Origin of the sequence: Burkholderia sp. BCC1977 (assembly GCF_905339595.1) — a bacterium.
In the GTDB taxonomy this organism is placed as follows: domain Bacteria; phylum Pseudomonadota; class Gammaproteobacteria; order Burkholderiales; family Burkholderiaceae; genus Burkholderia.
In genome coordinates this window covers 1-57,671 of record NZ_CAJPGQ010000041.1, presented here as the reverse complement: position 1 = coordinate 57,671, position 57,671 = coordinate 1, and the positions used below count along the sequence as shown (strand labels likewise).

Sequence of the window (57,671 nt, the reverse complement as noted above, 5' to 3'; positions counted from 1 at the left end):
TGCCGATCGACACACCGCCCCGTCCTGCATCCGCGCTGACCGACCGGGCGGATGCCGATCGCGCGCGGTCACGACAGGCCACCCCTTCAAACGCCAATCGCCACGCGTGCGTTGCGTCCTTCACGACACCGCACGCACAAGCAACGCCGTCATACGTTCGGATAACGAAATCATCGGACGCAGCCGCAACACATGCAGACTGTCGCCGGTCGCCACGCGACCGCACGACATCCTCCGTTCAACGCCCGCTGCTCTCCAGCTCGCGCGCGCGGCGACGTGCGGCGCAAATCGCACGATGATGTTCGTCGGCCGAGCGGATCATTGCGTGCATCGGCGTCAGGAACGAACGCCCGAGGTCCGTCAGCGCATATTCGACGCGTGGCGGCACTTCGGCATACAGCGTGCGGCTGACGAAGCCGTCCTGCTCGAGCCGCTTGAGCGTGCGTGACAGCATCTGCTTCGACACGTCGCCGATCGCACGGGCAAGTTCGTTGAAGCGCATCGTGCCGCCGGACAGCGCCTCGAGCACGAGCAGGCTCCATTGGTCGCCGATGCGGTCGAGCACATCGCGGATCGGGCACGGTTGATCGAGTTCGACGGATGCGTCGGCAGACGGAAACGGCATGACGGGTTTCTCTTTCACGGGCAATGCACGGTCACCGCGGTGTGACCTGTTCGCACCGCGGTGACTTCTTGTGACGGGTTCGTGGCAACTGTACCATTCGATCGACCCGACGGCCGCGCGGATTTCCCAGTTCTACGAAGCATGCGGACACGCTCCGCCGGCACCCCGTTGCACGCCGATGATGACGATCGGCGCCATCCGCGGTCGCGCACCGTGCGCCCGCCCAAGCATCTCCAGACAAGGAACCTGCCACATGTCACCGCTCCGCTCCCCCGTCCGCATCGTTGCCGCGTTCGTCCTGCTTGCCGCATCGACGGCCGCGTCCGCCGCCGGCCCGGCCACGCGCGACCTGGCCGCCGAGGAAGCCAACCGCCAGCTCGTGCTGACGTTCTACGACCGCTTCTTCAACCAACACGAAGCAGTCGAGGCTGCGGCCGTCGTCGCCGACGACTACAAGCAGCACAACCCGCACGTGCCCGACGGCAAGAAGCCGTTCGTGTCGTACTTCGTCGGCGCGTTCCAGAAGAACCCGCAGTCGCGCGCGCAGATCGTCCGCAGCGCGACCGACGGCGACCTCGTCTATCTGCACGTGCATGCGACCGAGCGGCCGGGCGATCGCGGCGAAGCGGTGGTCGACATCTTCCGCGTGAAGGACGGCAAGATCGTCGAGCACTGGGACGTGATCCAGCCGGTGCCCGAAAAAGCCGCGAACGCGAACACGATGTTCTGATCGGGCGGGCGGCGCGGCGCCGCACGACAGCAGCCCGCAGGACAACGTCCGACAGGATCGGGCCAACCTGCGCGCAACCGTCTACGACAGTGCCGCCGCGCGCGCCCCGGCCTGCTTGCGCCCGTAAAGCACCATCATCACGAAGCCGAGCAGGAAACCCGCACCGCCGATCAGCAGCAGCCCGATCTCGCCGAATACCGGCAGCAGGTTCGTCAGCGCGCCCGTCACGACCCATGCGACGGCCATCACCGAGCCCGCGACGCCGAGCGCCCAGCCCTGCCGGTCCTCGCTGACGGCGTCGGAGAACGCCGTGTACATGGTCGTGTAGGCAACCATGTCGAAACAGCCGACCACCGTCGCGAGCGCCCACAGCACCGGCTCGTGCGGGAACAGCGCCGACAGGACCTGGCCGAGGCCCGCGACGAGCAGGCCCGTCTTCGCGATGTCGACCACGCTCCAGACGCGCAGCATCAGCCGCACGACGAACAGCAGACCGAACACGAAGCAGATGCCGATCACGCCGCTGAACAGCCCGAGCCGCGCGCTCGTATAGCCGAACTGCGCCTGCAGCAGCAGCATGATGGTCTGCAGGTAGAGCCCATAGCCGACCTGCATCAGGAAGAACACCACCGACAGGAACGCGACGTTGCGCTGGCGCGCGGCGTCCCGGATGATCCGCAGCGGCAGCAGCGGATCGATGCGCGTGTCGCCGCGCGGCGCGGCCGTATCGCGATACGACGCCCAGGTCCAGAACGCACACGCGAGCGACAGCACGGCGACGAGCACGAACGGCGTGCCGTAGTCGAACAGCGGCGAAATCGTCCGGTCGGACGTGACGCCGCCGAGCACGGGGCCGACGATCACGCCGGCGCTGAACGCGAGCGACATGATGCTCATGTTGTACGCCTTGTTCTCGGGCGTGCTCAGGTCGGTGATGGCCGCCTGCGCGATGCCCTGGCAGCCGGCCATCAGGCCGGTGAGCCCACGGCCGGCCAGCAGCAGCGCGACGCTCGCGTGCCACGCGCCGGCGGCCATCAGCGCGTAGCCGGCCGCGAGGCCGGGCACGCACAGCAGCAGGATCCGGCGGCGGCCGTAACGGTCCGACAGCTCGCCCATCAGCGACGAGCCGAAGAACATGCCGAGCGGATAGATCCCGTAGCCGAGACCGAGGTAGAAATTGCGCGCGTGCTCGCCGGCGTCGGCCGGCAAGATGCCCGCGTGCGGATCGCTGAAGATCGCGGACATCATCGGGTAGACGAGCCCGAACCCCATCGCGTCGATCGCGATGGCGAGCAGGCAGGGGCCGAGCAGCTTATAGTCGAGCCGGGACATGGCGACCTTCCGGACGGAGTGGATGATCGCGCAAGCGTAACGAGCGGGCGGCGGCCCCGGTAGGCCGCCGCCCGCGATGCTGACCATCGGCATCGCCGATACCCCGCATGCCGCCCGGGCCGATGACTGACCGCCCCGAACGGCGAACGGCTATTTGGCGCTCAGCGGCTCGCCTCGAAACTCCCGGCGTGCGAGCACGCACGGCGCGCCGTCGTGCATGAAGACGCTCGCGGCCAACCCGAACGACGCGGCGAACAGCACGTACCACGCGGGCGCGACCGGCGATCCGCTCGCGCGCGTCAGCCACGTGACGATGAACGGCGCGAAGCCGCCGAACACCATCACCGCGACGTTGTACGCGAGCGCGACGCCGGTCGAACGCGAACGCGTCGCGAACTGCTCGGCGAGCGTGGTCGGCGCGGGGCCGTAGCAGATGCCGATGATCGTGCAGATCACGAGCTGCATCACGAGCAGGCGCCCGACGCCCGGTGCGGCGGCCAGCCACGAGAACAACGGATACGTGACCATCAGCAGCGACAGCGTGCCGGCGATCAGCACGGGCCGCCGGCCGATGCGGTCGGACACGATCGCCGCGACCGGAATCGTGACCGTCAGCAGCGCGACCGCCGCCATCTGCACCTTGAATACCTGGTCCAGCGGCAGCCCGAAGGTCTTGTGCACGAACGTCGGCATGTTGACGAGCATCACGTAGAACACCGCCGTGCCGGTGATCGTCTGCCCCATCGACACCAGCACGCCGCGCAGGTTGTCGCGCAGCACGCGCGACACGCTCGCCGGCGGTTCGACCGTCGACTTGCTCGCGGCGAGGAACGCCTCGGTCTCGTCCATGTGACGGCGGATCCACAGACCGACCGGGCCGATCAGGAGCCCGAGCGCGAACGGCACGCGCCACCCCCAGCTGTGCAGCGCCGCATCCGACAGCGACTGCGTGGCCCACGCCCCCATCGCCGCACCCGAGAACACGGCGAGGCACTGGCCGATCAGTTGCCACGACCCATACAGGCCGCGCCGGTTCGCAGGCGCGCTTTCGACCAGGAACGCGGTGGCGCTCGCGTATTCGCCGCCGGTCGCGAAGCCCTGCAGCAGCCGCGCGACGACGATCAGGATCGGCGCCTCCGGGCCGATCGTCGCGTACGACGGCGCGAACGTGATCAGCGCGATCGACAGCGTCATCAGGAAGATGATCAGCTGCATCGCGGCCTTGCGGCCCTTGCGGTCCGCATAGAGCCCGAGCATGATGCCGCCCACCGGACGCATGAAGAAGCCGACGCCGAACGTCGCGAGCGACATCAGCAGCGACGCGTACTGGCTTTCGGCGGGAAAGAACAGCCGCGCGATGATGCCGGAAAAAAAACCGTAGACGATGAAGTCGTACCACTCGAGGGTATTGCCGACGACGGCGGCAATCACTTGCCGATGCCGCGTGTTCCGACGTAAGTCGCGCATGCTTGTCTCCTGCAGTCTCGTGGGGCCGTGCCGGCCGTCGACCGTGACGGACGATCGCGAACCGCTACGCGCGGCGGACGGGAAATCGCGTCGCGCCCGCGCACAACCGGCACGAACCGATGATAGGGATGCCGAAATCCCGCATCAATTAACGGGAGCGGTGAATACTTAGCCGCAGATTAAACGTCTCCCCTGCACGTCTCGCCGCGCGGAAATTCCGGACATTCGCGCATTGTTGCCGGCGGGGTTCTCCGGCAGAATCGTCGATCGTCCTTCCCGCCGCCCGACCATGCGCAATCGCATCAACGAAGAGATCACTTTCCGCAAGCTCGAGGTGCTGCTCGCCTTCATCGAGGCCGGCAGCCTCGCAAAGGCCGCCGAGGCGCTCAACGTCAGCACCGTCAGCGTGCATCGCGCGCTGCATACGCTGGAAGAAGGGATGCACTGCGCGCTGTTCCGTCACGAAGGACGGAACCTGATTCCGACCGACGCCGCGCAGGTGCTCGCCGAGGTCGCGGGCGAGGTGCTCAAGACGATGACCGACGGGATCCGCTCGACGCGCGAGGCGGCCGGCTACGGCGCCGGGCAGTTGAAGATCGGCTCGCTCTATTCGTTGACGATCCGTTCGGTTCCCGAGGTCGTGATCGCGCTGAAGGAGCGTCGCCCCGATCTGCAGGCCGAACTCGTGCTCGGCTCGAACGCGGATCTGCTCGACAAGCTCCGCCACGGTGCGATCGACGCGACGCTGATGGCGCTGCCCGAGCCGGACGCCGAAATAGAATCGATCGCGCTGTTCGAGGACGAAATGTTCTTCGCCGCACCGATCGATTCGCCGTACGCGCGGCGCGACGCGATCGATCTCGCCGCGTGCCGTGACGAGCCGTTCGTGTCGCTCGGCGAAGGCTTTGCAACGCACCACGGCTTCACCGAGGCATTCCGGGCCGCGGGCATCACGCCGAACGTCGTGATGCGCGTGGGCGACATCTTCTCGCTGATCAATCTCGTGTCCGGCGGCGTCGGTCATGCGCTGCTGCCGGGCCGCGTGCGCGATCTCTTCTCGCACAAGATCGCGCTCGTGCCGCTCGCGGGGCCGACGATCCGACAGACGATCGGCCTCAGCTTCCTGCACCGGCGCGAACGCGACCCGAACCTGCTCGCGCTTGCGACCGTGTGCCGGCTGACGGTCAAGGGGCCAAACGTGCAGTAACGCGCGGCTCGGTCATGCACGGCGGCGCGCGGCGCGCCATCCGTCGAACGACCAGGCGCCGGCCCCCGTCACGGCGAGCAGCAGCAGCCCACCGACGATGCTCACGTTGTTTCGAAGTGGAACGCGTGCGCCGTCTGCGCACCGCCCGTCATCGTCCAGTAGCGATGGCCGGCCAGCGCGGTCGCGAGCGTGTACAGCGCAGCAGCACCGCCAGCCGCCGTGTGCGGCAGCCGAGCATCAGCAGCAGGCCAAGCCCGATCTCGACACCGATCGCGACGACGGCCACCAGCGCCTGAAACGGCAACCCGTAGCCGGCGATCAGGTCGACCGTATGCGACACGGCTATCAGCTAGCCCCAGCCGAACCGCACCATCAGCCATATCATCGCGACGCGCGCTACCAGAATCGTAGCCATCGCAGTGGCGTTCGAACCCTGCTTCGAACATCGTGATTGTCTCCATTGGAATTGCATATCAACAACGCGCGGCGGTGCGTGCCGCCGCGCGATGCATCAGAACTTGACGAGCAGGCCGAGCCTCACCAGCAACTGGTTCGCAGTCGAGGAAGGCGTCGTCTGGTTGATCTGCGCGACGGCCTGCCGGCCGTACGAGTCGAGGCCGGATGCGTGCTGGTAGATGCCAATCATATAGAGCGTCGTGCGCTTCGACAGGAAATACTGCGCGCCGATGTTGATCTGCTGGTACTTCGCGTCGGGCGCCGCCGTGTACGTGTACGCCGCGCCGAGCGACACGGCCGGCGTAACCTGGTACGTGACGTTTGCCTCGTAGTTGTCGAACGATGCCTTGCCGCGGTATGGCGTGTTCCGCGTCGGCACAATGTTCTGGAAGCGCGTGTTGGTGTACACGAAGCGCAACGTCGTGTTGCCGAGCGCATAGCTGCCGCCCGCGCCGTAGGTCTGCAGCTTCGACGCCGACTGGTAGCCACCCCAGATCGGCGTGGGCAGCGCGGTCGAGAACGCCGTGCCGGGTGCCGGGGACGCGCTCGCACCCCACAGCGTCACGGCCGGGTTGTTGACCGTCTCGTACGCGGCGTCGAGCGTCAGCGGCCCGCGCTCGTAGCGCGCACCGACGCTGATCACACGGTTCGCGGAGAAGCTGCCCGGCACGCCGCCGAAGCCGTACAGCGCGGCCATCGAGAAGCCGTGCAAGTCGGGCGTCTTGTACTTGATCGCGTTGTTGATACGAGCTGTGTTGTTCAAGTTGTCGACGTCGGCCGCGTGTGCGCCAAGGTAGCCGGCGAAATTGTCGCCGGCTGCGAGCAGCCCGAGATACTCGCCGCTGAGCTCGTCATACTGGCGGCCGAGCGTGACGGTACCGAACGGTCCGGTCAGGCCTACAAACGCCTGCCGGCCGAACATCAGGCCGCCCTGCCCGAGCCGCCCCGTGTTCGCGTCGTAGCCGTTCTCCAGCGTGAAGATCGCCCGCATTCCACCGCCGAGTTCCTCGCTGCCCCTGAAGCCGATTCGGTTGCCGTACAGCGTGCCCGAGACGGTCTGGAAGGCCTTGCCGCCGCCCATGTTGCTGACATAGTTCACGCCGTTGTCGATGGTTCCATACAGCGCGACCGAATTCTGCGCGTGCGCCGTGACGGCAAACGAAGCCGCCGTGCTTGCCGCAATTATTCCGATTAATTTCATAAGATTTCCTGATTACTTATTTTATGTTTTTGGTAAAACCGGGTTGATTGATACTGGCGATCGCTTCCGCTCCCATCGAGCGATCTCATCGGCTAACTCGCTCTGCATAACTTATCAATATGCAGGAATCCTCATTCCGCTTGTACTGCTACTCTTACGCTTCGGACAGCCCCATCAGCGCCTGCAACAGCGCCGTGCGGGCCTGCCCCCAGATCGCGCCCTTCCACGCGTCGTCGTCGCAGTAGAACGCGTCGCGAATCCGCTGCAGAATGTCGCGCCGCAGTTCGGCCGACGCATCCGGATGCCGGATCAGCCAGTGCGACGCCCGCAGCCGATCGATCACTTCGTCGAACGGCTGCGTACCGAATTCGAGCGCCATCAGGCCGACGTTCGGGCGCGGACACTCGTCGTGTACGATCGACGCGACCGGCCCGGACACGCCCGGCGATTCGGATTCGCCGTCGAACGGCGCGACGACGTCCGCGCCCCACCACGCACGTGCGAGCGCGAATTCGGCCGCGACGTTGCGTCCCGCGTAGATCTTCTCGCCATGGCCGCGCGGCCCGAGGCCCGTATGCACATCGATCCATGCGATCGTCTTCACGTGCGCGGCGCGCTCGCGCAGTATCGTACGCATCGTGCGGTTGTTCCACGTCGGCTCGCGACCACCGAAGAACATCCCGTCCGGCATCGTGTACTGGCCGCTGCTCAGCGCGCGGTGATACGCGAGCATCCCGCTGCGCGCGATGTAGTCGGCGAGCGCCTGCTCGTCTGCCGGCGACGGCGGCCAGGTTTTCGTCAGCACGAGGCGGTCGATGTCCGGATATGCGTCATTGGCCGGCAGCGCTGCGCTGAAATCGACGTGGTTGCGGTTCAGGTCGACGTTGTCCTGGTTGGTGCGCTGCAAGTACGAGAAACCGTACGGATTGATCGCATGAATCAGCAGCAGCCCGACGCCTTTGCGCGCGAGCCGGGCAGTCAGGTCGTCGTCGAACAGCGCGGCGACCTGGCAGCCCGAGCCGCAGAAGCCTTCCGGCCCGTGCGTGCCCGAACTGAGGATCAGCAGCCGCTCGGCGTCGGCGACGCCGACTTCGGCCACGTCGATCGCCAGCGTTTCGCCGAGCGCGCCGCGCCGGCCGGGCAGCACGAACGACTCCAGCGTCGCGTGCCGGTGCACGGCGGCATCGAGAAACTTCTGGCGGGCTTCGGCATAGGAGCCGGAGAAATGGCGGGTGACGGGGGTAGGTTCCATGGTGCGGGTCAGACCTTCGAGTAGGAGGAAACGCCGGATACGGTGGGTGCGTCGATCGTTTCGCCGGTGCGGTCGCGCAGGTACGGCAGGCCGGCCATCGACACGAACGCGACGACGATCAGGTACCAGGCCGGCGCAACCTTGTCGCCGCTCGCCTGCACGAGCCACGTGCTGATGAATGGCGCGAAGCCGCCGAAGATCGCGACGCCGACGCTGTACACGAGCGACATGCCCGTTGCACGCACCGATTCGGGAAACATCTCCGGCAGGATCGTGATGCTCGGCACGGCCTGGATCGCAAGCACGGCGGTCAGCAGCCCGACCACCGTGAACAGCACGGCCGGCGTCGGCGACGCGTTCAGCCACGCGAACGCCGGGTAGATCAGCAGCATGAGCGCAATCCGGCCCGCGACGATCAACGGCCTGCGGCCAACGCGGTCCGACCAGCGCCCGACGAACGGTGCGCAGGCCAGTATCACCGCGCCCGTCAGCGCCGCGGCCGACAATGCGACAGCCGGGCTCATCCCGAGTTCGCGGATCGCATAGGTTGGCATGTAGAAGCTGACGACATACGACGCGCCGGTTCCGCCCATCGTGATCACGATCGCGACGACGACCGCACGCCCGTGCTCGCGGCACAGCGTCGCGACGCGACCGCTGCGGCGCGCGCCGACCGCCACGTGCCGCGCAGGCTCGCCGCCGTGGGTTTCCTCGAGCCGGCGGCGGATGTATGCGCCGACCGGCGCGATCAACATCCCGAGAGCGAACGGCACACGCCAGCCCCAACGCTCGAGCGCATCCGGCGTCAGCGCGAACGACAAGACCGCGACCGTCAGTGCGGCCATCAGCACGCCCAGCCCCTGGCTTGCGAACTGCCAGCTCGCCATGTAGCCGCGCATGCGCGGCCGCGCATGCTCGACCAGCAGCGTCGTCGATGCACCGAATTCGCCGCCAGCCGAAAAGCCCTGGATCGACCGCGCGACGACGATCAGGATCGGCGCGCCCACGCCGATCGCCGCATAGGTCGGCGACACGGCGATCAGCCCGCAGCCGAGCGCCATCAGGAAGATCGTCAGCACCATCGCCGGCTTGCGTCCCGCGCGATCCGCATACGCGCCGATCACGACGCCGCCGAGCGGCCGCATCACGAATCCGGCCCCGAATGTGCCAACCGCCAGCAGCAACTGACCGGACGGATCGAACGATGGGAAGAACAGTTTGCCAATGATGAACGCGAGAAAGCCGTAGACCGTGAAATCGTAGTATTCGAGCGCGTTGCCGACGGTCGTCGCGAGAATTGTCCGGCGCATCTGCTCGCCGGCGTGCGGTTGCAGTTCCATGACGGGTGTCTCCTTCTTCGTGCGGTATCGCACCAGTGGTTATATGCGACGCATTCTAGGCGGACGTGCGTTACCCGAAAAGACAACAATTCATTACACTCGTTGCCATTTGGTTTACACCCTGAGGCGCGTCATGAAACCGAATCAGCTGCACGCATTCGTGGCCGTGGCCGCGCAAATGAGCATCCGCGGTGCGGCGCGGCAGCTCGGCGTGTCGGCGCCTGCCGTCACGAAGATCATCCGTGAGCTGGAGCGCGAGATCGGCGCGCCGCTCGTCGAACGCAGCGTCAAGGGCATCGCGCTCACCGAATACGGCGCAGCACTGCTGCCACGCGCGCGCCTGCTGCTCGACGACATGCAGCGTGCACGCGACGAGATCGTGCAGTTGCGCGACGGGAGTTTCGGGCACGTGCGCGTCGCGGTCAGCACGTCGTTCGCGCAGACGGTGTTCGTGCCGGCCTACCGGCTGCTGCGCGAGCGGCGCCCCGGCGTGACCGTGCACGTGACCGAATCGGGGCTGCCCGGCACGCTCGCGCGGTTGCGCGATGCGCAGGCCGATTTCGCGATCATGCATGTTGACCCGCAGACGCTCGACGACGACTTCGTCAGCGAACCGCTCGCGCCCGTTAGGCTGATGCTCGGTGTGCGGAACAAGCACCCGTTGCGCAACCGGCGCGCCGTGCGTGACTTTCTCGATGCCGAATGGGTGCTGCCCGGCGGCGGCAACGATCCGATGTCGGCCACCAAGTGGCTGTTCGGATCGTTCGGGCTGCCGGTGCCGTCGCGCGTCGTGCACGGCGATTCGATCTCGACCGCGCTCGCGCTTGTCGCGCAGATGGATCACGTCGGCTTCTTCGTCGAGCCGCTCGCGGACGAGGTGTTCAAGCGCATGGGCATCCGCCGCGTCGAGCTCGACGATCCAATGCCGGTGCTGCAGATATGCGCGATCCAGCGGCGCGGCAGTGCGCTGACGCCGGCCGCCGCGCAATTCATCGACTGCGTGCGCGACGCGCTGACACCGCTCCCGTCCCGTCGCTCTCCGGCTGGCGCCTGATCCGGGATCGCAGCGATGCCGGTCGCTCGTCACACGTGGCGCCGGCTCGGTACACGCCCCCTGACACGACACCGACGCCCCCGCACAGCTCGTCCGTTTGGATGGCACGAAGCGCCGGCTTTATTGCCATCATGGCCGTCATTCATCGTGCGGCGCCCCTTCCTCACCGAACGGCGCCGCGCACGCTCGCGCCCCGCCACGGAGACACCATGAACGACCCCGTCCTCGGCCCCATCGACCAGATCGGCTACGTGGTCGCCGATCTCGACCGCAGCATCGCGCGCTGGCGCGCCCGCCACGATGCGGGCCCGTGGACCGTGTTCCGCAACGTGCGTCTCGACGGCCGCTACCTCGGTGAAGCGGTGACGGTCACGATGGATGTCGGGCTCGCGTATCGCGGCGATCTGCAGATCGAACTGATCCACGTGACGAACGACGTGCCCTCGCCGTACCGCGACGCGCACGGGCAACCGCTCGCGGGCCTGCATCACGTCGCATGGGTGGTCGACGATCTCGATGCCGCGGTGGCGCGGCTCACGGCGCGCGGCCTGCGCGTCGTGTTCGACGCGCAGAACCCGGCCACCCGCGTCGCCTACCTCGACGACGCCGACGATCCCGGCGCGCGCGTCGAAGTGATCGAAGGCGCCGGCATGCGCGACATGATCGCGCACGGCATCGCGGAAGCACGCGCCTGGGACGGCGCCGATCCGGTCCGCATCATCGATGCGTCGGCCGCCGCATGAGCGGACCCGCGCGCATCCCTCTTCACTCACAGGAGCAAATACGATGAAACGACTCGAAGGCAAGGTGGCGTTGATCACGGGCGGCGCCCGCGGCCAGGGCGAGGCGGAGGCACGCCGGTTCGTCGCCGAAGGCGCACGCGTGGTGATCGCCGACGTGCTGGACGACGCCGGCCGGCACGTCGCGGCCGAACTCGGCGACGCCGCGCGCTACCAGCATCTCGACGTGACGAACGAGGACGACTGGCACACCGCCGTCCACGCGACGCTCGCGCATTTCGGCCGGCTGGACATCCTCGTGAACAACGCGGCGATCCTGAAGCTCGTGCCGATCGAGTCGTGTTCGCTCGACGACTATCGCAAGGTGATCGACGTGAACCAGGTCGGCTGCTGGCTCGGCATGAAATCGGCACTGGCCGCGCTGAAGGATGCGGGCGGCGGCTCGATCGTCAACGTGTCGTCGACGGCCGGGATGGAAGGCGTGGCCGGCGGCAGCGCGTATGTATCGAGCAAGTTCGCGGTGCGCGGGATGACGAAGGCCGCCGCGCTCGAGTTCGGCCGCTACGGCATCCGCGTGAACTCGGTCCACCCGGGCGGCATCGACACGGTGATGGCACGCCCGCCGGAATACGCCGATTTCGACCCGTCGTCGATCTATGGCGGGCTGCCGATCGCACGCATCGGCAAACCCGACGAAGTGGCGAGCCTCGTGCTGTTCCTCGCGTCGGACGAATCCGCGTATTGCACGGGTTCGGAATTCATCGTCGACGGCGGGATGCTCGCGGGCAGTACGTTCCACTGATCCGTACCGGAGTCGACACGCGCCCGCCTGCCCGGCGGGCGTTGTCGTTTGCAGCCGCGCGAAGCCGCAGTCAGGTGCGGCCTTTCATACGCGCGGACAACCACGCATCCGGAAACGACCCTGCCGCCGGCGGATCTCCCGCGCGGCGGCACTGTCATTTCCGAAGCGGAGCGACACGCGATGCGGCGCTCAATACCCCTTCGGCTGAATCGCCGGGGCGCCGACACCGCGCGCCGCCTGCCTGCCGCCGCGCACGAGGAAGCGTCCGCGCGGGCCGTACACGCCTTCCGCTTCCGGATATACGGTCAGCAGCACGAAATACAGCAGCCCGCCGACCACCAGCGACACCGGCACGCTGAGATCGAGCCCGCCCGCGAGGTTGCCGAGCGGCCCGACGAACTGGCCCGGCAGGTTCACGAACGACAGCCCGATGAACGCCGCCGGCAGCCACGCGCCCATCGCGCGCAGATTCCAGCCGTGCGTGAACCAGTAGTGGCCGCCGCGCAGCCCGCGGTTGAACACCTGCAGGTCGTCCGCGAGATAGAAGCCGCGGCGCGTCACGTAGCCGATCACCATGATCGCCATCCACGGGCAGCTGAACGTGTCGATCAGCGTCGAGAACGTCGCGACGCTTTCGACGAGGTTGAACCAGAAACGGCCGACGAAGATGAACGCGATCGCGATCGTGCCGATCAACAGCGTCGCACGCACACGGTTCAGGAAGCGCGGGAACATGCTCGACACGTCGAGGCCCGTGCCGTACAGCGCGGTCGTGCCGGTCGACATCCCGCCGATGATCGCGATCAGGCACATCGGCAGCAGGAACCAGCGCGGCGACACGGCGAGCAGCCCGCCGACGTAGTCGTTCGACGCGATGAACGCGGGCGCCTTCGACGCGATGATGGTCGCGGTGGCGAGACCGAAGAAGAACGGCACGAAGGTCGCGATCTGCGCGGCGAACACGGCGCCCATCACGCGCCGCTTCGGCGTCTGCCGCGGAATGTAGCGCGCCCAGTCGCCGAGCGTCGACGCGAACGACACCGGGTTGCTCAACGCGACCAGCACGGCGCCGACGAAGGCGGCCCAGAAGCCTGCACTGCCCTGGCTCAACGTGCCCGCGTAGTTCATGTCGAACATCCCCGCGAACGCGAACAGGCCGGCGACGAACAGCAGGCTCGCCGCCCACACGGCGATCTTGTTGACCCACAGCATGAAGCGAAAGCCGTAGATGCAGACGATCAGCACGAGCACCGCGAACACCAGGTACGCGGCGCCGAGCGTGACGCCGTTGACCGGCACGCCGACCATGTCGTGCGCGCCGCCGACGAGCGCATCGCCCGAGCTCCACACCGCGAGCGAGAAGAACGCGATCGACGTGAGCAACGCGAGGAACGACCCGACGATCCGGCCGTGAATGCCGAAATGCGCGCCGGACGACACCGGGTCGCTCGTCCCGTTGCGCGGGCCGAACAGGCTCATCGGCGCGAGGATGCAGGTGCCGGCGAGCACGCCCAGCACGATCGCGCACACGCCCGCCTTGAACGACAGCCCGACCAGCACGGGAAAGCTGCCGAGCACCGACGTGGAAAACGTGTTGCAGCCGCCGAACAGCAACCGGAACAGATCGATCGGACGCGCATAGCGCGATGCGTCGGGAATGCGCTCGAAACCGAACGATTCGACTTGCGTAATTCTGCCTTCAGCCATTTGTCTCCAGCTCCTCTGGTGCGTCGGTACGGCCCGCAATCGCGGCCATACGACACATCGTCATCAATTCGCGGCCACTCTAAACCGGATCGGGCAGCGCAAATATCACGCATTCGAGACGTTTACGACGAAGGAGAACAATGTTTCGCGGCAGGAAATCGGCTGGTTGGCGCGCCGAGCGCCATGCCGATCCGCGGGACCGGCGCCGCATCGACCGTCGTCGATCCATGCAACGCCCTTGCGGGCCGGCGACGGGGGTGCGAGCGCCGAACCGGCGATGCGAGGTCAAGCGCACGGCAGGCGGACGCAACGCCCTGACCGCCGCGCGACCCGCGTCCTACTGCCCCGACCGCGCAAGCGGACCGGGTGCTTGCGGTGCCGTTCCCGCCGGCCAGCCGCCCGCAAGCGCCTTGTACAGCGCGACCGTCGACGCCGCGTTGCGCATGCGCCCGTCGGCCGCCGCATCCTGCGCCTGCAGCAGCGTCCGTTGCGCGTCGAGCACTTCGTAGTAGTCGATCGCACCGGCCGAAAAACGCGTCTGCGCAAGCTGCGCCGCGCGCGCGCTGTCGTCCGCCGCCCGCACGAGGTGCACGGTCTCGTCCCGCGTGCGGGCGGCGCGCAGCAGCGCATTCTCGGTTTCCTCCAGTGCGCCGAGCACGGTCTGCCGATACTGCGCGAGCTGGCCGGCCGCTTCCGCATCGCTCGCCGCGATCCGCGCGCGCACGCGGCCGACGTCGAGGAACGACCAGTCGATGCCGAGCGCGATCAGGTTCGTGTCGCTGCCCGCCCGGAAGAATCCGTAGCTGCTCGTCGCGCTGCCAAGCAGCCCCGACAGCGTGAAGCGCGGGAACAGGCCGGCCGTTGCGACGCCGACCCGCGCGGTCGCCGCGTGCAACCGCGCTTCCGCTGCGGCGACGTCCGGACGCCTGCGCAGCAGGTCGCCCGGCGTACCGGGATCGATGTCGGCGGCAAGCGCCGGCAGCGGTATCGGCGTGCCTTTCGACGCGACCGCGTTCGGGATGTCGAACCGGCCGATCAGCGCATCCGGCGTCTGTCCCGTCAGCACCGCGAGCCGGTGCTCGTCGACGCCGATCGCCGCTTCGTACACGGCGATCCGCGACGTCGTCGATTCGTACTGCGCGCGTGCGCGCGCCGCGTCGAGTTCGGAGCCTCGTCCCGCGCCGACGCGCGCATTGATCAGCGCGAGCGTCTGCTTCTGGTTGTCGGCGTTCTCGCGTGCGATCCGCAGCCGCTCCTGCGAGCCGCGCAGATCCACGTACGTGCTCGCGACTTCGCCCGCGATCGCGACGCGCACCGCACGCACGTCGGCCGCGCTCGCCCCAGTTTCCGCGCGCTGCGACTCGATCGACCGACGCACCCGGCCGAACAGGTCCAGTTCCCACGCCGCGTTGATCCCGACATTGGAGATCGGCGTATCGCGCTGGCTGCGCGGCGCGCCGAACGCCTGGTCCTTGCTCGTCAACTGATGGCCGATCCGGCCGCTCGCGGTGAGCGTCGGATAGCGGTCGAACGTCGCCTGCGACAGCAGCGCGTTCGATGCGTCGTAGCGGGATACCGCGACCTGCAGGTCCTGGTTCGCCGCAAGCGCCGCATCGATCAACTGCGTGAGCGCCGGGTCGCCGAAGCCACGCCAGAACGCGGCATCGGCATCGGCCGACGCATCGGGCGGCGACGCCTCCCGGGCGGCCGGATGCGCGTCGCGCGCGAACCGCGCGGCGGTCGTCGTGTCGGGCCGCTTGAAATCGGGGCCGACCGCGCATGCGGCGAGCGTCATCGACATCGCGAGCGCGGAAAGACGGAAAGCGGCGCTCATCGGTTTTCTCCTTCGAGGGTGCCGTGCTGTTCGCTCCAGACGGCCGGCGTGCCACCCGCGAGCTTGCGGATCGCCACATAAAACACGGGCGTGAGGAACAACCCGAACAACGTGACGCCGAGCATCCCCGCGAACACGGTGACGCCGGTGGCCGCGCGCACCTCGCTGCCCGCGCCGCCGCCGATCAGGAGCGGCACCGAGCCCGCGATGAACGCGACCGACGTCATCACGATCGGGCGCAGCCGCAGCCTGCACGCCTCGAGCGCCGCTGCGATCACACCCTTGCCCTGGATTTCGAGTTCGCGCGCGAACTCGACGATCAGGATCGCGTTCTTGCAGGCGAGCCCCATCAGCACCACGAGACCGACCTGCACGAACACGTTGTTGTCGCCGCCGGACAGCCATACGCCGAACAGCGCCGCGCACATGCACACCGGCACGATCAGGATCACCGCGAGCGGCAGCGTCCAGCTCTCGTACAGCGACGCGAGCACCAGGAACACGAGCATCACGGCGAGCGGAAACACGACGATCGCCGCGTTGCTCTGCGTGACCTGCTGGTAGCTGAGGTCGGTCCATTCGAGCGTGATACCCGGCGGCAGCACGTCCTTCGCGATCTGCTGCAGCTTCGCGATCGCCTGCGACGACGACATCGCCTTCGGATCGGCGTCGCCGATCAGGTCCGCGGCCGGATAGCCGTTGTAGCGGACGACCGGGTCCGGCCCGTACGCGGGCACGACCGTCACCATCGAGCCGATCGGCACCATCTCGCCCTTCGCGTTGCGCGTGCGCAGGTTCGCGATATCGGCGGCCGTCTGCCGGTGACCGGCATCGGCCTGCGCCATCACGCGGTACACGCGGCCGAATGCGTTGAAGTCGTTCACGTACATCGAGCCCAGATAGACCTGCAGCGTGTTGAACAGGTCGGTCAGCGCGACGCCCTGCGCCTTCGCCTTCAGCCGGTCGACCTTCACCTCGAGCTGCGGGATGTTCGCCTGGTACGAGCTGACGGGATAGCTCATCCCGGGCGTCTTCGCGACCGCCGCCTGGAATGCGGTGAGCGCGTTCTGCAATGCGCCGTAGCCGAGCCCGCCGCGATCCTCGAGGTACAGCGAGTAGCCCGAACCGTTGCCGAGGCCCTGGATCGGCGGCGGCATCAGCGCATAGGTGATGCCGCCGCCGATCGCCGCGAAGCGTGCATTCAGGTCCGCGTTGATCTGCGCGGCGCTGCGGTGACGCTGATCGAACGGCTTCAGGATCACGTACGACGTCGTCAGGTTCGGCGTATTCACGCCCTGCAGCGCGTTCATCCCGGCGAATGCCGGCATCATCTCGACGCCGTCGGTGGCGAGCGCGATTTTCGTCATCTGCTCGGTCACCGCGCTGGTGCGCGCGAGCGACGCCCCCTCCGGCAGCTTCGCGCCGGCGAACAGGTACAGCTTGTCCTGCACCGGGATGAAGCCGCCCGGCACCGCGTTGAACAGCAGCGCGGTCGCCGCGAGCAGTGCCGCATAGACCGCGAACACCGCGCCGCGCCGCTTCAGCGTGCGCGCCACGACGCCGTGATAGCGATCGGCGCTGCGCTCGAAGAAGCGGTTGAACGGATGAAACAGCCAGCCGAACGCGCGATCGAGCGCGCGCGTCAACGCATCCTTCGGCGCGCCGTGCGGGTGCAGCAGTTTCGCGGCGAGCGCGGGCGACAGCGTCAGCGAGTTGATCGCGGAGATCACCGTCGAGATCGCGATCGTCACCGCGAACTGCTTGTAGAACTGGCCGGTCACGCCCGACATGAACGCCATCGGCACGAACACCGCGCACAGCACGAGCGCGATGGCGACGATCGGGCCGGACACCTCGCGCATCGCCTGGTGCGCGGCGTCGCGCGGATTCAATCCCTGCGCGATGTTGCGCTCGACGTTCTCGACGACGACGATCGCGTCGTCGACGACGATCCCGATCGCGAGCACGAGCCCGAACAGCGTCAGCGTGTTGATCGAATACCCGAGCAGGTAGAGCCACGCGAACGTGCCGACCACCGACACGGGCACCGCGACGAGCGGAATGATCGACGCGCGCCACGTCTGCAGGAACAGGATCACGACGAGCACGACCAGGACGACCGCCTCGATCAGCGTATGCTGCACGGCCCGGATCGAATCGCGCACGAACACCGTCGGGTCCCACACGGGCCGGTATGCGACGCCGGGCGGGAAGCGCTTCGACAATGCGTCGAACTTCGCGTACACGTCCTTCGCGACGTCGAGCGCATTGGCGCCCGGCGACAGGAAGATGCCGACCACCGCCGAGTGCTTGTCGTTGAAATACGAGCGCAGCGTATAGTCGCCCGCGCCGAGCTCGACACGCGCGACGTCGGACAGCTTGACGACCTGGCCGTCGTCGCCGTTGCGCAGCACGATGTCGCCGAATTCCTGCGCCGTGCGCAAGCGGCCGCGCACGTTGATCGACAACAGGAAGTCGTTCGTCTTCGGCGACGGCTCCGCGCCGAGCTGGCCGGCCGACACCTGCACGTTCTGCTCGCGCACGGCGGCAATCACGTCGCTCGCGGTCAGCCCGCGCGACGCAAGCCGGTTCGGATCGAGCCAGAGCCGCATCGCGTAGTCACCGGAGCCGGACAGGCCGACGTCGCCGACACCCGTGAGCCGCGACAGTTCGTCCTTCACATGCAGCGTCAGGTAGTTGCGCAGGTACAGCGAATCACGGCTGTTGTCCGGGGAATAGAGGCTCACGTACATCAGCGGCGTCGGCGACTGCTTCTGCGTGGTTACGCCGTACTGGCGCACCTCGTCGGGCAGGCGCGACAACGCCTGGCTCACGCGGTTCTGCACGCGCACGGCAGCCGTGTCGGGATCGACGCCCGGCAGGAACGTGACGACGACCTGCAGGCTGCCGTCCGAACCGGCGACCGACTTCATGTACATGATGCCTTCGACGCCGTTGATCGCTTCTTCCAGCGGTTCGGCGACCGATTCGGCGATTTCCTTCGGGTTCGCGCCCGGATACGTCGCGCGCACGACGACGCTCGGCGGCACGACTTCCGGATATTCGCCGGCCGGCAGCATCGGGATCGAGATCAGGCCGATCGCGAAGATGACGATCGACAGCACGACCGCGAAGATCGGCCGGTCGATGAAGAATCGGGAGAAATCCATTGCGGGCCTCCCGTCAATGCGCGGCCGACGCGCCGGCGTCGGCTACGGCCTGCGTACCGCTGACCGGGCCGGTGCCGGAGCCGGAGCCGGCATCCGCGCGCACGGGCAGCGCCTTCGGTTTCACCTGCGCGCCCGGATAGTAGATCCGCTGCACGCCGTCGACGACCACGCGATCGCCCGACTGCAGCCCCTTCTCGACGATCCGCTCGCCTTCCAGCGCACGGCCGATCGTCACATCGCGACGCAGCGCCTTGTCGCCGGCGCCGATCACGTACACGTACTTGCGGTCCTGGTCGGTGAGCACGGCCTTGTCGTCGACGAGCAGCGCATCCTGGTCGCGACTGCTGACCAGCTGCACGCGCGCATAGAGGCCCGGCGTAAACGTATGGTCCGCGTTCGACAGCCGCACGCGCGCACGGATCGTGCCGGTTTGCGGGTCGAGCCGGTTATCGAGGAAGTCGACGGTACCCGCGTGCGGGAAACCCGTCTCGTTCGCGAGGCCCACCCGCACCTGGTCCGCGCCGATCGCACGATGCTTCGGGTCGGCACGCCGTGCGTTGTAGCGCAGGTAGCTCTGCTCGTCGCAGTCGAAATACACGTAGACGGGGTTCTGCGACACGACGGTCGTCAGCAGCGTGTCGTCCGCACGCGCGAGGTTGCCGGCGGTCGCGATCGCGCGGCCGACACGCCCGGCGATCGGCGCACGCACTTCGGTGAAGCCGAGATTGAGCTTCGCGTCGGCGACGGCCGCGTCGGCTGCCTGCAGGTCGGCGCGCGCCTGCTCGGCAGTCGCACGCGCGTTGTCGAGTTCCTCCTGGGAGGTTGCATGCGCATCGATCAGCGTCTGCACGCGCTTGAGCTGCACGTTCGCGAGGCTCGCGGCCGCGCGCGCCCGCTGCTGCTGCGCGTTCGCGCGGTCGAGCGCGATCCGGTACGGACGCGGATCGATCTCGAACAGCACCGCGCCCTGTGCGACGAGGTCGCCCTCCTTGTATGCGATGCGCTGCAGATAGCCGCTCACGCGCGGCCGCAGCTCGACCGCGTCGACCGCCTCGACGCGTCCGTTGAATTCGTCCGCGAGGCGGATCGTGCGCGGCGCGACGGTCGTCACGCCGACTTCGGGAAGGGGTTGGGCCGGCGATACGCCTTTGCCGTCGTGACAGCCCGACAACGCCAGCAGCAGTGCGCAGGCCGCGCTCAAAGGCGACGTCCTGCGTAGGGATAAGGAGAGCATGATGCCTCGCGACGGGTTAAACTGCCGCGTAGCATAAAAGTTGAAGTTAACTTCAAGTCAAGCTTTCCCGGAGGGCGTCATGGGTATCGACGAAACCCCGCAATGGCCGCTGATGTCGATCCGCGAAGTGGCCGCGCGCAGCGGCGTGCCGGCGTCGACGCTGCGTTTCTACGAGACGCGCGGGCTCATCAAGTCGCACCGCAACGGCTCGAGCCATCGCCACTATTCGCGCGCGGTGCTGCGGCTGATCGCGTTCATCGTGTTCGCGCAGAAGATCGGCTATACGCTCGACGAGATCGCCGAACAGCTCGTGAGCCTGCCGGAAGACACCGCGCCGACCAACAAGGACTGGCAGCGGCTGTCGCGCGGCTGGAAGCAGCGCGTCGCGAGCCGGATCGAGGAGCTGCAGCGGCTCTACATCAACCTCGACGAATGCATCGGTTGCGGCTGCCTGTCGCTGAAGCGCTGCAAGCTGACCAATCCCGAGGACCGCGCGGGGCGCAACGGGCCCGGCGCACGGCGCTGGCTCGGCGATAGGCCGCCCGATCTCGACTGACGCATGCGGCGGCAGCCGGCGCGATGCACGTTGCCGCGCCGGTTTCTCGTGTCATCCGACCCGCCAGCCGCCGTTCACCGCGATCGCCGTGCCCGTGAGGTCGCCCGTCTGCCCGAATGCTGACGGTTGGTGACAATCGCACTCCGGACCCTGATCGGCGTCAGGTCAATCACGCCTGCGCGCAGCGCCGACTTCACGCCGGGCGCGGCGCTCAGACACGCAGGATGCTGAGCGCGACGTCGAGCACGGCCTGCCGGAACGCATCCTGCCGCGTGGGCAGCGACGTGAACTCCAGCATCAGATGGCTGTACGACACCGTCGTACCGACCGCGCTCGCGATCATGAAGAACAGCACGTCCGGATCGACCGGGCGGATCTCGCCGGCCTCGACCGCGTCGGCCAGCAGCGGAAACATCGCGTCGTGATACGGGCGCACGATCCGCTGCTGCAGGCAGTCGAGCCGCGCGCCCTCCTCGGTCGCCGCCGTCGAGAAGAACATGCCGATGTCCGGCTCCTCGAATTCGTGATCGACGCACAGCTCGATCGCGCGCCGCACGCGCTCGCGATGCGGCAATGACGACGTGCGCAGCGCGCGCAACGCATCGAACAGCGGCTCGGCCAGCTCCACGATCTGCTGGACGACGGCCAGCCACAAGGTCTCCTTCGTGCCGAAATGATGGGCGATCAGCGCCGCGTCGATGCCCAGTTCGCGTGCCACCTCGCGCACGCTCGTCGCATCGTAGCCGCGCTTCGCGAACGTGCGGCGCGCGGCCCGCAATATCACGTCCGGTCCGACGGACGCCTCCGCCAGCGGCCGCCCGCGCGTACGCCGTTTCGCCGGCGCGCGCTCAGTGACTTCAGCCACGTTTTCCTGCTCCCGTTGAATGAATCGAATGCCCGTGTTCGGGCCCCGGTTTCGCATCGCTGAAAACCGGGCTGCCTGCCCGGCTCCGTTGACACGCGAAGCCGGGAAGCGCTAGGATCATACCTTATTCATCACGTGATGATTTATTCATGACAACCCCTACCCGCATCGTGATCGTCGGCGGCGGCATCGCCGGATTGCAGCTCGCGACCCGCCTCGGCGAACGTCTCGGCCGCACCGGGCGCGCCCAGGTCACCGTCGTCGACCGCAGCCCGACTCATGTCTGGAAGCCGATGCTGCACACGATCGCGGCCGGCACGCGCGACGTGCAGCAACAGCAGGTGATCTTCCTCGCGCATGCGCGCGATCACGGCTACACGTACCAGCCCGGAGAACTGAAGGGGCTCGATCGCGCGCGCCGCCGCGTGCAGCTCGGCGAGATCCGCTCGCAGGACGGCGAACGGGTGATCGACGCGCGCGAACTCGAATATGACGTGCTGATCCTCGGGCTCGGCAGCCAGGCCAACGATTTCGGCGTGCCGGGCGTGCGCGAGCACTGCTACTTCATCGACAGCCAGCAACAGGCCGAAACCTTCAACGAAGCGCTGCGGATGCGCGTGTTCCGCAGCATCGCGCGCGACGAGCCGTTTCGCGTCGCGATCGTCGGCGCCGGCGCGACGGGCGTGGAGCTGGCGGCGGAACTGAGCCGGCTGCTGGAAGTGGCGCAGGCGTATGGCGATGCGACGGTGCGCGAGCGGCTGCAGCTCACGCTGCTCGAAAGCGGCCCGCGCATCCTCGCCGCGTTTCCGCCGAAGATTTCCGCATCGGCACAGCGCAGGCTCGAGCAGATCGGCTTTCACGTGCTGACGTCGACGCGCGTGACGGCGGCCGATGCGAACGGCTTCCATTACGGCGACGGTTCGTTCGCCGAAGCGGATTTGATGGTGTGGGCCGCCGGCGTGAAGGCGCCCGATTTCATGCAGGCGCTGGGCGGGCTCGATACGAACCGCGCGAACCAGATCCTGGTCGGGCCCACGTTGCAGGCCACGGCCGACGAGCACGTGTTCGCGATCGGCGATTGCGCGAGCCTGCAGCCCGACGGCCACGAACGGCCGCTGCCGCCCACCGCGCAGGTGGCGACCCAGCAGGCCGAGCATCTCGCGAAGCACCTGCCCGCGTGGCTCGACGGCAAGCCGCTGCCGCCGTTCGCGTTCCACGATTTCGGCGCGCTCGTGTCGATCAGCGACTACGACGCGTTCGGCACGCTCGGGCAATTCGGGTTCTTCCGCGGCGGCTTCATCCAGGGGCGCTTCGCGCAATTCAGCCACCTGATGCTGTACCGGCGCCACCAGCAGGCGCTGCACGGATTCTCCAAGGCGACGCTGCTGTGGATCGCCGAACGGATCAACGGCTGCGTTCAGCCGCGCATCCGCCTGTCGTGACGCCGCGGGTCGCGGCATTGCGTAACGTTTCGAAGGAAGCAGAGATGAACAACAGTGCAGCCGCCTGGCTCAGGACCGTCGCCGCGATCGGCAGTTTCGACATGCCGTCCGTCTCATGGGCCGGACCGCGACGGCGCAGCGTCACGCGCGATCGCCTGCCGTCGTGGGACGCGACGAGCCAGCCGACGATCAGCGTGCTCGAGCGGCCCACGGCCGACACCGTGATGATTTCGTGGTGCGACGCATGCACCGGCCACTACGGTTACCAGAAGTGGCGGCTGTTCACGACGCGCAAGCGCGGCGTCTGTGCGCTGTCGGGGCGACCGATCGCCGCCGGCGACAACGTCTATGCGCCGCAATTGCTCGGCTCGACGCCGGGCAACGCCGCCGCGATGGTGCTGGCGGCGTGCATCGACGAGGTGTGTGCCGCTTAAGCGGACGTCGCCCGACCGGCGCCATAGGCCGGATCGCTGTTCTGCCGTTCCAGTTCCGCGTCGAGATGCGCGGCATGCGCGTTCGCTTCGGACTCCGACATCAGCTCGCCTTCCCACTTCGCGACCACCGCGCTGGCGATCGAGTTGCCGACCGCGTTGGTCGCCGAGCGGCCCATGTCGAGGAACGTGTCGACGCCGAGAATCAGCAGCAGCCCGGCTTCCGGAATGTCGAACTGGTGCAGCGTCGCCGCGATCACGACGAGCGATGCGCGCGGCACGCCGGCCATCCCCTTCGACGTCAGCATCAGGACCAGCAGCATCGTGATCTGCGTGCCGAGCGACAGGTGGATGTTGTACGCCTGCGCGATGAACAGCGACGCGAACGTGCAGTACATCATCGAGCCGTCGAGGTTGAACGAATAGCCCATCGGCATCACGAAGCTCGAGATCTTGCGGCGCACGCCGAACCGGTCGAGCGCGTCGAGGATCTTCGGATACGCGGCCTCGGAGCTCGCGGTCGCGAACGACAGCATGAACGCTTCCTTGATCAGCACGAGCAGCTTGAATACGCGGCGGCCGAGGAACAGCAGGCCGGCGCTCACGAGCGTGCTCCACAGCAGGAACAGGCTCACGTAGAAGTCGCCCATGAACACCGCGAACTTCAGCAGGATCGACAGCCCGTTGATCGCGACGGTCGACGCCATCGCCGCCAGCACCGCGAGCGGCGCGAGCTTCATCACGTAGCCGGTGATCTTCAGCATCACGTGCGCCAGCTGGTCGATCGCGGCGACGAGGATCTTGCCGCGCTCGCCGAGCGCCGACAGCGCGACGCCGAAGAACATCGAGAACACGACGATCTGCAGGATCTCGTTGTTCGCCATCGCCTCGGCGATCGACTTCGGCACCATGTGGCTGACGAAATCCTTCAGCGTAAACTTCGATGTCGCGAGATGCGCGGATGCGCCGATGTCCGGCAGCGGCAGGCCGAGGTTCTCGCCGGGGCGCAGCAGGTTCGCCATCAGCAGCCCGAGCAGCAGCGAGATCAGCGACGCGGTGACGAACCAGCCGAACGCCTTCACGAACACGCGCCCCACCGACGATGCGTCGCCCATGTGCGCGATGCCGACAACCAGCGTGGAGAAGACGAGCGGCCCGATCACCATCTTGATCAGCCGCAGGAACACGTCGGACACGAGGGAGATGTAGCCGGCGATCTCGGTCGCCGACTGCTTGTCCGGAAACTGCGTGTAGATCATGTAGCCGATGAAGATGCCGGCCGCCATCGCGAGCAGGATCCAGACTGCCGCAGACATTCGTTTGTTCATAACGGAACTCGACGCACGGTGCAGGAATGAAAGAAGGACATGCGCGCGCCGGTGCCGTGCCACGGTGCGCGTTGCGGGCCGGTCGTGCCCGGCATTCCGGTCACCCGCCACGCTCGATACTGCGGAAGTCCGCGAACGGACGCGCTGGCGCTGCCCCGGTGCTCGCGCGATGGCGAACGCCGGGGCAACCGTTCAGCGTGGTGCGATCAAATCAGATCAGGTCAGTACCCGATCGCCGACCCGGCCGGGCGGCGCGGATCGTTGACGCCGTAGATATAGCCGACGCGCACGTTGCCGGACACCGACGAGTCGTTGCCGGAACTCTGGTGGCTCACCGCCTCGGTGCCGGGCAGGCCGACCATGATCAGCTCGGCGGCGCCCCACGGCGTCTGCTCGACCATCTTGTAGCCCATGTTGCGCAGGATCGCGACCGTGTCCGGCGACAGGCCGCGGGTCTCGTAATAGACCTCGTCCGGCAGCCATTGATGATGGACGCGCGGCGCGCCGACCGCATCCTGCGGCGTCATCCCGTAGTCGATCACGTTCAGCACGGTCTGCAGCGTGATCGTGATGATGCGCGAGCCGCCCGGCGAGCCGACCACCATGAACACCTTGCCGTCCTTCTTCACGATCGTCGGCGCCATCGACGACAGCGGACGCTTGCCCGGCGCGATCGAGTTGCGCGTGCCCTGCACGAGGCCGAACAGGTTCTGCGCGCCGACCTTGACCGTGAAGTCGTCCATCTCGTCGTTCAGGAAGAAGCCCGTGCCCGGCGCGATCACCACGGCGCCGAAGCGGCCGTTGACGGTGTACGTGGTCGACACCGCGTTGCCGTCGCGGTCGATGATCGAGTAGTGGGTCGTCTCCGGCTTCTCGTGCACGCCGACACCCGGCTGCACGTCGACCGATGCCGTCGCCGTCTCGCCGCTGATCTGCTTGCGGATCTCGGCCGCATACTGCTTGCTCGTCAGCTTCGCGACCGGATTGTCGATGAAGTTCGGGTCGCCCAGCAGCGTGTTGCGATCCTCGTACGCGTGGCGCATCGCCTCGGTCATGTAGTGGACCACCGACGCCGACTGGTAGCCGAACTTGCGCAGGTCATACCCTTCGAGGACGTTCAGCGTCTCGCACATCGTCACGCCGCCCGAGCTCGGCGGCGGCGCCGACACGAACTCGTAGCCGCGATACGTGCAGGTCAGCGGCGCCATGTCCTGCGCGCGATACGACGCGAAATCGGCCGCCGTGATCAGCCCGCCGCCGCGCTTCGCGGCCGCTTCGACGATCTTCGGAATCTCGCCGTGATAGAACGCTTCGGGGCCCTGCTCCGCGATGCGCTCGAGCGTGCGCGCCAGGTCCTTCTGCACCAGGCGGTCGCCCGGCTGCAGCGGCGTGCCGTCCGGGCGCAGGAAGATGCGCGCGGATTCCGGGTCCTTCCTGAAGCGGTTGATCGTCGTGTCGAGGATGTCCGTATCGCCGCGCGTCAGCACGAAGCCGTCGCGCGCGAGCCGGATCGCCGGCGCCATCACCTGCCGGCGCGTCAGCTTGCCGTACTTGCGCTGCGCGAGGTCGAGACCCGCGACCGTGCCCGGCACGCCGACCGCGCGATAGCCGTACAGGCTGTCGCCCGGAATGACGTTGCCGTTCGCATCGAGATACATGTTCGCCGACGCCGCGGCCGGCGCCGTCTCGCGGAAATTGATGAAGCGGTCGCGGCCGTCGGCCAGGTGCAGGGTCATGAAGCCGCCGCCGCCGATGTTGCCGCAGCACGGATTGGTCACCGCCTGCGCGTAGCCGACCGCCACGGCGGCGTCCACCGCGTTGCCGCCTTCCTTCAGGATGTCGACGCCGATCTGCGACGCGAAGTGCTGCGACGACACGACCATGCCGTTCTTCGCTTCCACTGCGGGTTCCGAAGCGGCGAGCGCACCTGCGCTCATGGCCGACAACAGGGTGAGTACGACGAGCCGCCTCATGACGGAATCCTCCAGACGAATGACCGGGCGCATGCCGGGATGCGCGGCCCGTCCCGAGGATGAGCCGACGCTGTTGATCCGGCATGTAATGAACAATACATTCCGGCGAGGCCGCGATCATAGCACCGGCATTTTCATCTCAAAACCTAGGGTTATTACTGAATTAATGCGCAAAATCACGCACTGACCGGCTTGGTGGTATGTTCGTTTTATTACACATATGAATGATCGATGCCCGGTGCGATGCGCCCCTCTAATCTGCGGCCGCACGCGGCCCGCGGTGCGTCGATCGGCTAACATGGATGGAGTCCGGCAGACGCATGTCTGCCGTTTGTCATTCAGCTACGCGCAAGCGGGAGTGCCCGATGGGGACAAGCATCAGGGCGTTGCTGCTATCCCAGATGGATAGCTTCACGCCGTCGGAACAGAAGGTCGCGCACGCGCTGCTGGATCGCTATCCGAGCCTCGGGCTCGGGCCGATCGCGAGCTTCGCGAAGCAAGCCGAAGTCAGCGACCCGACCGTGTTTCGCTTCGTCGTGCGGATCGGCTTTCCGAACTACTCGTCGTTCCAGCAGGCGCTGCACGACGAGATCGACACCGCGATGAATTCGCCGCTCGCGCGAATGGATGCGTTCCACTCGGAATCGGGGATGCGCGACAGCCATGCGGCGATCTTCCAGCGGCTTTCGCAATCGCTCGCCACCACGATCGAGGGACTCGACGCGGCGGCATTCGACGCAGCGGTGACGCTGCTGGCCGATCCGGATATTCGCGTGTTCTGCGGCGGCGGGCGTTATACCGCGCCGCTCGCGTCGCTGTTTTCGTTCACGCTCGCGTATGCGCGCCCGCATGTGCAGTATGTCGAGCCGAACGTGAATCTCGCGTCGGTCTCGCTGACGGACATGGGGCCCGGCGACGTGTTGGTCATTTTCGATTTTCGCCGCTATCAGAAGGACAGCATCCGGTTCGCGCAGGCCGCGCACCAGCTCGGCGTGCGCGTGCTGCTGATCACCGACGAATGGCGCTCGCCGATCAGCGCGTTCGCCGGGATCGTGCTGCGGATCCAGGGGCGCCCGTTCGCGATGCTGCAGACCAACGTGCCCGCGCTCGCGCTTGCCGAAGCGCTGGTGATCGGTGTGACGAACCGGCTTCCCGAGCTGGCGCGGCAGCGGATGGAGAAGATCGAGCGGCTCAGTACGGGCGACAGCGAGCAGGAGGCGAATCGGTGGGATTTGCCGGAGTGAGCGGGGGTGACGCAGTACACCGCTGTCTCGATCATCTTCCGCGACTGAACCGAACCAGGGTGGCACGCCTGCGCCTGCCTCGACCGAGCAACGTATCCACATCGCTCGACCATTCTCCTGATCGGTGTCGCGAACGAGACCTCGATATCGACATCGTCGAGATGCATGATTTCCAGGGATCGAATAGCGTCGCACTCGTCCACTTCCAGTGACGAGGTCGATGCGTTGTCATCCCATGGCGCGCCCGGTTCAAGTCTCCCCATCCCGGTCAAATCGTCCCGTCTACAAGCGCGCTCAAGCCACACCATCACCTGACATTCAGTGAAAGCGGAATCACTTTTCCGCATGTTTTTCGCATCATTTCGAGACGATCACTTCAACGCGACGGTTCCTGGCCCGGCCCAAAGCGGTATCGTTGTCCGCCAGCGACTCGGTATCCCCGCGCCCCTCCACGTTGATGCTCGGCACCGGTACGCCAGCCGCGACAAGAATCCGGGCAACATGTCGGGCACGCGCTTCGGAAAGCGCCTGATTGGAAACGTGACGTGCCGAATTGGCCGGCACGCTATCCGCAAATCCGGTCACCCGGACAACCGCGCCTTCGGTCATCGCCGCGATTTCCCGTCCGGCCGAGGCCACGACGGAAGCCCCCCAAGGGGCCGCCGCCGCACCGCCGGGCGCGAACATGCCGCCGAAGCGCAGCGTCAAGGTATTGCGGACAGGATCTCGGATCAGTTCGACATTCCCGGCTGCAACATCGTCACGGAGCCGCTGTTCCAGATTGCGAGCCAGCGAATCGAACGGCGACACGCGTCGCGTCTCTCTCAAACTGGCCCAATGGTCCACCACGGCATATCCCGCGGCACCCGACAGCAACGCAGTGGCGATACCGACAACAGCCCAAATGCGCGACGCCCGGCGCACAACCACGGGACGCACCCACGGATCGACCGTTTGTCGCATTTGCCTGACCGGCCCCCTTACGTGGTTCATGCCCAACCCGCCCGTCACCACCACGTCGTGCATGCGCTCACGAATGACCTGCAAGCGCTTCTGACCTTCACGCGCGAATCGGTAACGCCCGCGAAAGCCAAGATCGAGTATGTTCTGGTACAACTCGATCAGATCGAGGTTCTCGCGCGGGTCGTGTAACGCCTCATCGATCAGTTGGAAAACGCGGTCACCGCCCTGGCGATCGTGACCCATCGCGGTAGCCAGGCCGTTGACTTGCCATTCACTCCCGGTTGCCTGGCCTTTTCCCCAACTCGTCTGCATCGCGGCCTCGTCGAGCGCCGAACACAGGCAATAGCTTGCGCTTCGGATATGCTCCGGCCGAAGGTTGAGTTCACCGCATATTCTCGTGAAGAGCCGGATCTCATGCTCCAACCACTGTCGCCGCCGGGCGACCGAGTCGGCGTCGAGCAATTCGGGCTGATCGGCCAATGCGCGCAGCAGGACGCGTGCTGCTTCGAGCAGCGGGTTGATCGACGCCTCCGCAACCTTGAGCCTGATCGCGACAGACGGTGACGCCAGGACCCCGCCATGGTTTTGCAGATCGGCTGTCAAGCGACTCATCTTGATCGCCCCTCATCGATTCAACGGGAAACGCTTCCGGCACTTATCGGCGACATGCCCTGGGGCAATCCCGGCGGGGGCCCGCTATCCGGCAAATTGAACACTGCCATCGAGGCCGGGCACCGGAACGTCTTCAACACGTCGCTCGTCAACGGATTCGCGACACTGCCGGCGCTCGCGATGTCGAGCACCGCTTCACGACTGTCAAAGCTGAACGCGACGCGTGTGCGGCCCGGCGTGGCCGTTCCGACCACCTGGCCGTTCTGAAGCAGTCTCATCAATGCCCAGGGGCCATCGGTTGAAATCGTCGACGTGTCCGGCCGGATGCGCGGGCTGGCCGTGATCTCGGCATGGACGCCGCCGCGCGGCCCTGGCCACGTCACCGTGAAGGGCGCGACCGGACCGTGCTGGTAAAGCGTCGTCTGCCCGTCGATGTCGAGCGAGAGGCTCATGATCGTCGGCGCGAGCTCCGGAATTCGGATGTCGGCCTTCCACATCATCTGCTTGTGGCCGGGATCGTTGAAGAAAATGTCGCGAATCGCCTTCGCATGCTCGAACGGTTCAAGGTTCGGCCCCTGCACCGGCTCCGTCGCGCCCGGCAGCGTTCGATAGCGCCATGGTTTTGCGGACGTATCGACAAACGGTGCCAGCGTCTTCACGAAGAAATCGTCGATCACACCGCCCTGTGCGAACACGCGCGTGAAGTCGTCGATACCGACGTCGCGCTTGCTGTCGGGCGAGAACGGGTAGTTTCCTTCGATCGTCAGTCGACAGGTGTCGCCAACCACGGCCTGCATCTGGCGCGACAGCAGTTGGCCGATCCCCTGATTGACCTCGCGCGACCCATCGGCGGCGAGCTTGAGCAATATCGCGCGGTACGGCGCAGGCATCGTGTCCGCGGCCATCTTGAGCTTCGCGGCCGTGTCGCTCGCCGGCGGCATGCTGTTGTTCGACAGCGCGTTATCGGCGACAGTCAGCGCCGTGTAATAGTCGTTCAGCAGGTTGGCGATGCCGTCCAGCCCCGTCTTGTCCGCCTGGGCGCCGGCCGCTTGCGCAGCAGGCCGTGCATCCACGCTTCCCGTTACGACCTCGCGCAACGCCGCGAAACGATTGTCGACGAGTTCCCGCTCGACACGCTCCGATGCCCGAATTCCAAGCGCCTTGTCGGCCTTCTGGTTCAGTTGGTCGGCAGCCTTTTGCAGCAGTGAACCGTTCGACGCAACCGCTTGCTGCGTGAGCGTCGTCTCGCGCACCGCGGCGCGGGCAAGACGCGCGAGCGGCGAATCGGGCGCGGCAAAGCTGCGCAGCACCTTCAGATTGAACGCGAGACTCGTGCCGCTCACGGTCCGAATGTCGTCGAGAAACGCCTCCCACTGCTGCGCGTACTCCATCAGGTATTCGCGGCGAACGGCGTCGGTCAACGCATCGTCCGCGCCGGCAGCATGACCGGCAATCTCAGCCGTTTTTTTTTGAGCCTCGCCCAGGTACGAGCGCCCCATCACCCATGCGTCGTCGTCGCGCGCGATCTGCACGAACTCAGGCAGCCGCTTGTCGAACAGGTTCCGGTAGCCGTCGAACGTGAAGAGACCCGACACGCCGCGCGACAACGGTGCGTCGCTCGCGCGCGTGAACACCGTGCCGGCCTGCGGGCCAACCGCGCGCAGCAACGTGAACTCATCGGGCGCCTCCTTGAGCATGGCTGCCTTTGCGCGCTGGTAAAGACGGTCGGTGGCGTTGCTGCCATCGAGAAAGGCACGTGTCTGCTGTACCAGCGCATCGTTGCGGATCAGCGGAGACTGCACGACACGCTCCCCGGAGAAGAGCTGTTGCACGTGGTCGATCATCGACGCCCTTCCGCCAAAAGCCGTCGCGCTGTCGTTCTTCGCCCAGTCGTCGAGCACCCACGCCTTGACGTCGCCTGCCTCGAACTTCGCCTTGTCGTACAGCATCAGGTACACGCGAAGCGCATCGTAGGCGGCCTTCGGATCCTGGTTGGCAATCGCACCGGACATGATGTCTTCCAGACGACGCACGATCTGCGGCAACAGCAGGTTGTCTTCGAGCGCATCGTAGGTGTGACGACTTTCAGTGACAATGTCCGTCGGCGTATAGAGACCATAGCGCCACGCGCTGTCCGGATCGGACAGGTCGAGCCCTGGAAAAGCGGGCAGATAGCGCGCCTCTGTCAGTGTGTCGGGCACGGCTTGCAATTCAGGCGCCTTGTACAACGCGGTGACGCGGGCGGCAAGGGCCTGTACCTTGTGGCCGATCGCGTCGAGATAGTCGCTGTTGTTACCGAAGCTCACGCGCAAACCAATCGCCAGCCACACGAACAACAACAGCGCCAACGCGTGGCCGATCAGGCGCAAGAGCCGGTAGCGATATTCCCAACGCAGGTTGGGACTCACGAGATGCGCTTCGGGGAACACGACACGGGTCAGGAGATCGTGCAGGAAGAACCCCTGGTTACCCTCGGCACGCACCGGTGCGACAGGGGCGTGGTCCTGAGTCGACAAAAGACGTTGAACGACCGTATGGCGTTCCGCCACGATCTCGCCACCCCGTTGCCGGGCACTCGTGAAGTACACGCCGCGCAACGTCGAATGGAGTTGGGTGTCGTCGTAGCGAGAATCGAGGAACACCCGGTCGATCAGGTCGAGCAGCGGTCCGAGCAGCGCGGAAAACGCTTCAGGCATGGCGGCAAGCTTGCGCCGCTTGTCCAGATCGTACTCATCCTGCAGATGCGTATCGACCGAACCCGTGAGCCGTTCCGCCAGTTGGGCGAGCTCGTGGTGACAACGCGCGCGCAACCCGTCCTTCGCAACCGTTTCCTTTCCGTAGGGGAGCGTGAAGCCCCATGCCTGCGCTCGCCCCTCGGACGTGAGCGCCCCGAAATACTCGGCAAAACCCGCGAGGCGGTCCATCTTCGTGACCATCACGTACACGGGGAAGCGTATGCCCAGCCCCTCTCTCAGCTCGGCCAGCCGTGCGCGCAATGCAGCAGCCTCGGCGACGCGCGCCTGTTCGTCCGCGCTTGCCAGCGTCGCGAGATCGACCGTCAGCAAGGCGCCGTTGATCGGCGCGCGAGGCCGGTTCCGGCGCAATATGCCGAGAAACCCGAGCCATTCCGCACGATCGATCTCCTGCGGACGGTCGGGCGCGTCGGAAGGATTCCGAACCACATCGACGCTCGATTTCGAGGCGGCGACCGCTTTCGATTGCCCGGGGGCCTCCTGTTGCGTAGCATCGGCAGAACGTTCCGTGCTCGTCGGGGCGTTGGTGGCATCCTTGCCGGGTGCATCGGCTGGCAGCTCGTTCGCGTCGACGACGAGTGCATCCGCGCCCCCGACCGTCGATGTGCGATGACGCGTGTAGTAGCCGGTCGTGTCGATCAGCACCGCATCGTTCGTCAGCCACCAGTCCACTGCGGCAGCATCCGCAGCAGGTTTACCGGCAGCACGCTGCATCTGCTCGGCAACGGGAAACGCGAGCCCACCGTTCATCAGTACGCTGGTCTTGCCGGACCCTTGCGAACCGAGCGTGATGTACCACGGCAACTCGTACAAATAGCGCTTGCCCTGGAACAGCTTGCCGAGGCCGCGCGCGCCGGTACGCATCGATTTCAGCCGCGCGAGCGCGCTCTTCATGCCTCCTTCAACGTTCCGAAGACGGGAGGCAGCCGGTGAATCGGCTTTCTTCCGGTCCAGACGCAGCATCTTTTTCATGAACGCATCGTCTTCGCGCATTTTCTGCCACAGGCGGAACATTCCGACGACGACGACAATGCCCGCCACCAGTGCGATCGCGGTGAGCCGGGCCGACGCCGATTCAAGCGGTGCCGTGTGACCCAGCGAAAGCAGCGGCCCCGCGTACCAGATCAGCAGGCAAACCAATGCGGCAAATACGATGCTGATCGACCGTCCCACGAGCCAGAGCAACACGCCGGCGAGCAGCAACGCGATCAGCAGCACGCGCATGCCGGCCCCGGCGAGCGGCTTGAGCCCGCCGAATGAGAAAAACGGACCGACGAACCAGATCACCAGTGCGACGACGATCAGTGCGAGGAACGCGAGGAACTGGCGCGAGGCCAGAAACGACAGGAACTGGAACTTCTTCATGTGTTATTCCGGAAACGGATCTGGCTTATCGTGCGACGTCGATCTCGACGCGGCGGTTTTGCGCGCGCCCCTGCGCGGTGCGGTTGTCGCCGATCGGATCGGCATCGCCCTTGCCGACGGCTTCGAGGCGGTTCGCCTGTACCCCCGCGGCTTGCAGCATCTGCATGACCTGGGTGGCCCGCTCTTCCGACAGCGCCTGATTCGACGCGAAATGACGGCTGCGAATCGGTACGTTGTCCGTATAGCCGAGAACCGTGACCTTGCCCGGCACCTTGGCGATCTCGGCCGCGATCTTCGAAATCAGCGGATTCATCGATGCCTGAACCGAAGCGCTACCGGGCCGGAACATCGCGTCGCCGCGGAACGTGACGGCGCTGCGACGAGCGTCTTCTTCGACACTGACGGTGCCGGTCGCGATTTCATCCTTGAGCAACTGCTTGAGGTGCAGTTGCGGCGGCGGTGCAGGCGGCGGCGTCATGCGGGCGATCTCGGCGATCTGCTTCTGGACGTCCGCGCTGCGATTGAACAGTTCGTACTTGAACCACCCGAACAGTCCGAGCAGGACCACCGACAGAACCGTCGCGGTAATCCACACCGGAAAATCGTAGAACGACAGACGCTTGCCTCTTGCGTTGGACTGCCAGTGGGGAGACAGCGTCAGTGGCACGGGTTCGCGTTGAGACGTGATGACGTTGTAGAGCCGCTGGCGAATCGCGTCGTGCTTGCGTGCGCCATCGACTCCACCCCGGTAGCGCCCTTCGAAGCCGAGGCTGAGCGTCCGGTAAATCACTTCGAGCAGGTCTCGATGCTCGTGAGGGTCTTCGAGCAAGCGGCCGATCAGCAGGTAGACCTTGTCGCCGCCCTTGAGGTCGCCGTGGAAAGTGGTCGCAAGACCACCCTTGATCCATTCGAACGCCGACGCACTCTCATCGCCCCATGTCGTTTGCGTCGCTGCTTCGTCGAGCGCGGTACATAGGCAATACCGCGCACCGATCATATGGTCGCGACGAATATTCGCCTGTTCACATAGCTTCTCGAACACGCGCATCTCCTGTTCGAGCAGCATGCGTAGTGGAAGTATCTGCTTTTCTTCAAGATGCTCCGGCATATCCGCCTGGGCGCGCAGGAGTACGCTCGCCGCTTTCAGCAACGGGTTTCGTGCGTTCTGGACCGCCTGCAGTCTTTCCGGAAACGGGATGGCCTTGGCTTCGGCAGCTTCATGCCGGCCATCCGGGGACGGCGCTTTTCCGGTAGCAGGCGCCAGCGTTCCACTTGATTGGGTGCTCATGGAGAAACGTAGATTAATGATAATGCGTACATAGGCATGCAAATCGATTTCACTCAAGAAACCGATAACGTGATGAAGCGACTGACCAACGTGCATCCGCAGCTCGCATGATGGCCTTCAAGAGCAGCCGGCTTTCCATCGACTCGGAAATTTTCATCGCCTTCTGCTATCCGATTCCCACCGTGCTCTACGCAACGAACGAGATCGGATTGACGTGCAATTGCCTTTCCTTCGATGGTGTCCGTCCCGCTTCCCGTTAATACCTCACCGCCGTGAGGTGCCAGCGTGTCACCGACCACAATGATCTGTCTGGACATGTTTTTCTCCACTGAAGCCAATCCGAATCAAGAAACCGATCAATTGCATAGGGGTCAGGAAGGCACCGACACGACATGAAGGCCATGGTTGACGTCTTGCGACACGCGCTCTCGGACTTCAAAGGTGGGCACGGCATCCTTCGCGGACTTTGACGTCACCGCCCTGGCGGCATCGATCAACGTCTTGGCGTCGCCGTCCCATTTCGGTAGTGGTGCTGGGGGTAGCGGAAGAACCTTGTCTAGGTTCGGGAGCTTGAGGTGGCCTTGATAATGCTCGAGCGCATTTCCGACTTCCTTGTATCGTCGAGCACGAGGCTGATCGACATAACCGACCAAATTCTCACCACTAGTCAATCCATATCCGCGAAACTCTGACGCGAGGTTATTCGAGCATTTCGCGCACCCCAATTTCACACCTTCATGAAATTTCCTCAACGCTTGAATTTTCGCCTCAACAGAATAGCCACTTTGCTGATAGAACCCTAACTCATAAGCAGCATTCCCATACCCTTGAGCCATCGCACATTGCAACATCTCTATGGCGATCGAACGATTGCCCCAGAACTCACCATCTGGAGCGTCATAGGTTCCGCCAAGTTTGTCGCCAAGGAATGTCATCGCCGCTGGACTTCCCATGTCCGCCGCGCGCTGGAAAAACGCATACGCACTCGTCGCGTTACCGCCTTTGACCAGCCCCCTCTGGTGGTACACCCCCATCCGGTCGTAGGCATCCGGCACACCCAGCGTCATTGCCTTTTCCACCCAGCGGATCGCCACTTCCGGATTGCGCTCCGGCACACCGGGATAGGGACTCAAAATCAACGCCGTGAGATTGAGCATCGCCTTCCAATGGTTACGTCCCGCCGCTTGCTCGTATAGCTGGTAAATCTTCGCGTAATCGCGCCGCTTGTAGTACACGTCCGGATCGTCCAGTGCTAGTGCTTGCTGGAACCACTGCTCCGCCTGCACATCGATCGCCGGTACGTGTTGATCCTGATATACGCACTTGAATTCCTTGCGGTGCGGATTGAACAGCGGCAGCTTCTCGTAGCGCGGCAGGTCAGACTTGGCGGCGGTCAGCTTGTTGGTCAAGGCAGTCAATGGTCCCGCCTGCACGCTGACCGCACACAGACACAGGCCCATAGCCACGACGCCCAAGCTCCGACCGATCACACTCATTCCTGACTCGCTCACAGCACAATCCTCTCGAAACCGTCGTCCGTTCGTGCATTGGGGCTGCCCATGAAGACCCACTTCACGTGCGCTGGATCAATGTCCAGGTAACGATCAGCCGGTTTCGGAAACGGCTGCCCCTTCAACACGAAGGCTTGTTGGTCCCAGCGGTTGTATAAAACCGTGAGCGGGTGATCCGCTCCAACACGCGCCTCCCAGATACCGTCCGCCGGACACCGTTCCAGTCCGTGACATGAAAGTTTTTCAGGGTGCGCTGCGACCTGCCGAAGAAATCCAGCATCACGCAGTTGCGCCAGAAAGACCGATCGGCCCGGCGGCACTGGTCGCGATTCGCCCAAGTAATGCCATTGCACCTGCTCGGCTTCCAGCCAGTTCACGAGCGGCGGATCGAAACGTTCTCCAGCCCGATAGCGTTCCGGATGGCCATGGCGAGCCAATTCCAGTTGATCTTTGCGCATGGTCGACAAACCGTAAAGCGCGAGCCAGTAGCCACTTTCTGGCACCATCTTGTCGCCGCTCACGGCATAGGGACTTTGCTCAAGTGGCAAGACACCCTGCCCCTCGGGAATACGCGCTCGACCTTCGAGTTTGGATGCCGAGTCTTTCTTTGGAGGCTGTGACACCGCCTTGGCGGCATCGATCAACGTCTTGGCGTCGCCGTCCCATTTCGGCAGCGGTGTCGGGGGGAGCGGCAGAACCTTGTCCAGGTTTGGAAGCTTGAGACGGTCCCGATAATGCTCCAAGACTCGGGCAATCTTGCTATACCGTTCGGCACGAGCTCGATCGATATAACCGACAAGATTGCTACCGTCGGTCAAGTCGAATCCATCGAATTCGGTAAAGATATTGCTAGCACATTTGGAACTCCCAAGCCTGACCCCCTCTTGCAGCACCTCTAGCGCTCGTCGCTTCGCTGGTGGCGTTCCCGGTCGGGCATAGATGTAGCTGAGTTTGTTCGCGGCATCACCATACCCTTGCGCCAAAGCGCACTCGAGCATCTGTGTCGCAACCGTTACATTCCCCCAGAACTCGCCACCCGGATCATCATATGTCCCTGCTAGCTTACTCGCGAGAAACGTCATAGCCGACGGACTTCCCATGTCCGCCGCGCGCTGGAAAAACGCATACGCGCTCGTCGCGTTGCCGCCTTTGACCAGTCCCCTCTGGTGGTACACACCCATCCGGTCATAGGCATCCGGCACACCCAGCGTCATCGCCTTTTCCACCCAGCGGATCGCCACTTCCGGATTGCGCTCCGGCACACCGGGATAGGGACTCAAAATCAACGCCGTGAGATTGAGCATCGCCTTCCAATGGTTACGTCCTGCCGCTTGCTCGTATAGCTGGTAAATCTTCGCGTAATCGCGCCGCTTGTAGTACACGTCCGGATCGTCTAATGCCAATGCTTGCTGAAACCACTGCTCCGCCTGCACATCGATCGGCGGTACGTGTTGATCCTGATACACGCACTTGAATTCCTTGCGGTGCGGATTGAACAGCGGCAGCTTCTCGTAGCGCGGCAGGTCAGACATGGCAGTGGTCAGTTTATTTGTTAAGGTTGTCAATGGCCCCGCCTGCACGTTGATAGTATGCAAGAACAGAGTGGCGCAAAGGAAACGTAGAAGGCCAGTCGCAACAGTCATTAGCATCTCCACTCACACAGTCACTGTTCCATCATCTGACGGAACAGTGACTCGAGCGTGCATGGTTGTTGTAGCTCGATAATCTTCAAATGGCAGTAAAAAGCCATTCATCTGCTTTTCAGACTCTCTCAGATCGGCATTTTTTTCCATTTTTTTATTCCACTTATCGAATACTTCTGACGCTAAATCTCTCTTTCCCGTCCCACTTATCTCCCCCCCCGAATGCAACCTAAACACCCGCTCACGCAACTCCGCAGCCCACTCCTCCCCAGTCGCAGAAATATTGATCTCGCTATCCACCGACATACTGCGCTGATTCAGGTTCGCGCTACCAAGCGTCACAAATACATCGTCGATCAGCATCAGTTTGGAGTGGATATAAATCTCCCGATACGCCATCTTCCCTCCCACCACCCCGCTCGTGCGCAATCGCGCCACGCTCACTTTCAGACCGAGTGTTTGCTCCAGATCCTCCACGCCCGGACGATCGAGCACCTTGTGCCTAGCCTTGACCTTTAGCGGATTGCCGTGTTCATCCTTCAAATTGAGGTCATACTCGACGTACTTCGCGCTCTTATATTTCTGACTCATCTTTCCGGAATCCACCAGGTCGGCTTGATTCGGCATCGTTTCGGCATGGCCGAACTCCGTCAGCGTGTCGAAGGTACGCGGCACCATTCCATCGTCTTCGGGATGTGGAATGACAATGAATAGATGGAGCCTCGGAACTTCGGCAATCGGCTTCTTGGAGAGTCGATCCCAGGCATCACAAAACTTTTCCCGCTGCTCCTTCAAATGGCGCGCGAATTCCGGATAGTAGAAGTACTGATTTTCGATATATATGTAGTTGCGCGCGTAGCTGGTCGCCTGAAAATACAGTTCCTTGATGCTCTTGTCCCGCTCGTGCGGCTGAGTCCGCACGATCTGCACTGCCTGCTTTGGATTTTTCGGCAATGTGGGTATCCGAGGCGGCAGTTCTGCCAGTTCCTTCGTCTTCCAGGATTTTGGGGCGAACACGTTCCAGCCTTGCTCAAAATTCTGATGCAGACGTTTGAGTGCCGGCCCCACCACCCTGCAAGCGTAATCCTGCAGCGGCCTCGCCTGCTTGTATTGCCCCGTGCCAGTTCGCTTTCCTGGATTCTGCGTATCTTTTGCCTGCTTCTGCTCGGCAGTGACTTTACCGTCCGACCAAGCCTCGCGTAGCGCGTCATCGATCTGGTGATTTTCGCAGTCCCAATAGTCAGTCACAGAATTGAGGCCCATGACATAGCCAATCGCATGGCGTCCCCCGTCATACGCATAGTCGATCAGTATCGGCTTCTGATGATGCGTCGGAAAATTCCAGAGCAGCCCCGCCTCGTCGACCGGGTTGTACCATTCGAACGCGGGCGGATCCTCCTCCTTCGGCTCCTGGTCGATCAAGGCCTTGACATCGGATCTGTCGATGCTTCGCAAGACGATCTGCAGATTCGAATTCTTTACGTTGGCCCTCTGCAATGAAGGAAGATGATCCTGCCACCACTTCACGCAGTAATCGTGGCGGGCATGATCGGCGTATGGCGATCCAAGCGGCCCGTATTTCGCATCGGTGTAACCGGGCATGTTGTTCTGTTTGGTCGACGCCAGCGAGTCGTACCAAATCAGTAAGCGAACACGAACGGGATTCCGCGCTCGAGTGGTGATTTCGTGCAGCAGCTCACCGTAGGTTTGTCCACGCTTCCACTTCCCCCCGGAACGAACCAACTCCATTCCCGGATCGAACCCCCAGCAGACAAGGTCCACGGTCGCCTTGGCAGCGCGAATATCCTTCTCGATTTCCTTGAAGCCTTCCTGCCCGCAGACGAAGAACCGCAGCTCGTTGCCGTAGGTAATCGGATTCTTCTCGCGCTTTTCCAGCATCCATTGCACAGCGCCTTGCGCCCTGCGCCCGGCCTCGTCGATCGCGATATCAACAGGATTGTGTGTCTTGATGTCGTCAGCCATGTTGTTGTCCCGTAGCGTTTCGAGCACGCGTTACAAGCGTTCGCCACGATTCGAGCGCAGTTCGGCATGCTCCGGATCGTGATTGAGCGCGTCGCGCACCTTGAGATTGAACTCACCGCCGTTGCTGAGCTTGACTCGATACGCGCTTGTTCCCGGCTGATGATTCGTCACGATTACGCGCCCGAATTCGTCGGTTACGCCTTCCCCGATCTTCGCGTTGCCCTTGAACAATTCGTACGGTTCGTCCACGTACCTGCTCGCCGCTCCCGGCAGCGCGCCTAGTGTGAAATGCAGGTTTTCCGGCAATTCGGGGGCGTCGAGCACGAGCGGGTTGCTCTTGTTGTCCGGGCCGGTGAAGATGCGGCCGGCCGAATGCACTTCGAATTTTCCGTTTGTGCCACTCCTGATCTCCCCGGCACGCCAGCGCGTGTAGCTGCCGCCGCCGCTAATTTCCACCTCCTGCTGTGCGCTGATGCGAATCCGGTCGGCAACGACCGTCACATTGAGTTTCGCGAGCAGGTTGATACTGTCCTTCAGCGCTTTCAGATCGATGTCGCCCGCTGCGGCCACCAAGCGCATACCGGCCTGATAGACAAAAAGCCGTAGTGCCTTTCGCATGCTCACGAACAAGCCACCGCCCGTGCCGATCGACATGTCGGTGCCGACAGTCACCGCCGCGGCACGTCCACTGCTCAAATGGAGCTGCTCCGGCGTACTTGCAACAATGCCGGTTGGGCTGGCGAGTACAAGCTGAGGATCCCGGAATTGCTTCAGCTTGCCATCGCCACGAATAGCCTGAGCCTGCGCTTTCAATGAAGTGGCAATATTCGTTTGCTCTCCGTCGTTCGCATGAGCGGACTGAGCAGCCTGCGCAAGCCCCTCCGCAAGCTCCTGAGATTCGGCAAGTTGCGCATCGATCTCGTCGACACTGAACGCGTCGCCATTGGCGGCCGGTCGACTAAAGGTTGTGAGCAGCAACCCTTCCGCCCCCCGAACCGCAGCCTTGCCATCGGTGCGCAGTTCAGCCCCCCGACCACGCTCATCCTGCCGCCCCGCATTCCCCGCAATACGCGTGATGTACCCCAGATTCAACTGCGAACAACCTTCATCACTCGACAGATGCGCCTGGATCTTTCCGTTCGTATCGTCGAAGGCCAGCGTATTCGCCCGCCGCGCACCCACCTCCTTGCTGCGATAACCGGCGAGTGTCTGGTTCTCCGGCAACGCGAACGGCGGCATGTTGAACGCATTCACCGCGCTGCCCACGACGATCGGCAAGTCCGGATCGCCATTGACAAACGCGACCTCGACCTCATGCCCCCGGCGCGGAAGAAAGACGCCGCCGAACTGATCGCCGTGCCACGCACCGGCAACGCGCACCCAGCAGCTGGAGCGCTCGTCGTTCTTTCCCAGCCGGTCCCATAGAAACTGCAGCTTCACCCGGCCGTATGCGTCGGTCCAGATTTCCTGCCCCTCGGGACACGTCACGACGGCATACTCGACGCCGGTCATGCGCGGCTTCGCAATCGTGCGCGCGAGCCGAAACGGTTCATTGGTCGGTTGCACCGTGAAGTCCGCTTCGCAACGATACTGTTGGCCGGACCCTGATGCTTCGCCAATCTCTTCGATCACGAGCCTGCAGGCAAGCACGGCATATTCGCGATTCGCCGCGTCCTGCGGGTAGTGCGCCAGCACGAACGTCTGCCCGGTGACGATGCCACGCAGGTTGCCCTTGCCGCGAGCCCTCAATCCCTGGCACCGCCAGGCCTGCATCTGCACCAGCGTCAGGTATTCCGCTTCCGTGCGCGGCTCGTTGTGAGCGCCGGAGAGTCCGGCCGCACCCGCTTGCGGCTGTGCGTAATCGCCCCACGAATAGCGCTCCTGATGGGCAAGACCCGTTTCGCGAGGATCCTCGCGCGTCACGGTCAAATTCGCTCGCGGCAACGTATAGTCGTAGTCGACAGTCGTCACCGCGCCCGTCGTTAGCGCATGCGACACCGAGAAATCGTGGATATGCTCCTCGTCGATCCGTCGACTGGTCGGCGGTTCGTAGCGAAGCTCGGCATAGGCATCGCCGAGCGGCTTCAGTGCCCCCATCGAATCGCAAAGCACGAGTCGATGCTTGCCGTCGCCATGTTCGAAGAAGTAGTAGATGCCCCACTCTTCCCACAAACGCTGCAGGAAGGTCCAGTCGCTTTCGAAATGCTGGCGTTGAATGTCCCGCTTGGGCCATACCTTGTTCGGTCGAGGCGTCGTCAGTCGCTTTTCGATCGGGAACGGATAAACCGACAGCACGGCATCCGTGATCTCGACAACGGACATGTCCTGGAAAATGCGGCAGTCGCAATTCTTGGTCGCATGCCAGAGCCACGGCCGCAGCGTAAGCGCATAGACGATCGAACGGCCGTCTTCACGTACGATCGTCGCCTGGCTGACAACGCCGGTGATTTCGCGCGTGCCGGCGCCGATATTGGCCATTCCGGCAGCACCGGCGAGACCTGGAATGAAATGTCCGCTGCCCTCGAGCTGGATCGATACGGTCACTTCCGTGCCGATCAGCGCGTCAAGCTCGACGTTCGCCGCGATGCTCTGCGAAAACCCGAGCGCGTCCGGTGTCTTCAGCTCCAGGACGTACTCGAACAATTCGCCAATCGTCTCGCCGCCCGTGAACTTCACCGGCGTCAGAATCGACTGACCACCGTACATCGGCACGGCCGCGCCGGAAACCGACAACGTTCGTGGTGCGTCAAACAAAGCCATTCCGATATCTCCGTTGAATCGATCGAATCACCGACGGTCGGCGGTTCCCGGTCCGTTCGTCCTCATTCCGCTTACGTGCGCACGCCCCAAAGCTCAAGTTTGAGCGACGGAAACTCCCCCGCCACATGCAACGCAATCCCACCGTGACGCACCACCTCCTCCCACAGCGCCCCGCCCTGCGTCAGCTCGTAATAGATATATCCCGCGTTGAACGGAATCTGCCGCGGCGGCACCGGGAGTACCTGCATGCCGATGCCCGGCAAATGACTGCGCACCAGGCTCGGCAGTTTCTCCGAAGGCCCGGCCTTCGCCTGCGCGAGAAACTGCTGTCGCAACAGATCGGGCGGCATCGCCGCATGCACGGCCAGCACCAGCGAAGCGAAACCCTGCATATCCACCGGATCGACCACCGCATTGCACATGCCGTGCCCCTGATCCTCGAGCGCGATGCTCTGCGCGCTCCGTACGAGCACGGCATTGAGCAGCCGATGCGCGTCGTCGACCACCGGCTTCAGGCAAAGATGCGGCGTCGTATGTCGATAAGGCGGATGTGTATCGAGCGGACGGCGCGTGCCCGTACGCAGATGGGTCGACAGCTCCCCTGCCATCGCGATCAGCAGCGTGTACACATCGGCAGGCGACGTGGTCGGCACACGCAGCATGTGCTGCAGCAATGGCTCGTACCGGTTCAGGATCTGCAACAGCAGGTAATCCGTGACCGTCGCCGCGCTCGCGGTCGTGTCGTCGGTGCCGGCCAGCCGTTGCGACAGCGCATTCGCACGCAGGTGAGCGAGATCGTGGATCTTCGTGACCCAGCTCGTCAGCAGATCGCTCGCGCCATAGCCGGACACGGGCGGCACGATGGTGTCGTCCAGCTCGATGCTGCCATCCGCGCGGATGGTCTTCACACGCGTCAGCGCAAGGCCGATCCAGGCATCGCCCAGCTCCTTCTCAGGCACAAGGCGCAACCGCAGGTTCGACAGCTGCACGGATTCGGGCGCCAGGCCTACCGAATTCGAATCGCGCAGCTCGGTATCGAACACCTGGTAGCGCGCCATCGAATCCGCCGTGTTCTCGAACGTCGTTTCCTCGCAGTTCGGCAAGCGCACCGGCACGGCCAGATAGATCACCTGATCGAGGTGCTCGGGCCGGATCGTCAACGGCGGCGGCAGCGGCGTATTGCCCGGCGCATCGAACGGCGTGCCGTCGGCAAACACGCCGGCCGCCGACTTGACGATCACTTTCCCGAACGCGAGCGACTCCAGATCGAGCCCGTAATGCACGAAACCGAAGAAAAACGGCGACAGCGGCGCCGCGCGCATGTGGGCGTACTTTTCGAAGTAGCGTTCTTGTTGCTGGAACAGTTGCGGTCTGAAAAACAGCCCTTCCTGCCAGGCGACCTTGGCGTACCAGCTCATGCGTATCGTCCGTTTCGTTGCGCGACGTGTTTCATTTCTTCGTTTCCTCGATCTTGACGGCCTTGGCCTCGAGATCGACAGTCAGTTTCAGCTTCGGTGTGAAAAATCGATACCACGCCTTGTCGGGCGCGGCGGGCATCGTGTAGACCAATCGCCACACCGCATTCGGCAGGTCGCGATAGGCCGCGATCACGCCGATGGCGGTGGTTTCCGGATCGGGTCGCCGGACGACTTTCCGATGCTCGCCGGGTCGCAACTGGAACACGTCCCGCTTGACGACGTCGTCGGCCAGCAGCGTCTTCTCCTGCTTCTCCAACGTGAAGAAATCCGCCGCCTCGAATGCGTTGTCGTTCTTCAGTTCGTAGATGCGCACCACGATCGGCGCCGCGCGCCCGCGATCGTCCGGATTGACATCGGATGCCGCCTTGACGGCCAGTTCAAGCCGAACCGGCTCCTTCGGCTTCGGTTCGCCGCTCGCACAGGCCGAAAGCAGCACGACGGCGGCGAACGAAGCGGCAGTCAGAATCGAACGCATGCAGAATTCACCTCGATGAAGCGCGAATAAGCACCGCGCGCGGAGAACACGAATGCGCTGCCGCACGCGGCGCACCGCACTTAGGCTTCCTTGTTGCCCTTGATGTCGAAGCTCGCCGTGACGGCGCCGCCGCTGCCGCCCTGCGCGTTCTGCACGACATACTCCTGCTTGACCTTCGAGAACGACAGCGACACCGTCTCGCGGCTCTTCTCCTCGCCGGCCTTGCTGCCCGACGGCTTCACGCGCGTGACGATCACGTCGCTCATCGTGAGCTTCAGGTACTCGAGCGGGTTGCCGCCGGCCTTGCGCATCACCAGCACGGCCTGGTCGATGTGCTTGCCCGTCAGCGCGTACTTCATCAGGTTCGGGCTCGCGCGATCGATGTTGTGTTCGAACGTGAGATCCCTGACGGTCGCCTTGCCGGCGCCGCCGCCGCTACCCGAATGCATCGACGACTCCTGCAGGATTTCCCAGTCCCAGTTCAGGATCTCGATCTCGTCCTTGTGCTTGTCGTCGAGCGATTCGCCGTTGATGCCCTCGATCTTCAGAAAAATGTCCTGTGCCATGCGTAGTACTCCTTTTATTAAACGATTGGAAACGGGCCGATCATCGTTCGCCGAAGCAATCCGATTGCTCGGCCCTGCTGGGCCTGCCGGATGGTTAAGCGGCTTCCTTGATCGACGGCAGCTTCGTCACGAGCCGCAGCGAAACGGTCAGCCCTTCGAGCTGGAAGTGCGGGCGCAGGAAGAACTTCGCCTGGTAGTAGCCGGGATTGCCTTCCACGTCCTCGACGAGCACCTCCGCCGCCGCGAGCGGCCGGCGCGCCTTCGTGTCCTGCGACGAGTTCGCCGGGTCGGCGTCGACGTAATGCATGATCCATTCGTTGAGCCAGCGCTGCATGTCCTCGCGCTCCTTGAATGCACCGATCTTGTCGCGCACGATGCACTTCAGGTAATGCGCGAAGCGCGAGCAGGCAAACAGGTACGGCAGGCGCGCCGACAGGTTCGCGTTGGCGGTTGCGTCGGGGTCGTGATACTCGGCCGGCTTCTGCAGCGACTGGGCGCCGATGAAGGTCGCGTGATCGGTGTTCTTGCGATGCACGAGCGGAATGAAGCCGTTCTTCGACAGTTCAGCCTCGCGACGATCCGAAATCGCGATCTCAGTCGGGCACTTCATGTCGATCCCGCCGTCGTCCGTCGGGAACGTATGGCACGGCAGGTTCTCCACCGTGCCGCCGGATTCGACGCCGCGAATCAGCGAGCACCAGCCGTATTGCTTGAACGAGCGGTTGATGTTGACGCCCATCGCGTATGCCGCGTTGGCCCAGCCGTAGCGGCCGTGATTCGAGCCGTTCGTGTCTTCCTCGAAATCGAACTCGTCGACCGGATTGGTCTTCGCGCCGTACGGCAGGCGTGCGAGGAAGCGCGGCATCGCGAGGCCGACATAGCGTGCGTCCTCGGTATTGCGCAGCGAATTCCACGCGGTGTATTCGAGGTTCTGCGTAAAGATCTTCGTGAGATCACGCGGGTTGGCCAGTTCTTGCCACGACTCCATCTGCAGCACCGACGGGGCCGCACCGGTCACGAACGGCGTGTGCGCGGCCGCCGCCACCTTGGCGATCGAGCCGAGCAGGTCGACGTCCGGCGGCGTGTGGTCGAAGTAGTAGTCGGCCACGATGCACCCGTACGGCTCGCCGCCGAGCTGGCCGTATTCCTGCTCGTAGATCTGCTTGAAGAGCGGGCTCTGATCCCACGCCAGCCCCTTGTAGCGACGCATCGTGCGATGGAGTTCGGCCTTCGAGACGTCCATCACGCGGATCTTCAGATGCTCGTCCGTCTCGGTGTTCGACACGAGGTGGTTCAGGCCGCGCCACGCGGATTCGAGCGCCTGGTAGTCGTCGTGATGCAGGATCAGGTTGATCTGCTCGGAAAGCTTGTGATCGATCTGCGCGATGATCGCCGCGATGCTCTTGTAGGCATCGTCGCTGATCGTGATCGACTGCGTGAGCGCCTGCTCCGCGAGCGTCTGCACTGCATGCTCCACCGCTGCGCGGGCCTGGTCCGTCTTCGGCCGGAATTCGCGCTCCAGCAACTGCGTGAAATCGGACTGGGTGGTTGCCAGCGCCTCGACGGCCTGTGCTTGCTGTCTTGCCATGATGGTCATCCTCGATCGGTTTGTCGGTCAGCTCGCGTCGCCCGGATCGGCCGCGCCTGCTTCGTGCCGCTCGGGCCGCGGCGCCGCGGCCAGCGACTTCAGCAGTGCCGGGTCCTGCAGCAACTGGGTGACGAGCGCCTCCGCGCCCGACTTGCCGTCCATGTACGTCTGCAGGTTCGCCAGTTGCGTACGCGCCTGGAGCAAGCGGCGCAGCGGCTCCACCTTGTCGGCGATCGCGGCCGGCGAGAAGTCCTCCATGCTTTCGAAGGTCATGTCGACCATCATCTGGCCTTCGCCCGTCAGCGTATTCGGCACGGCAAACGCGACGCGCGGCCGGATCGCCTTCATGCGCTCGTCGAAGTTGTCGATATCGATTTCCAGGAACTGGCGGTCCGACACCGCCGGCAGCGGCTCGACCGGATGCTTGCCGGACAGATCGGCAAGCACGCCCATCACGAACGGAAGCTCGACCTTCTTCTCCGAGCCATACACTTCGACGTCGTACTCGATCTGCACGCGCGGCGCACGATTGCGCGCGATGAACTTCTGCGAACTGCTAGCGGACATGAACAGTCTCCTGACAGGGGTTGACGGATGTCGAGCTCAACGGCGCGGCTCGACGAGATGAGAAGGGGTTGCCTCGAACGTCAGCGCCTGTGCAGGCGGTGCGGAGGAATCGGTCACGCCGATCGCGACGCGGGCGAGCGGCGCCCGCGAGGCGAACGCATCGAGCCAGAGCGCGGAAAGGCGCGGCAGCACGTGCTGCTCGATGAAGCCGATGAGCACGCGCGCACCGGTCTCCTGAACGAGGCAACGGCCGACGACGTAGTTCACGACCGAATCGCCGTAGGCAAGCGCAATGTCGTGGCTGTCCGCCATGCGTTTCACGACGCGATCCAGATGCAGGCGAACGATGCCGGCGAGCGCGTCGTCGGCCAGCGGCCGGTACGGCACGACCGTCACCCGTCCCATGAACGCCGCCGGGAAGACTTTCAGCAGTTCCGGGGCGAGCGCGGCCCGCAGGCCGTCGAGATCCGGCGACAGCGACGGATCCGCGCACAGGGTCGAGCTCAGGTCGGCGCCGACGTTGCTCGTCAGCAGGATGGTGGTATTGCGGAAATCGATATGGCGGCCGTCGCCGTCCTCCATGTATCCCTTGTCGAACACCTGGAAGAACATTTCGTGCACGTCGCGATGCGCCTTCTCGATTTCGTCGAGCAACACGACCGCATAGGGGCGGCGGCGCACCGCTTCGGTCAGCACACCGCCCTCGCCGTAGCCGACATAGCCGGGCGGCGCGCCCTTCAGGCCCGACACGGTGTGCGACTCCTGATACTCGCTCATGTTGATCGTGATCAGGTTCTGTTCGCCCCCGTACAGCGCCTCGGCAAGCGCCAGCGCGGTCTCGGTCTTGCCTACGCCGGACGGGCCGGCAAGCAGGAACACGCCCAGCGGCTTCTTCGGATCGGTCAGGCCCGACCGTGCGGTCTGCACGCGCTCGCCGATCAGGTGCAGCGCATCGCGTTGCCCGATCACGCGCGCACCCAGCGTTGCCGGCAATCGGCGCACGGCGGCGATCTCGTCGGTGACCATGCGGCCGACCGGGATGCCGGTCCAGTCCGAAACGATCTCGGCGACGACGGATTCGTCGACCTCGGGAAACACGAGCGGCGCATCGCCCTGCAGCGCGGCCAGCGTCCGCTCGAGTTCGCGCAGTTGGTCGACCGATACCGGCGAGCCCGCGGCATCCTCGATCGCGGCTTCGCGCCCGGCGAGCAACGCCTGGGCGGCTGACACCTGCTCGCGCCACCGATCCGCGATCGCGGCTTCTTCCGTCGCCAGTGCGTCGATGCGCGTGCGCACGCGATGCAACGCGCTGTCCGCATCCAGGCCGATACGGGCCTCTTGCACCAGCAGGGTTTCCTCGACACGCGCCGCAGCCACGCGCTGCCGCACGTCGTCCAGCGCGCGCGGCGTCGCGTGCTGCGACAGCGCCACGCGCGCGCATGCGGTGTCGAGCAGGCTGATCGCCTTGTCGGGCAACTGACGGGACGGAATATAGCGATGCGACAGCGTCACCGCGGCACGGATCGCTTCGTCCCGCACGACGACGCCGTGATGCGACGAGAACGTCGTCACGAGCCCGCGAACCATGTCGGTCGCGGCCACCTCGGACGGCTCCGCGACCTGCAGCACCTGAAAGCGCCGGGTCAGCGCCGGGTCCTTCTCGATGTGCCGCTTGTATTCGGCCCAGGTCGTCGCGCCGATCGTGCGGATCGTGCCGCGCGCGAGCGCCGGTTTCAGGAGGTTGGCGGCATCGCCGGTGCCGGCCTGCCCGCCCGCGCCGATCAGCGTATGGATTTCGTCGACGAACAGGATGATGGGCGCCGCCGATCTTGCCGCGGCCTCGAGCACGCCCTTCAGGCGAGCCTCGAACTCCCCCTTCATGCTCGCGCCTGCGAGAAGCGCGCCGACATCGAGACTCAGCAGCCGTACGTCTGCGAGATTCGGCGGCACGTTGCCCGCTGCGATCGCGCGGGCAAGCCCCTCCACGACGGCCGTCTTGCCGACGCCGGCCTCGCCGGTAATCAGCGGATTGTTCTGCCGCCGGCGCAGCAGCACGTCGATCATGGTGCGGATTTCAAGCTCGCGGCCGATGACGGGATCGATTTCTCCGGCACGCGCCCGCGCGGTGAGATCCAGGCAATACTGCCCGAGCGCATTGCCCGTCGACGCGCCCGACACGGCGCCGGAAGCCTCGCCCGGCAGGGCCGGCGCAAGTTCGCTGCGGTCGTACGGCCCGTCCGCCGCCTCCGGCGACCCGTCGATCCAGGCGGGAAGCACGTCGCCGAGATCTTCCACGGGGATCTTGCCGAATTCAGGGGAAATGGCGAGGAGCACGCGCCGAAGTTCCGGTGTCGAGACCAGCGCCGCGACCAGCCAAGCACCGCGCACGCGACGATCGCCATGACCGAGGGTCGCCAGCACCCAGCCACGCTCGATGGCCGCCTCGACATGCCACGAGAAATCGCTGATCGAGCTCGCGCCGGCCGGCAACGCGGCCAGTGCCCGCGCAAGATCCCGCTCGAGCGCATCGCGATCGATATCCGCATGGCGCACGATTCGCTGCAGGTCGCCATCCGGCTGCTGGAGCAGTTGGTGCAACCAGTGGACGAGCTCGACGAACGGATTCCCGCGCAGCTTGCAGAAACTCGTCGCCGACTCGATTCCCCGGTAAAGCTCGACCCCGAGCTTGCCGAACAAGGTCTGGCGTGAAATGTTCATGATGGTCTTGTTTTGTTCGTTAGCGTGTTGCAAACGAATTCGTCACGGCAATGAGGACGCCTTGATGGATACCCTGCCACACGAGATCTCGAACATTCGCAACACGCTTCTCTCTCCGATTCGGGAACGACGGCCACCCCGAATCAGGAGCCGCATTATCGGCACGAAGCAATAATTACGTCAACGCATTAATTACAAAACCCACATCAAATAAAAATTCGGACTAGTCTTATATTCAATCGCATCGAAATTCGCGTAAACGCCATCGACCAACCATGCATAAGCCGCGAACAGCCCATCAAACACCCCCACCCTACGCCATTGTTATTTAGAGATAAACGACGGCATCCCGCGACAAAAAATGTAAACAAGCGACTTCAGTTTTTTGATTTGAATCGGATTTTTATTTAACCGTTGCAATTTTTGACAATCAGCCAATATCCAATTTCAGACATTTTATGGATCGAGTGCTTTTTTGAGATGAAAGATTCATCGATACTCGCATTTGATTCTCAGATCTTTCGCCATCGAACCTGCTCATGCGCCCCCTTCGCCCGCCCTGGCGTCGTCAATCGAACAGCTCGCTCATCGCGCCCGCACCGGACGACGCACCCTCGCGGCCCGTTGCCGACACGTTGTCGCTGAACGACGCCTTCGGTCCCGTACGCGCCGCCGACGACATGCTCGGTCTCCTCGGTATCGGCACCCGGGAAAGTGCTGCTGCCCGTCCGCCTGTCGCAGCGGATACGGCCGGCATCGACGCCGGCCACACCGACGCGCTGATCGATGCGCTCCATGCGCAGTACTGGCGCGCCCTGACCGACCCCGGCGCGTCGATCGATTCGGCATGGGCGCCATCGGTAGACGACACGCTCCCGCATCAGGTCGCACCGGATCACCCGCGCGACACGCATGCCTGCGAAACCCCCGGGCGTTCCGACTCGATCGAGACGTTCCTGTCCGGCAAGCGCACGATCGAGGATGCCTTCGGTCATCTGGACGGACGCGCGGAAGCAGTGACCGACGGCGAATCCGTTCCGGAGATCCTGCATCTGTTCGCGCCCCCCGAATTTCACGCGGAGTCCGCACGCCGCCCCCCTGCACCGCCTCCACCGCTTACTCGGCGCGAGCACCATGCGCTGTCCGTGGACAGTCCGCTGGCCGCGCCCTTGCGCAAGGACCCGCCATGACCAGGCTTCCCCCCCTCGATACGCCCGCCACGCATCATGCGGACAACCTCCCGCTCGTCGACCGGATCGCGCGTATCGAGGCACGCATTCGCTCGCAGCCGACGACCGCGCCCCATCGCTGGGCGCTGTTCCAGCTGCTGTGCATCGTCGGCGAGTAGTCGCGCGCGATCCGGCAACTGCAGGTTTGGGCGAAGCTCGAGCCGGGCCAGGCACGAACCGCGCAGATGTATCGCGACCTGATCCGTGCCGAACGGTGGCGGGCAAAGGTGGTCGAGGGCCAGGAACGCCCTGGCGCCGTCCTTGCGTCACCGCCCTGGACCGACGCACTGCTGGACGCGCTCCGTCACGCTGCCGACAGGCAGGTCGAACAGGCCGACACCCTCCGTGATGCGGCGTTCCAGGCGGCGTCGGACGTTCCGCTCGTCGCGCCGCAGGGCCATGCCGCATGGATCGTGGACAGCGATTCCCGCTTCGGCCCGGTCTGCGAAGTCATCACGGCCGGACACTATCGCTGGGTGCCGTTTGCCGACCTGGCAGCATGGCGCGTGTCGCAGCCGGCGCAACTAGTCGATCTGGTCTGGGCGCCCTGCACCCTCACGCTCGTCGACGGCAGCCTCATCCACGGCTTCATGCCGGCCCGGTATCCGGGTTCGGAAACCGGCAGCGATGCCGTGCGCGTTGGACGCGAGACCCTCTGGCGCGACATCGGTCGCACCGGTGTCGTCGCGCTCGGACAGAAAACCTGGGCAACGGACCTGGGCGACTTCAGCGTGTTCGAACTGGCGCACGCCGAGTTCGGCTCGCGCGTCACGCCGGTTGCGATCGACGCGGATCAAGCCCATGACTGAACGCCGAAAACGCCAGCTGGGTGCCGATGCACCGACCACACGTACGCCGCGGCGAGCCAACTCGCATCTGATGCCGACGCTGCTCGACCGCCTGCGCGACGATGCACCGCATCGACAGACCGAAGCCCCGGAGGAATACACGGTCACGCGCAAGCAGATGCGCGATATCGTGCAGCGCGATCTCGCCTATCTGCTCAACACGACGAGCATCGAAGACCGGATCGATCGCGCCCGCCATCCGCAAGCCGCTGCATCGACCGTGAATTTCGGCGTGCCGCCGCTCGCCGGCACCTTCATCGCATCGCGCCAGTGGAACGACGTCGAATGCATGATCAGCCGCGCCATCGGCGATTTCGAGCCGCGCCTGATCCCGGATTCGCTGGTGGTATCCCCCCGCACCAACGCCGATGCCAATGCCGATTCCGCGGGCGAACATCACAATGTGCTCGCCTTCGAAGTGCGCGGCCTGATTCACATGGATCCGTACCCGCTCGAATTCATGGTGCAAAGCTCGCTGGATCTCGAAACGAGCGAAATCCGGATCACGGGCATGCGCGCCGGCTGAGCACGGCGCACACCACGACCCTAACGAGGCCCCTCCGATGGACCCGCGACTGCTCGACTACTACAACCAGGAACTCATCTACATGCGCGAGCTCGCCGCCGAGTTCGCGCAGGCGCATCCGAAGATCGCGCGTCGGCTCGGCATGCAGGCCGGCGAAGTGGCCGACCCTTATGTGGAGCGCCTGATCGAATCGTTCAGCTTCATGGCGGCGCGCATGCAGATCAAGCTCGATGCGGAGTTTCCACGCTTCACGGAACGGCTGCTCGAGGTGATCTACCCGAACTACGTCGCGCCGACGCCATCGATCTCGATCGCTCGCCTGTACCCCGGGCAGTCGGAAGGCAACCTCGTCGACGGCTATCGCGTTGCGCGCGGAACCGCGTTCACCGCGCAGGTTCCCGATGGCGAGCGCACGGCCTGCCAGTTCACGAGCGGACAGGACGTCACGCTGTGGCCGCTCGCGATCACCGACGTGCGGCTGACCGGCATTCCACCGGACATCCCCGCGCTGGAGCGCTATAGCCCGCCCGACACGCAAGTGCGCGGGGCGCTGCGGATCAGGCTCGCGACCACCGGCAACATGCGGATCGCCGACCTGAAGGGACTCGACCGGCTGCCGGTCTATCTGGCGGGCGACGAACAGGTCGCGTCGCATCTGTTCGAATTGCTGCATGCGGGCGGCCTGGCTTCCGTGATCGGTGCGCCCGGCGAATTCGGCACGCCGGGCCGCCCGCCCGCGGCCGTCACCGACAATGCGGTCGAACACGAAGGTCTGGGCACCGATCAAAGCCTGTTGCCGCTCAACTGGGCCAAGTTCCACGGGCACAATCTGCTGCACGAGTACTTCGCCTGCCCCGCGCGGTTCTGGTTCTTTGCGTTGAACGGCCTGGCGGAAGGCTTCTCGCGCGTCGACGGCCGCGAAGTCGAAATCGTCGTGCTGCTCGACCGGGCGCCGGGGCCGCTCGCCAATCTCGTCGATGCATCGCGCTTCGCGCTCTTCTGCACGCCCGTCATCAATCTGTTCCGCAAGCATACCGACCGGGTCGAGATCTCGCCGCGCGACACCGAATTTCACCTGGTGCCGGCGAGACTCACGCCACTCGACTACGAGGTGTTCTCGGTCAGCGCCGTCTACGGGCAGGTCGCCGCGACGTCCTCCGAACTCGAGTTCCGACCGCTCTATCAGACGCTGAACAACGACGAAGGCAACCACGGCCGTTATTTTTCGATGCGGCGCGAGCGGCGCCTGCTGTCCGATTCGGCGCGCCGCTACGGGACGCGCACGCCGTACGTGGGGACGGAGGTGTTTCTCTCGCTCGTCGACCAGGCCGAGGCACCGTATGGCGAAAACATCCGCTTCCTGTCGGTGGAGGCGCTGTTGACGAACCGTGACCTCGCCACCCTCGTGCCGCGTGACGGCGTGCACGACCTGGAGACCGCGCAGTCCGCGCCGGTCGACAGCATCGGCCTGATCCGCCCGCCGAGCGCACCGTTGCCGCCTTATGCCGAGCGGGAAATGGCGTGGCGCCTGATCCGCCTGCTGAACTTCAACTATCTGCCGCTCGAAGCGCTCGATCACCGGGAGGGCGGGCAAGGCCTGCGCGACCTGTTGCGCCTGTATCTCGTGGATGGCGATGCCGGACAAGGCCGGCAGGTCGAAAGCCTCGTGGGTGCGAGAACGCGCCCCGTGACGCGCAAGCTGCCGGGAACCGGCCCGATGACCTTCGGTCGCGGCATCGAATGCGCGCTGACGGTCGACGAGACAGGCTTCTCGGGTGTAAGCCCCTATCTCTTTGGCGCAATCCTCGAGCATTGGCTCGCGCGGCACGTGTCGATCAACAGTTTCACTCAGACGGAGCTGTACTCGATGCAACGCGGCCGGATCGCGCGCTGGCCGGCGCGCACGGGCACGCGCGGAGCCCTGTGATGAAGCGCGCCACGCTCCCCGCGCTGCTGCGCGACAACGCGCTGTCGCCCGCGTTGCTCGACTCCCTGCAGGCCGAGCCCTGGCGCTTCGGATTCCTGTCGTTGCTGCGGCGGATCGGCGCGAACCCCGCGATCGATCCGGTCGGCACCGCGCGCCGGCCACAGGCCGAACCGTTCAGGCTGGGCCAGCAGCCGAGCCTGGTCTTCGCGCCGCGGGAAATCGCGAGCGCGCACGAGACGGCCGGACGACTCAAGGTGCGGCTGTTCGGCCTCGGCATGCTAGGGCCCAACGGCCCACTCCCCATCCACGTGACCGAAATCGCGAAGGATCGGGAAAGCAGCCGCCGCGACACGACCACGGTCGACTTCTTCGACATCTTCCATCACCGGTTCTTCACGCTGTTCTATCGTGCGTGGGCGTCCGCACAAGCGGCTGCAGGCCTCGACCGGCAACACGACGAGCAGTTCTCGTTCTATGTCGCCAGCCTGGTCGGGCAAGACATCGCCGAGATCCACCGAAGCGCCCTTCCGTCGCATGCGCGCCTGGCCGCCTCGGCCCATCTCGTTCGCGAATCGCGCAATCCGGACGGGCTGCGCGCCACGCTCGAGCATTACTTCGGCGTCCCGGTCGCCCTCGAGGAAAACGTCTTTCACTGGATCGAAATCGATCCGGCCGACTGCGGGCGCATGGGCTACCCCGGCGCCGCCGCGACGATGGGCCGGGGGGCAGTGCTCGGGCGCGTCGCGCCGGATCGCCAGCACCGGTTCCGCATCGTGATCGGCCCCGTCGATCTCGACGCGTATCTTCGCTTCACGCCGCAAGGCGAAGACCTGCCGCGGCTCGTCGAGTGGGTGCGGGCATTCGTCGGTCACGAGCTCGAATGGGAACTCGAGCTTCGCATCAAGCCCGAGAGCGCGCCGCCGGCCGTGATGGGCGGCCGGCAACGAATGGGCTGGTCCGGCTGGCTGGGCCGGCCTGCCTCCGACAAGCCAATCACCGGCATGCGCTTCGAGCCCGAACGCCATGCACGCCATTTCAATCGCCGCGATACGGCCTCCGAACATCGACCATGAGCAAGAAATCGTCTTCCACGCCCAACAAGTCCGGCCGGCCGGCCGTCGCGGATACGCCGCGCGAGGACTGGCTCGCGCCGCTGAGCGAGACGGAGCCGTGCGGTCCGGATCTCGAATACGACCATGATTTCGTGGTGCTGTTTGCCGGCACCGCGCCCAGACAGGATGTGCAATACGGCGCCTTCGTCGGTTCGCCCGATCCGCTCAACTGGAGCGAGATCGAGCGAGATTGCCGGCGGCTGATGACGCGGACGAAGGACATGCGCGTCGCCGTGCTGCACGCGCGCTGCCGCACGCGCCTGGGCGGCGTGGCAGGCCTTTCGGACGGAACGGGGCTGCTGGCGGCCTGGTTGCAGACGTTTCCGGAGCAGCTCCATCCACAGACCGAAGCCGACAACGATCGCCATGCCGCGCTGGAAATGCGGATGAACGCATTGCAGGCGCTGTCGGACCCGGAAGGATTGCTGGCCGACGTTCGGGAAATCGTCCTGGCACGATCGACCGCCACCCGGCTGCAGGTACGCGACGTCGAGCGTGCGTTCGCGCATCCGCGTCCGGTCGATGCGCTCGCGCCCGATTCGGTCGCGCTGCAGTTGCAGAACCTGCGCGAACAGCAGCCGTCGACGATGAAGGCCTTCGACGACACGATCTCGAGCCTCTCTGCCATCGACACGTGGTGCGCAACGCATCTCGAGACGTATCTGCCGGATTTTTCCCTGTTGATTCGCCTGCTCCGGCTCTTTCAGGCAAGCGAACCGCAGGTCGATACCCGATCCACCGCGTTGCCTGAGATCGAACCCGACGAACGCGATACGCCGGTGTTGGCGGCAGCCGCATCGCCGGCACGTCCGGATGACGAGCAGGCGGCCTTTACAACCTCGACGTCCGCCGTCGCGCCCGCCCCCCTTGCGCCGACGGACCGGCAGGCGGCGTTGACGTTGATCTGCGCGGCACGCCGGTGGTTCGAGACGAACGAGCCGAGCAGCCCCATTCCGGTGCTGCTCAAGCGCGCCGAACAATTCGTCGGGAAGCGCTACGTCGATGTCGTCAAGGCCATTCCGCCGGAGCTTCTCGCGCAGTGGGAAGAAGCGGACGGCTCATGACCGCACCTCGTCATGGCCCTGCGTGACGCGATGCCATGCGCGCTCGGCGATCAGCTCTCGACATCCTCGAGACTGAACACTTCCGTCTTGTCGTTGTACGAGAAAACTTCCCCATAACGCCCCCAGTCGATCACCGCATCGAGCGTTTCCTCGGCCGCCTCGTCCGACAGAAAATCCTCCAGCTCCTGCTCGAAACGCACACGCGGCGCACGATGCCCCGGGCGCTCGTTCAGCACCTTCCGGATCCGTGCAGCCAGCGGCACGTGCTTCAGCAAGTGATCCGCGAACATCAGCTTGCGTTCCTGCGTACCGAACTCCGCGAACACGCGCGCGGGCGGCGTCAGGAACACGTCCCCTTCCCGCACGTCCGCGAAGCCGAGGTACTGCAGCACTTCGGCGATCGGGAACAGTTCATCCACTTCCAGATGCAGCGTGCGGGCAATTTCCGGCATGTCCGCGCGGCCGTGATACGGCGCCATCGCGAGCGTCTCGATCAGGCCGGCCATCAGGTTGGTCGACACGCGCGGCATCCAGCTGCCGAGCTCCAACCCCTTCTTCGTCGCCTCGTTGGTCTGGCGGGCGGTCATCTTCGCGTAGATGTCGTCGACGAGCTTGCGGAAATCCGGATCCAGACGGTTGCGCGGGTGCTTGAACGGCACCTTGATCTCGGCGATCACGCGGCCCGGGTTCGACGACAGCACGAGA

44 protein-coding genes and 1 pseudogene are annotated in these 57,671 nt (G+C 64.9%); 16 read left to right on the top strand and 29 right to left on the bottom strand.

All coding sequences use genetic code 11. The features are described 5' to 3' along the window. Positions 1–238 precede the first annotated feature (238 nt). Entirely contained in the window at positions 239–625 is a 387-nt protein-coding gene (locus U5771_RS27370) for a helix-turn-helix domain-containing protein (protein ID WP_322026871.1), read from the bottom strand. 253 nt (positions 626–878) lie between these two features. Between U5771_RS27370 and U5771_RS27365 the strand changes: the two genes are divergently transcribed. Continuing rightward, the gene (locus U5771_RS27365) at positions 879–1,355 is read left to right on the top strand and encodes a nuclear transport factor 2 family protein (RefSeq protein WP_322026870.1); all 477 of its coding nucleotides are present in this window, start codon (positions 879–881) and stop codon (positions 1,353–1,355) included. An 81-nt stretch (positions 1,356–1,436) separates the two neighbouring features. On the opposite strand, the gene U5771_RS27360 is transcribed toward U5771_RS27365, so the two are convergent. Both U5771_RS27360 and U5771_RS27355 read right to left on the bottom strand, forming a co-directional pair. Continuing rightward, entirely contained in the window at positions 1,437–2,687 is a 1,251-nt protein-coding gene (locus tag U5771_RS27360) for an MFS transporter (RefSeq protein WP_322026869.1), read from the bottom strand. Positions 2,688–2,837: 150 nt separating this feature from the next. Further along, positions 2,838–4,154: an MFS transporter gene (locus U5771_RS27355; RefSeq protein ID WP_322026868.1), complete on the bottom strand. Its 1,317-nt coding sequence runs from the start codon at positions 4,152–4,154 to the stop codon at positions 2,838–2,840. 289 nt (positions 4,155–4,443) lie between these two features. Here U5771_RS27355 and U5771_RS27350 point away from each other — a divergent pair, with 289 nt between their 5' ends. Then, complete coding sequence (locus U5771_RS27350) at positions 4,444–5,361, top strand: LysR family transcriptional regulator (protein WP_322026867.1); 918 nt, start codon at positions 4,444–4,446, stop codon at positions 5,359–5,361. 148 nt (positions 5,362–5,509) lie between these two features. Here U5771_RS27350 and U5771_RS27345 read toward each other — a convergent pair whose 3' ends face one another. The 4 genes from U5771_RS27345 to U5771_RS27330 form a co-directional block, all read right to left on the bottom strand. Further along, a complete protein-coding gene (locus tag U5771_RS27345; RefSeq protein ID WP_322026866.1) occupies positions 5,510–5,701 on the bottom strand; it encodes a DoxX family membrane protein in 192 nt (63 codons plus the stop codon). A gap of 171 nt (positions 5,702–5,872) precedes the next feature. Continuing rightward, on the bottom strand, positions 5,873–7,018 hold the full coding sequence (locus U5771_RS27340) for a porin (protein ID WP_322026865.1): 1,146 nt from the start codon (positions 7,016–7,018) through the stop codon (positions 5,873–5,875). A 154-nt stretch (positions 7,019–7,172) separates the two neighbouring features. Next, positions 7,173–8,270: a M14 family metallopeptidase gene (locus U5771_RS27335; protein WP_322026864.1), complete on the bottom strand. Its 1,098-nt coding sequence runs from the start codon at positions 8,268–8,270 to the stop codon at positions 7,173–7,175. 8 nt (positions 8,271–8,278) lie between these two features. Further along, positions 8,279–9,610, bottom strand: coding sequence for an MFS transporter (locus U5771_RS27330; RefSeq protein ID WP_322026863.1), 1,332 nt, complete (start codon positions 9,608–9,610; stop codon positions 8,279–8,281). 133 nt (positions 9,611–9,743) lie between these two features. Between U5771_RS27330 and U5771_RS27325 the strand changes: the two genes are divergently transcribed. The 3 genes from U5771_RS27325 (at position 9,744) to U5771_RS27315 (ending at position 12,206) form a co-directional block, all read left to right on the top strand. Next, positions 9,744–10,664 carry a LysR family transcriptional regulator gene (locus U5771_RS27325; RefSeq protein WP_322026862.1) on the top strand — a complete coding sequence of 307 codons (921 nt, stop codon included), beginning with the start codon at positions 9,744–9,746 and terminating at the stop codon, positions 10,662–10,664. 209 nt (positions 10,665–10,873) lie between these two features. Then, on the top strand, positions 10,874–11,407 hold the full coding sequence (locus U5771_RS27320; protein WP_322026861.1) for a VOC family protein: 534 nt from the start codon (positions 10,874–10,876) through the stop codon (positions 11,405–11,407). A gap of 43 nt (positions 11,408–11,450) precedes the next feature. Beyond that, positions 11,451–12,206: a glucose 1-dehydrogenase gene (locus U5771_RS27315; protein WP_322026860.1), complete on the top strand. Its 756-nt coding sequence runs from the start codon at positions 11,451–11,453 to the stop codon at positions 12,204–12,206. Between the two features lie 189 nt (positions 12,207–12,395). Here the strand turns inward: U5771_RS27315 and U5771_RS27310 are convergent, their stop codons facing one another. From U5771_RS27310 to U5771_RS27295, 4 genes are all read right to left on the bottom strand, one after another. Next, positions 12,396–13,913, bottom strand: coding sequence for a purine-cytosine permease family protein (locus U5771_RS27310; protein WP_322026859.1), 1,518 nt, complete (start codon positions 13,911–13,913; stop codon positions 12,396–12,398). A 337-nt stretch (positions 13,914–14,250) separates the two neighbouring features. Next, a complete protein-coding gene (locus U5771_RS27305) occupies positions 14,251–15,747 on the bottom strand; it encodes an efflux transporter outer membrane subunit (protein WP_322026858.1) in 1,497 nt (498 codons plus the stop codon). After that, complete coding sequence (locus tag U5771_RS27300) at positions 15,744–18,917, bottom strand: multidrug efflux RND transporter permease subunit (protein WP_322026857.1); 3,174 nt, start codon at positions 18,915–18,917, stop codon at positions 15,744–15,746. Before U5771_RS27300 ends, U5771_RS27305 begins: the two co-directional genes overlap by 4 nt. 13 nt (positions 18,918–18,930) lie before the next feature. After that, positions 18,931–20,151 (bottom strand): efflux RND transporter periplasmic adaptor subunit, encoded by a 1,221-nt coding sequence (locus U5771_RS27295; protein ID WP_322026856.1) that lies wholly within the window; start codon positions 20,149–20,151, stop codon positions 18,931–18,933. A 79-nt stretch (positions 20,152–20,230) separates the two neighbouring features. Here U5771_RS27295 and soxR point away from each other — a divergent pair, with 79 nt between their 5' ends. Continuing rightward, on the top strand, positions 20,231–20,707 hold the full coding sequence (gene soxR, locus U5771_RS27290; protein ID WP_322026855.1) for a redox-sensitive transcriptional activator SoxR: 477 nt from the start codon (positions 20,231–20,233) through the stop codon (positions 20,705–20,707). Between the two features lie 211 nt (positions 20,708–20,918). On the opposite strand, the gene U5771_RS27285 is transcribed toward soxR, so the two are convergent. Further along, a complete protein-coding gene (locus U5771_RS27285; protein ID WP_322026854.1) occupies positions 20,919–21,572 on the bottom strand; it encodes a TetR/AcrR family transcriptional regulator in 654 nt (217 codons plus the stop codon). A 149-nt stretch (positions 21,573–21,721) separates the two neighbouring features. On the opposite strand from U5771_RS27285, the gene U5771_RS27280 reads away from it, so the two are divergent. Both U5771_RS27280 and U5771_RS27275 read left to right on the top strand, forming a co-directional pair. Then, positions 21,722–23,014: an NAD(P)/FAD-dependent oxidoreductase gene (locus tag U5771_RS27280; protein WP_322026853.1), complete on the top strand. Its 1,293-nt coding sequence runs from the start codon at positions 21,722–21,724 to the stop codon at positions 23,012–23,014. 44 nt (positions 23,015–23,058) lie between these two features. After that, positions 23,059–23,448, top strand: a complete 390-nt coding sequence (locus U5771_RS27275) for a DUF3331 domain-containing protein (RefSeq protein WP_322026852.1) — start codon at positions 23,059–23,061, stop codon at positions 23,446–23,448. Here U5771_RS27275 and U5771_RS27270 read toward each other — a convergent pair. Together U5771_RS27270 and ggt are read right to left on the bottom strand one after the other, a co-directional pair. After that, on the bottom strand, positions 23,445–24,773 hold the full coding sequence (locus U5771_RS27270; protein WP_322026851.1) for a dicarboxylate/amino acid:cation symporter: 1,329 nt from the start codon (positions 24,771–24,773) through the stop codon (positions 23,445–23,447). The two genes, U5771_RS27275 and U5771_RS27270, sit on opposite strands and share 4 nt — an antisense overlap. 221 nt (positions 24,774–24,994) lie before the next feature. After that, entirely contained in the window at positions 24,995–26,746 is a 1,752-nt protein-coding gene (gene ggt, locus U5771_RS27265; RefSeq protein WP_322026850.1) for a gamma-glutamyltransferase, read from the bottom strand. Here ggt and U5771_RS27260 point away from each other — a divergent pair. Continuing rightward, complete coding sequence (locus U5771_RS27260; protein WP_322026849.1) at positions 26,745–26,933, top strand: hypothetical protein; 189 nt, start codon at positions 26,745–26,747, stop codon at positions 26,931–26,933. The two genes, ggt and U5771_RS27260, sit on opposite strands and share 2 nt — an antisense overlap. A 178-nt stretch (positions 26,934–27,111) precedes the next feature. Continuing rightward, positions 27,112–27,990, top strand: a complete 879-nt coding sequence (locus tag U5771_RS27255; protein WP_322026848.1) for a MurR/RpiR family transcriptional regulator — start codon at positions 27,112–27,114, stop codon at positions 27,988–27,990. Positions 27,991–28,347: 357 nt separating this feature from the next. Here the strand turns inward: U5771_RS27255 and icmH are convergent, their stop codons facing one another. The 14 genes from icmH to tssH form a co-directional block, all read right to left on the bottom strand. Beyond that, positions 28,348–29,565, bottom strand: coding sequence for a type IVB secretion system protein IcmH/DotU (icmH, locus tag U5771_RS27250; protein ID WP_322026847.1), 1,218 nt, complete (start codon positions 29,563–29,565; stop codon positions 28,348–28,350). Positions 29,566–29,585: 20 nt separating this feature from the next. Next, the gene (tssM, locus tag U5771_RS27245; protein WP_322026846.1) at positions 29,586–33,683 is read right to left on the bottom strand and encodes a type VI secretion system membrane subunit TssM; all 4,098 of its coding nucleotides are present in this window, start codon (positions 33,681–33,683) and stop codon (positions 29,586–29,588) included. Between the two features lie 25 nt (positions 33,684–33,708). After that, the gene (tssL, locus tag U5771_RS27240) at positions 33,709–34,971 is read right to left on the bottom strand and encodes a type VI secretion system protein TssL, long form (RefSeq protein WP_415859436.1); all 1,263 of its coding nucleotides are present in this window, start codon (positions 34,969–34,971) and stop codon (positions 33,709–33,711) included. Positions 34,972–35,024: 53 nt separating this feature from the next. Further along, the gene (locus tag U5771_RS27235; protein WP_322026844.1) at positions 35,025–35,288 is read right to left on the bottom strand and encodes a PAAR domain-containing protein; all 264 of its coding nucleotides are present in this window, start codon (positions 35,286–35,288) and stop codon (positions 35,025–35,027) included. A 54-nt stretch (positions 35,289–35,342) separates the two neighbouring features. After that, positions 35,343–36,467 carry a DUF6396 domain-containing protein gene (locus U5771_RS27230; protein ID WP_322026843.1) on the bottom strand — a complete coding sequence of 375 codons (1,125 nt, stop codon included), beginning with the start codon at positions 36,465–36,467 and terminating at the stop codon, positions 35,343–35,345. Between the two features lie 11 nt (positions 36,468–36,478). After that, entirely contained in the window at positions 36,479–38,125 is a 1,647-nt protein-coding gene (locus U5771_RS27225; RefSeq protein WP_322026842.1) for a tetratricopeptide repeat protein, read from the bottom strand. Positions 38,126–38,137: 12 nt separating this feature from the next. Next, the gene (locus U5771_RS27220; RefSeq protein WP_322026841.1) at positions 38,138–40,108 is read right to left on the bottom strand and encodes a phospholipase D-like domain-containing protein; all 1,971 of its coding nucleotides are present in this window, start codon (positions 40,106–40,108) and stop codon (positions 38,138–38,140) included. 30 nt (positions 40,109–40,138) lie between these two features. After that, positions 40,139–42,868 carry a type VI secretion system Vgr family protein gene (locus U5771_RS27215; protein ID WP_322026840.1) on the bottom strand — a complete coding sequence of 910 codons (2,730 nt, stop codon included), beginning with the start codon at positions 42,866–42,868 and terminating at the stop codon, positions 40,139–40,141. Positions 42,869–42,939: 71 nt separating this feature from the next. Continuing rightward, a complete protein-coding gene (tssK, locus tag U5771_RS27210; RefSeq protein WP_322026839.1) occupies positions 42,940–44,286 on the bottom strand; it encodes a type VI secretion system baseplate subunit TssK in 1,347 nt (448 codons plus the stop codon). Between the two features lie 31 nt (positions 44,287–44,317). Continuing rightward, positions 44,318–44,821: a type VI secretion system lipoprotein TssJ gene (gene tssJ / locus U5771_RS27205; protein WP_322026890.1), complete on the bottom strand. Its 504-nt coding sequence runs from the start codon at positions 44,819–44,821 to the stop codon at positions 44,318–44,320. A gap of 80 nt (positions 44,822–44,901) precedes the next feature. Then, entirely contained in the window at positions 44,902–45,387 is a 486-nt protein-coding gene (locus U5771_RS27200) for an Hcp family type VI secretion system effector (RefSeq protein WP_322026838.1), read from the bottom strand. Between the two features lie 94 nt (positions 45,388–45,481). After that, a complete protein-coding gene (tssC, locus tag U5771_RS27195; protein ID WP_322026837.1) occupies positions 45,482–46,975 on the bottom strand; it encodes a type VI secretion system contractile sheath large subunit in 1,494 nt (497 codons plus the stop codon). A 27-nt stretch (positions 46,976–47,002) separates the two neighbouring features. Next, the gene (gene tssB / locus U5771_RS27190) at positions 47,003–47,542 is read right to left on the bottom strand and encodes a type VI secretion system contractile sheath small subunit (RefSeq protein WP_322026836.1); all 540 of its coding nucleotides are present in this window, start codon (positions 47,540–47,542) and stop codon (positions 47,003–47,005) included. 36 nt (positions 47,543–47,578) lie between these two features. Continuing rightward, the gene (gene tssH, locus U5771_RS27185; protein WP_322026835.1) at positions 47,579–50,260 is read right to left on the bottom strand and encodes a type VI secretion system ATPase TssH; all 2,682 of its coding nucleotides are present in this window, start codon (positions 50,258–50,260) and stop codon (positions 47,579–47,581) included. Positions 50,261–50,799: 539 nt separating this feature from the next. On the opposite strand from tssH, the gene U5771_RS27180 reads away from it, so the two are divergent. The 6 genes and pseudogenes from U5771_RS27180 (at position 50,800) to U5771_RS27150 (ending at position 56,966) form a co-directional block, all read left to right on the top strand. Beyond that, positions 50,800–51,450, top strand: coding sequence for a TagK domain-containing protein (locus U5771_RS27180; protein ID WP_322026834.1), 651 nt, complete (start codon positions 50,800–50,802; stop codon positions 51,448–51,450). Beyond that, positions 51,447–52,298 (top strand): annotated as a pseudogene (locus U5771_RS27170) (type VI secretion system accessory protein TagJ). Before U5771_RS27180 ends, U5771_RS27170 begins: the two are co-directional and overlap by 4 nt. Continuing rightward, on the top strand, positions 52,291–52,863 hold the full coding sequence (tssE, locus tag U5771_RS27165) for a type VI secretion system baseplate subunit TssE (protein ID WP_322026831.1): 573 nt from the start codon (positions 52,291–52,293) through the stop codon (positions 52,861–52,863). Before U5771_RS27170 ends, tssE begins: the two are co-directional and overlap by 8 nt. 37 nt (positions 52,864–52,900) lie before the next feature. Then, positions 52,901–54,790, top strand: coding sequence for a type VI secretion system baseplate subunit TssF (tssF, locus tag U5771_RS27160; RefSeq protein WP_322026830.1), 1,890 nt, complete (start codon positions 52,901–52,903; stop codon positions 54,788–54,790). Continuing rightward, entirely contained in the window at positions 54,790–55,863 is a 1,074-nt protein-coding gene (gene tssG / locus U5771_RS27155) for a type VI secretion system baseplate subunit TssG (protein WP_322026889.1), read from the top strand. The genes tssF and tssG overlap by 1 nt, the downstream gene beginning before the upstream one ends. Continuing rightward, positions 55,860–56,966, top strand: a complete 1,107-nt coding sequence (locus U5771_RS27150; RefSeq protein WP_322026829.1) for an ImpA family type VI secretion system protein — start codon at positions 55,860–55,862, stop codon at positions 56,964–56,966. The genes tssG and U5771_RS27150 overlap by 4 nt, the downstream gene beginning before the upstream one ends. Before the next feature lie 50 nt (positions 56,967–57,016). On the opposite strand, the gene U5771_RS27145 is transcribed toward U5771_RS27150, so the two are convergent. Next, the coding region (locus U5771_RS27145) for an AAA-associated domain-containing protein (RefSeq protein WP_322026828.1) at positions 57,017–57,671 on the bottom strand (655 nt) is incomplete at its 5' end.

Coding starts and splice junctions, on each gene's coding strand:
- U5771_RS27370 (WP_322026871.1), bottom strand. CDS start 625: ATGCCGTTTCCGTCTGCCGACGCATCCGTCGAACTCGATCAACCGTGC.
- U5771_RS27365 (WP_322026870.1), top strand. CDS start 879: ATGTCACCGCTCCGCTCCCCCGTCCGCATCGTTGCCGCGTTCGTCCTG.
- U5771_RS27360 (WP_322026869.1), bottom strand. CDS start 2,687: ATGTCCCGGCTCGACTATAAGCTGCTCGGCCCCTGCCTGCTCGCCATC.
- U5771_RS27355 (WP_322026868.1), bottom strand. CDS start 4,154: ATGCGCGACTTACGTCGGAACACGCGGCATCGGCAAGTGATTGCCGCC.
- U5771_RS27350 (WP_322026867.1), top strand. CDS start 4,444: ATGCGCAATCGCATCAACGAAGAGATCACTTTCCGCAAGCTCGAGGTG.
- U5771_RS27340 (WP_322026865.1), bottom strand. CDS start 7,018: ATGAAATTAATCGGAATAATTGCGGCAAGCACGGCGGCTTCGTTTGCC.
- U5771_RS27335 (WP_322026864.1), bottom strand. CDS start 8,270: ATGGAACCTACCCCCGTCACCCGCCATTTCTCCGGCTCCTATGCCGAA.
- U5771_RS27330 (WP_322026863.1), bottom strand. CDS start 9,610: ATGGAACTGCAACCGCACGCCGGCGAGCAGATGCGCCGGACAATTCTC.
- U5771_RS27325 (WP_322026862.1), top strand. CDS start 9,744: ATGAAACCGAATCAGCTGCACGCATTCGTGGCCGTGGCCGCGCAAATG.
- U5771_RS27320 (WP_322026861.1), top strand. CDS start 10,874: ATGAACGACCCCGTCCTCGGCCCCATCGACCAGATCGGCTACGTGGTC.
- U5771_RS27315 (WP_322026860.1), top strand. CDS start 11,451: ATGAAACGACTCGAAGGCAAGGTGGCGTTGATCACGGGCGGCGCCCGC.
- U5771_RS27310 (WP_322026859.1), bottom strand. CDS start 13,913: ATGGCTGAAGGCAGAATTACGCAAGTCGAATCGTTCGGTTTCGAGCGC.
- U5771_RS27305 (WP_322026858.1), bottom strand. CDS start 15,747: ATGAGCGCCGCTTTCCGTCTTTCCGCGCTCGCGATGTCGATGACGCTC.
- U5771_RS27300 (WP_322026857.1), bottom strand. CDS start 18,917: ATGGATTTCTCCCGATTCTTCATCGACCGGCCGATCTTCGCGGTCGTG.
- U5771_RS27295 (WP_322026856.1), bottom strand. CDS start 20,151: ATGCTCTCCTTATCCCTACGCAGGACGTCGCCTTTGAGCGCGGCCTGC.
- soxR (WP_322026855.1), top strand. CDS start 20,231: ATGGGTATCGACGAAACCCCGCAATGGCCGCTGATGTCGATCCGCGAA.
- U5771_RS27280 (WP_322026853.1), top strand. CDS start 21,722: ATGACAACCCCTACCCGCATCGTGATCGTCGGCGGCGGCATCGCCGGA.
- U5771_RS27275 (WP_322026852.1), top strand. CDS start 23,059: ATGAACAACAGTGCAGCCGCCTGGCTCAGGACCGTCGCCGCGATCGGC.
- U5771_RS27270 (WP_322026851.1), bottom strand. CDS start 24,773: ATGAACAAACGAATGTCTGCGGCAGTCTGGATCCTGCTCGCGATGGCG.
- U5771_RS27260 (WP_322026849.1), top strand. CDS start 26,745: ATGACGGAATCCTCCAGACGAATGACCGGGCGCATGCCGGGATGCGCG.
- ggt (WP_322026850.1), bottom strand. CDS start 26,746: ATGAGGCGGCTCGTCGTACTCACCCTGTTGTCGGCCATGAGCGCAGGT.
- U5771_RS27255 (WP_322026848.1), top strand. CDS start 27,112: ATGGGGACAAGCATCAGGGCGTTGCTGCTATCCCAGATGGATAGCTTC.
- icmH (WP_322026847.1), bottom strand. CDS start 29,565: ATGAGTCGCTTGACAGCCGATCTGCAAAACCATGGCGGGGTCCTGGCG.
- tssM (WP_322026846.1), bottom strand. CDS start 33,683: ATGAAGAAGTTCCAGTTCCTGTCGTTTCTGGCCTCGCGCCAGTTCCTC.
- tssL (WP_415859436.1), bottom strand. CDS start 34,971: ATGAGCACCCAATCAAGTGGAACGCTGGCGCCTGCTACCGGAAAAGCG.
- U5771_RS27235 (WP_322026844.1), bottom strand. CDS start 35,288: ATGTCCAGACAGATCATTGTGGTCGGTGACACGCTGGCACCTCACGGC.
- U5771_RS27230 (WP_322026843.1), bottom strand. CDS start 36,467: ATGAGTGTGATCGGTCGGAGCTTGGGCGTCGTGGCTATGGGCCTGTGT.
- U5771_RS27225 (WP_322026842.1), bottom strand. CDS start 38,125: ATGACTGTTGCGACTGGCCTTCTACGTTTCCTTTGCGCCACTCTGTTC.
- U5771_RS27220 (WP_322026841.1), bottom strand. CDS start 40,108: ATGGCTGACGACATCAAGACACACAATCCTGTTGATATCGCGATCGAC.
- U5771_RS27215 (WP_322026840.1), bottom strand. CDS start 42,868: ATGGCTTTGTTTGACGCACCACGAACGTTGTCGGTTTCCGGCGCGGCC.
- tssK (WP_322026839.1), bottom strand. CDS start 44,286: ATGAGCTGGTACGCCAAGGTCGCCTGGCAGGAAGGGCTGTTTTTCAGA.
- tssJ (WP_322026890.1), bottom strand. CDS start 44,821: ATGCGTTCGATTCTGACTGCCGCTTCGTTCGCCGCCGTCGTGCTGCTT.
- U5771_RS27200 (WP_322026838.1), bottom strand. CDS start 45,387: ATGGCACAGGACATTTTTCTGAAGATCGAGGGCATCAACGGCGAATCG.
- tssC (WP_322026837.1), bottom strand. CDS start 46,975: ATGGCAAGACAGCAAGCACAGGCCGTCGAGGCGCTGGCAACCACCCAG.
- tssB (WP_322026836.1), bottom strand. CDS start 47,542: ATGTCCGCTAGCAGTTCGCAGAAGTTCATCGCGCGCAATCGTGCGCCG.
- tssH (WP_322026835.1), bottom strand. CDS start 50,260: ATGAACATTTCACGCCAGACCTTGTTCGGCAAGCTCGGGGTCGAGCTT.
- U5771_RS27180 (WP_322026834.1), top strand. CDS start 50,800: ATGCGCCCCCTTCGCCCGCCCTGGCGTCGTCAATCGAACAGCTCGCTC.
- tssE (WP_322026831.1), top strand. CDS start 52,291: ATGACTGAACGCCGAAAACGCCAGCTGGGTGCCGATGCACCGACCACA.
- tssF (WP_322026830.1), top strand. CDS start 52,901: ATGGACCCGCGACTGCTCGACTACTACAACCAGGAACTCATCTACATG.
- tssG (WP_322026889.1), top strand. CDS start 54,790: ATGAAGCGCGCCACGCTCCCCGCGCTGCTGCGCGACAACGCGCTGTCG.
- U5771_RS27150 (WP_322026829.1), top strand. CDS start 55,860: ATGAGCAAGAAATCGTCTTCCACGCCCAACAAGTCCGGCCGGCCGGCC.